Annotated in this window: 58 protein-coding genes (1 of these 58 only partly in view); 38 read left to right on the top strand and 20 right to left on the bottom strand. The window is 60.1% G+C overall.

The window, feature by feature from the left end:
• Nucleotides 1-262: 262 nt before the first annotated feature.
• From FHX14_RS22205 to FHX14_RS22190, 4 genes are all read left to right on the top strand, one after another.
• Nucleotides 263-706, top strand: coding sequence for a pseudoazurin (locus tag FHX14_RS22205; protein WP_003590880.1), 444 nt, complete (start codon nt 263-265; stop codon nt 704-706).
• A 62-nt stretch (nt 707-768) separates the two neighbouring features.
• A complete protein-coding gene (locus FHX14_RS22200; protein WP_003590878.1) occupies nt 769-1296 on the top strand; it encodes a DUF1775 domain-containing protein in 528 nt (175 codons plus the stop codon).
• Between the two features lie 14 nt (nt 1297-1310).
• On the top strand, nt 1311-2963 hold the full coding sequence (locus FHX14_RS22195) for a copper resistance protein CopC (protein WP_184378703.1): 1653 nt from the start codon (nt 1311-1313) through the stop codon (nt 2961-2963).
• A 126-nt stretch (nt 2964-3089) separates the two neighbouring features.
• Entirely contained in the window at nt 3090-3791 is a 702-nt protein-coding gene (locus FHX14_RS22190) for a YoaK family protein (RefSeq protein ID WP_003590875.1), read from the top strand.
• A gap of 173 nt (nt 3792-3964) precedes the next feature.
• On the opposite strand, the gene FHX14_RS22185 is transcribed toward FHX14_RS22190, so the two are convergent.
• The 5 genes from FHX14_RS22185 to FHX14_RS22165 form a co-directional block, all read right to left on the bottom strand.
• On the bottom strand, nt 3965-4255 hold the full coding sequence (locus FHX14_RS22185) for a hypothetical protein (protein WP_003590873.1): 291 nt from the start codon (nt 4253-4255) through the stop codon (nt 3965-3967).
• Between the two features lie 459 nt (nt 4256-4714).
• Nucleotides 4715-4960, bottom strand: coding sequence for a hypothetical protein (locus tag FHX14_RS22180; protein WP_184378701.1), 246 nt, complete (start codon nt 4958-4960; stop codon nt 4715-4717).
• Nucleotides 4961-5129: 169 nt separating this feature from the next.
• The gene (locus FHX14_RS22175) at nt 5130-5585 is read right to left on the bottom strand and encodes a pyridoxamine 5'-phosphate oxidase family protein (RefSeq protein WP_003590866.1); all 456 of its coding nucleotides are present in this window, start codon (nt 5583-5585) and stop codon (nt 5130-5132) included.
• A 175-nt stretch (nt 5586-5760) separates the two neighbouring features.
• A complete protein-coding gene (locus FHX14_RS22170; protein ID WP_003590864.1) occupies nt 5761-6249 on the bottom strand; it encodes a hypothetical protein in 489 nt (162 codons plus the stop codon).
• Between the two features lie 3 nt (nt 6250-6252).
• A complete protein-coding gene (locus FHX14_RS22165; protein ID WP_003590863.1) occupies nt 6253-6408 on the bottom strand; it encodes a hypothetical protein in 156 nt (51 codons plus the stop codon).
• A 324-nt stretch (nt 6409-6732) separates the two neighbouring features.
• Between FHX14_RS22165 and FHX14_RS22160 the strand changes: the two genes are divergently transcribed.
• From FHX14_RS22160 to FHX14_RS22140, 6 genes are all read left to right on the top strand, one after another.
• Nucleotides 6733-7284, top strand: coding sequence for a cytochrome c oxidase subunit 3 (locus FHX14_RS22160; RefSeq protein ID WP_003590862.1), 552 nt, complete (start codon nt 6733-6735; stop codon nt 7282-7284).
• A gap of 95 nt (nt 7285-7379) precedes the next feature.
• Nucleotides 7380-7709, top strand: coding sequence for a hypothetical protein (locus FHX14_RS32810; RefSeq protein ID WP_210301103.1), 330 nt, complete (start codon nt 7380-7382; stop codon nt 7707-7709).
• A gap of 81 nt (nt 7710-7790) precedes the next feature.
• The gene (locus FHX14_RS22155) at nt 7791-8243 is read left to right on the top strand and encodes a cytochrome c (RefSeq protein WP_184378699.1); all 453 of its coding nucleotides are present in this window, start codon (nt 7791-7793) and stop codon (nt 8241-8243) included.
• A 19-nt stretch (nt 8244-8262) separates the two neighbouring features.
• A complete protein-coding gene (locus tag FHX14_RS22150; protein WP_003590859.1) occupies nt 8263-9603 on the top strand; it encodes a cbb3-type cytochrome c oxidase subunit I in 1341 nt (446 codons plus the stop codon).
• 30 nt (nt 9604-9633) lie between these two features.
• Nucleotides 9634-10446: a CbbQ/NirQ/NorQ/GpvN family protein gene (locus FHX14_RS22145; protein ID WP_003590857.1), complete on the top strand. Its 813-nt coding sequence runs from the start codon at nt 9634-9636 to the stop codon at nt 10444-10446.
• An 8-nt stretch (nt 10447-10454) separates the two neighbouring features.
• Nucleotides 10455-12344, top strand: a complete 1890-nt coding sequence (locus tag FHX14_RS22140; protein ID WP_184378697.1) for a VWA domain-containing protein — start codon at nt 10455-10457, stop codon at nt 12342-12344.
• A gap of 185 nt (nt 12345-12529) precedes the next feature.
• On the opposite strand, the gene hemN is transcribed toward FHX14_RS22140, so the two are convergent.
• Entirely contained in the window at nt 12530-13882 is a 1353-nt protein-coding gene (gene hemN, locus FHX14_RS22135; protein WP_184378696.1) for an oxygen-independent coproporphyrinogen III oxidase, read from the bottom strand.
• A gap of 273 nt (nt 13883-14155) precedes the next feature.
• On the opposite strand from hemN, the gene FHX14_RS22130 reads away from it, so the two are divergent.
• Genes FHX14_RS22130 through FHX14_RS22110 form a run of 5 tightly spaced genes read left to right on the top strand, consistent with a single transcriptional unit; the run spans nt 14156 to nt 16941 of the window.
• Complete coding sequence (locus tag FHX14_RS22130) at nt 14156-14440, top strand: DUF2249 domain-containing protein (protein WP_003590850.1); 285 nt, start codon at nt 14156-14158, stop codon at nt 14438-14440.
• A gap of 14 nt (nt 14441-14454) precedes the next feature.
• Nucleotides 14455-15825, top strand: coding sequence for a hypothetical protein (locus FHX14_RS22125; protein ID WP_184378694.1), 1371 nt, complete (start codon nt 14455-14457; stop codon nt 15823-15825).
• Nucleotides 15809-16336: a DUF2249 domain-containing protein gene (locus tag FHX14_RS22120; protein ID WP_003590847.1), complete on the top strand. Its 528-nt coding sequence runs from the start codon at nt 15809-15811 to the stop codon at nt 16334-16336. Before FHX14_RS22125 ends, FHX14_RS22120 begins: the two co-directional genes overlap by 17 nt.
• Nucleotides 16323-16631 carry a metal-sulfur cluster assembly factor gene (locus FHX14_RS22115; protein ID WP_184378692.1) on the top strand — a complete coding sequence of 103 codons (309 nt, stop codon included), beginning with the start codon at nt 16323-16325 and terminating at the stop codon, nt 16629-16631. The genes FHX14_RS22120 and FHX14_RS22115 overlap by 14 nt, the downstream gene beginning before the upstream one ends.
• 22 nt (nt 16632-16653) lie before the next feature.
• Nucleotides 16654-16941: a DUF6522 family protein gene (locus tag FHX14_RS22110; RefSeq protein WP_003590840.1), complete on the top strand. Its 288-nt coding sequence runs from the start codon at nt 16654-16656 to the stop codon at nt 16939-16941.
• Between the two features lie 464 nt (nt 16942-17405).
• Here the strand turns inward: FHX14_RS22110 and FHX14_RS22105 are convergent, their stop codons facing one another.
• On the bottom strand, nt 17406-18620 hold the full coding sequence (locus FHX14_RS22105) for an NnrS family protein (RefSeq protein ID WP_184378690.1): 1215 nt from the start codon (nt 18618-18620) through the stop codon (nt 17406-17408).
• Between the two features lie 202 nt (nt 18621-18822).
• Between FHX14_RS22105 and nirK the strand changes: the two genes are divergently transcribed.
• The 3 genes from nirK (at nt 18823) to FHX14_RS22090 (ending at nt 21698) form a co-directional block, all read left to right on the top strand.
• A complete protein-coding gene (gene nirK, locus FHX14_RS22100) occupies nt 18823-19977 on the top strand; it encodes a copper-containing nitrite reductase (RefSeq protein WP_184378688.1) in 1155 nt (384 codons plus the stop codon).
• A 79-nt stretch (nt 19978-20056) separates the two neighbouring features.
• On the top strand, nt 20057-21013 hold the full coding sequence (locus FHX14_RS22095; protein WP_184378686.1) for an SUMF1/EgtB/PvdO family nonheme iron enzyme: 957 nt from the start codon (nt 20057-20059) through the stop codon (nt 21011-21013).
• Nucleotides 21003-21698, top strand: a complete 696-nt coding sequence (locus FHX14_RS22090; protein WP_003590830.1) for a Crp/Fnr family transcriptional regulator — start codon at nt 21003-21005, stop codon at nt 21696-21698. Before FHX14_RS22095 ends, FHX14_RS22090 begins: the two co-directional genes overlap by 11 nt.
• A 52-nt stretch (nt 21699-21750) precedes the next feature.
• Here FHX14_RS22090 and FHX14_RS22085 read toward each other — a convergent pair whose 3' ends face one another.
• On the bottom strand, nt 21751-22038 hold the full coding sequence (locus FHX14_RS22085; protein WP_184378684.1) for a hypothetical protein: 288 nt from the start codon (nt 22036-22038) through the stop codon (nt 21751-21753).
• Between the two features lie 130 nt (nt 22039-22168).
• Here FHX14_RS22085 and FHX14_RS22080 point away from each other — a divergent pair, with 130 nt between their 5' ends.
• On the top strand, nt 22169-22525 hold the full coding sequence (locus tag FHX14_RS22080; protein WP_184378682.1) for a DUF454 family protein: 357 nt from the start codon (nt 22169-22171) through the stop codon (nt 22523-22525).
• Nucleotides 22526-22599: 74 nt separating this feature from the next.
• On the opposite strand, the gene FHX14_RS22075 is transcribed toward FHX14_RS22080, so the two are convergent.
• Nucleotides 22600-23475 (bottom strand): ferritin family protein, encoded by an 876-nt coding sequence (locus FHX14_RS22075; protein WP_184378681.1) that lies wholly within the window; start codon nt 23473-23475, stop codon nt 22600-22602.
• 164 nt (nt 23476-23639) lie between these two features.
• Here FHX14_RS22075 and FHX14_RS22070 point away from each other — a divergent pair, with 164 nt between their 5' ends.
• From FHX14_RS22070 to FHX14_RS22035, 8 genes are all read left to right on the top strand, one after another.
• Nucleotides 23640-25877 carry a NosR/NirI family protein gene (locus FHX14_RS22070; protein WP_184378727.1) on the top strand — a complete coding sequence of 746 codons (2238 nt, stop codon included), beginning with the start codon at nt 23640-23642 and terminating at the stop codon, nt 25875-25877.
• A 47-nt stretch (nt 25878-25924) separates the two neighbouring features.
• Complete coding sequence (nosZ, locus tag FHX14_RS22065) at nt 25925-27844, top strand: TAT-dependent nitrous-oxide reductase (RefSeq protein ID WP_184378679.1); 1920 nt, start codon at nt 25925-25927, stop codon at nt 27842-27844.
• Between the two features lie 17 nt (nt 27845-27861).
• A complete protein-coding gene (locus tag FHX14_RS22060; RefSeq protein WP_246713427.1) occupies nt 27862-29220 on the top strand; it encodes a nitrous oxide reductase family maturation protein NosD in 1359 nt (452 codons plus the stop codon).
• The gene (locus FHX14_RS22055) at nt 29217-30137 is read left to right on the top strand and encodes an ABC transporter ATP-binding protein (protein ID WP_184378675.1); all 921 of its coding nucleotides are present in this window, start codon (nt 29217-29219) and stop codon (nt 30135-30137) included. Before FHX14_RS22060 ends, FHX14_RS22055 begins: the two co-directional genes overlap by 4 nt.
• A complete protein-coding gene (locus tag FHX14_RS22050) occupies nt 30134-30961 on the top strand; it encodes an ABC transporter permease subunit (protein WP_184378673.1) in 828 nt (275 codons plus the stop codon). The genes FHX14_RS22055 and FHX14_RS22050 overlap by 4 nt, the downstream gene beginning before the upstream one ends.
• On the top strand, nt 30958-31518 hold the full coding sequence (locus FHX14_RS22045; protein ID WP_184378671.1) for a nitrous oxide reductase accessory protein NosL: 561 nt from the start codon (nt 30958-30960) through the stop codon (nt 31516-31518). Before FHX14_RS22050 ends, FHX14_RS22045 begins: the two co-directional genes overlap by 4 nt.
• A complete protein-coding gene (locus tag FHX14_RS22040) occupies nt 31511-32500 on the top strand; it encodes an FAD:protein FMN transferase (protein WP_184378669.1) in 990 nt (329 codons plus the stop codon). Before FHX14_RS22045 ends, FHX14_RS22040 begins: the two co-directional genes overlap by 8 nt.
• Nucleotides 32501-32752: 252 nt before the next feature.
• A complete protein-coding gene (locus tag FHX14_RS22035; RefSeq protein ID WP_184378667.1) occupies nt 32753-34525 on the top strand; it encodes an EAL domain-containing protein in 1773 nt (590 codons plus the stop codon).
• A 156-nt stretch (nt 34526-34681) separates the two neighbouring features.
• On the opposite strand, the gene FHX14_RS22030 is transcribed toward FHX14_RS22035, so the two are convergent.
• From FHX14_RS22030 to FHX14_RS22015, 4 genes are read right to left on the bottom strand one after another with little or no spacing between them, the layout of a single operon-like run.
• The gene (locus FHX14_RS22030) at nt 34682-36067 is read right to left on the bottom strand and encodes a 4Fe-4S binding protein (RefSeq protein WP_184378665.1); all 1386 of its coding nucleotides are present in this window, start codon (nt 36065-36067) and stop codon (nt 34682-34684) included.
• On the bottom strand, nt 36064-36918 hold the full coding sequence (locus tag FHX14_RS22025; protein ID WP_184378663.1) for an FTR1 family protein: 855 nt from the start codon (nt 36916-36918) through the stop codon (nt 36064-36066). The genes FHX14_RS22030 and FHX14_RS22025 overlap by 4 nt, the downstream gene beginning before the upstream one ends.
• The gene (locus tag FHX14_RS22020) at nt 36915-37256 is read right to left on the bottom strand and encodes a cupredoxin domain-containing protein (protein WP_184378661.1); all 342 of its coding nucleotides are present in this window, start codon (nt 37254-37256) and stop codon (nt 36915-36917) included. Before FHX14_RS22020 ends, FHX14_RS22025 begins: the two co-directional genes overlap by 4 nt.
• The gene (locus tag FHX14_RS22015) at nt 37256-37798 is read right to left on the bottom strand and encodes an iron transporter (protein ID WP_184378659.1); all 543 of its coding nucleotides are present in this window, start codon (nt 37796-37798) and stop codon (nt 37256-37258) included. Before FHX14_RS22015 ends, FHX14_RS22020 begins: the two co-directional genes overlap by 1 nt.
• Before the next feature lie 317 nt (nt 37799-38115).
• Between FHX14_RS22015 and FHX14_RS22010 the strand changes: the two genes are divergently transcribed.
• Complete coding sequence (locus FHX14_RS22010) at nt 38116-38796, top strand: NnrU family protein (RefSeq protein ID WP_184378657.1); 681 nt, start codon at nt 38116-38118, stop codon at nt 38794-38796.
• Here the strand turns inward: FHX14_RS22010 and FHX14_RS22005 are convergent.
• Nucleotides 38751-39389 (bottom strand): UbiX family flavin prenyltransferase, encoded by a 639-nt coding sequence (locus FHX14_RS22005; protein ID WP_184378655.1) that lies wholly within the window; start codon nt 39387-39389, stop codon nt 38751-38753. The two genes, FHX14_RS22010 and FHX14_RS22005, sit on opposite strands and share 46 nt — an antisense overlap.
• On the bottom strand, nt 39373-40881 hold the full coding sequence (locus tag FHX14_RS22000) for a UbiD family decarboxylase (protein WP_184378653.1): 1509 nt from the start codon (nt 40879-40881) through the stop codon (nt 39373-39375). Before FHX14_RS22000 ends, FHX14_RS22005 begins: the two co-directional genes overlap by 17 nt.
• 102 nt (nt 40882-40983) lie before the next feature.
• Here FHX14_RS22000 and FHX14_RS21995 point away from each other — a divergent pair, with 102 nt between their 5' ends.
• The 6 genes from FHX14_RS21995 (at nt 40984) to FHX14_RS21970 (ending at nt 44603) form a co-directional block, all read left to right on the top strand.
• Nucleotides 40984-41490: an SCP2 sterol-binding domain-containing protein gene (locus FHX14_RS21995; protein ID WP_003590806.1), complete on the top strand. Its 507-nt coding sequence runs from the start codon at nt 40984-40986 to the stop codon at nt 41488-41490.
• A complete protein-coding gene (locus tag FHX14_RS21990) occupies nt 41481-42458 on the top strand; it encodes a peptidase U32 family protein (protein WP_184378651.1) in 978 nt (325 codons plus the stop codon). Before FHX14_RS21995 ends, FHX14_RS21990 begins: the two co-directional genes overlap by 10 nt.
• A gap of 3 nt (nt 42459-42461) precedes the next feature.
• Nucleotides 42462-43391, top strand: coding sequence for a U32 family peptidase (locus FHX14_RS21985; protein ID WP_184378649.1), 930 nt, complete (start codon nt 42462-42464; stop codon nt 43389-43391).
• Nucleotides 43392-43516: 125 nt separating this feature from the next.
• Nucleotides 43517-43810, top strand: a complete 294-nt coding sequence (locus FHX14_RS21980) for a hypothetical protein (RefSeq protein ID WP_246713426.1) — start codon at nt 43517-43519, stop codon at nt 43808-43810.
• The gene (locus tag FHX14_RS21975; RefSeq protein WP_184378645.1) at nt 43807-43998 is read left to right on the top strand and encodes a hypothetical protein; all 192 of its coding nucleotides are present in this window, start codon (nt 43807-43809) and stop codon (nt 43996-43998) included. Before FHX14_RS21980 ends, FHX14_RS21975 begins: the two co-directional genes overlap by 4 nt.
• A 431-nt stretch (nt 43999-44429) precedes the next feature.
• Nucleotides 44430-44603, top strand: coding sequence for a twin-arginine translocase TatA/TatE family subunit (locus FHX14_RS21970; RefSeq protein ID WP_003590794.1), 174 nt, complete (start codon nt 44430-44432; stop codon nt 44601-44603).
• Between the two features lie 101 nt (nt 44604-44704).
• Here FHX14_RS21970 and FHX14_RS21965 read toward each other — a convergent pair whose 3' ends face one another.
• Nucleotides 44705-44920, bottom strand: a complete 216-nt coding sequence (locus FHX14_RS21965; protein WP_184378643.1) for a hypothetical protein — start codon at nt 44918-44920, stop codon at nt 44705-44707.
• Between the two features lie 358 nt (nt 44921-45278).
• Between FHX14_RS21965 and FHX14_RS21960 the strand changes: the two genes are divergently transcribed.
• Nucleotides 45279-47111 carry a DUF4034 domain-containing protein gene (locus FHX14_RS21960; RefSeq protein WP_184378641.1) on the top strand — a complete coding sequence of 611 codons (1833 nt, stop codon included), beginning with the start codon at nt 45279-45281 and terminating at the stop codon, nt 47109-47111.
• A gap of 218 nt (nt 47112-47329) precedes the next feature.
• On the top strand, nt 47330-48742 hold the full coding sequence (locus tag FHX14_RS21955; protein WP_184378639.1) for a DUF882 domain-containing protein: 1413 nt from the start codon (nt 47330-47332) through the stop codon (nt 48740-48742).
• Nucleotides 48743-48847: 105 nt separating this feature from the next.
• Here FHX14_RS21955 and FHX14_RS21950 read toward each other — a convergent pair whose 3' ends face one another.
• Nucleotides 48848-49375, bottom strand: a complete 528-nt coding sequence (locus tag FHX14_RS21950; protein WP_184378637.1) for a DUF2314 domain-containing protein — start codon at nt 49373-49375, stop codon at nt 48848-48850.
• Nucleotides 49376-49540: 165 nt separating this feature from the next.
• On the opposite strand from FHX14_RS21950, the gene FHX14_RS21945 reads away from it, so the two are divergent.
• Nucleotides 49541-51406 (top strand): adenylate/guanylate cyclase domain-containing protein, encoded by a 1866-nt coding sequence (locus tag FHX14_RS21945; protein ID WP_003590785.1) that lies wholly within the window; start codon nt 49541-49543, stop codon nt 51404-51406.
• Nucleotides 51407-51626: 220 nt separating this feature from the next.
• A complete protein-coding gene (locus tag FHX14_RS21940) occupies nt 51627-51950 on the top strand; it encodes a hypothetical protein (RefSeq protein WP_184378635.1) in 324 nt (107 codons plus the stop codon).
• A 41-nt stretch (nt 51951-51991) separates the two neighbouring features.
• On the opposite strand, the gene FHX14_RS21935 is transcribed toward FHX14_RS21940, so the two are convergent.
• The 3 genes in view from FHX14_RS21935 to napA are tightly spaced (at most 8 nt apart) and all read right to left on the bottom strand, a layout consistent with a single transcriptional unit that may run on beyond the window.
• Nucleotides 51992-52687, bottom strand: a complete 696-nt coding sequence (locus FHX14_RS21935) for a NapC/NirT family cytochrome c (protein WP_041671752.1) — start codon at nt 52685-52687, stop codon at nt 51992-51994.
• An 8-nt stretch (nt 52688-52695) separates the two neighbouring features.
• Complete coding sequence (locus tag FHX14_RS21930) at nt 52696-53199, bottom strand: nitrate reductase cytochrome c-type subunit (protein WP_184378633.1); 504 nt, start codon at nt 53197-53199, stop codon at nt 52696-52698.
• Nucleotides 53166-55293 carry the 3' portion of a periplasmic nitrate reductase subunit alpha gene (napA, locus tag FHX14_RS21925; protein WP_184378631.1) on the bottom strand. It continues 380 nt past the right edge of the window, so the window shows 2128 of its 2508 coding nt (coding positions 381-2508); its start codon lies off the right edge, out of view — the gene reads right to left on this strand; the stop codon is at nt 53166-53168. Before napA ends, FHX14_RS21930 begins: the two co-directional genes overlap by 34 nt.

Raw genomic sequence — 55293 nt, 5'->3', positions numbered from 1 at the left:
TGGTCGAAGTGCCTCCGATTGATCGTCAGACGCAATATTCCGCTGCTGCGCCAATGACGCCATGATCAAAAGGCCGAGCAAGCGTCGGCGGAGCACTGTTCTTTCAGGGAAATCCGATCGATGGCGTTGTCCGTTCGAAGTCGGGCTCAGTCTTGAGAAATTGATTTTATCCAAGTTTGACGAGCATCAAAGAGCGCTGCGCCGCCATGTCCTAGAAGTGTCCCCGAGGCCAAATCCGGCCCCGCAAACAGGAGACATGAAAATGCGTTTGAAATTCGGTCTGATCGCTGCGGCTGCAGTTCTCGTTACCTCGGCGGCGCCGCTGATGGCTGCCGATCACCAGGTTCAGTTGCTCAACAAGGGCGCCGACGGAGTAATGGTATTCGAGCCGGGCTTCGTCAAAGTCGCTCCAGGAGACACTGTCACTTTCGTCCCCACCGACAAGAGCCATAACGTCGAAACATATAAGGGTCTCATTCCCGAGGGCGCAACCGAGTTCAAGTCCAAGCCCAACGAGCAGTTCCAGGCCACGTTCGACGTGCCGGGTGCATATGTCGTCAAGTGCACGCCGCATGCCGGCATGGGCATGGTCGCGCTCATCCAGGTAGGTGACAAGCCGGCGAACCTCGACGCCATCAAGACTGCCAAGGTACCGAACCCGGTGCGTAAGCGCCTCGATGCCGATCTCGCGCAGGTCACCCAGTAACGCAGCTCGAAACAGCGGGTGGCGGCAGAACCGCCGTCGACCCGCCGACTGGACCTATGACAATGATCAAGCATCTCATGCTGGCTGCCATCGTTGCTGTCTGCGGCGCAAGCGTCGCCAACGCGCACATAACGCTGGAGCAATCCCAAGCAACCTCCGGAAAGGCCTACAAGGCCGTTCTCCGGGTAGGTCACGGTTGCGAGGGCAAGGCGACCATCAAGATCCGGGTAAAGGTACCCGAGGGACTGCTCTCCGCGAAGCCCATGCCGAAGTCCGGCTGGACCATCGAAAAAGTCAACGCCGCTTACAAGAAGAGCTACGACCTCTACGGAAAGCCGGTGAAGGAAGGCGTCAGCGAAATCGTCTGGAGCGGCGGGAGTCTCGCGGACGACGAATATGACGAGTTCGTTTTCCGGGCAACCGTGGCCAAGGAGCTGCCGCTCGGAACCCGCATCTTTGTGCCGGTTGTCCAGGAATGCACCGATGGCGCCGTGGAGCGCTGGATCGAAACTCCAGCGGCAGGGAAGAATTCCGACGACTACGAAACCCCCGCGCCATACTTTGACGTCGTCGAGCAGCCGCGCTCGTGATCGGATTGTCGCTCATGTGGTCAAGGATTCCGAATTGGGCGACGTTCAACCTTTCTTTCCGAGCAGCAGCCCTGCTGCTCGTCCTGGCGGCACTCGGCGGCCTCCTGCCGGCGAGCGCGCAAGCTCACGCCGTTTTGAGGAGTTCCTCCCCTGCCAACAACGAAATTCTGGATCGGTCGCCCAGCCGGGTCGATCTCCATTTCAACGAGGTGGTCAGACTCGTCAGCGCGAGTGCGACCGACGCTTCGGGCGACCGGATAGATCTGCAAGGAGATACCTCCGGCTCGGTTGTCCTATTGAATCTGCCGGGCTCGATCTCTCGCGGCACTACGATCGTAAGCTACCGGGTGGCCTCGGAGGACGGTCATCCGATCGGAGGATCCGTCGTCTTCCACGTCGGCACCCCGACGGCCACGTCCACCGAAGTTGCCCAGGGGTCCGTTTCGCCTCTGGCGATCGCGATCTGGGTCGTGCACGCTTCATCCATCATCTTTCTTGCGGTCGTCGTCGGGGGAGCATTGTTCGACCGATGGCTCGGCATTGGGAACCCCTCCCCGTCGCGACATGATCTCGCCGCCTTCCTCGGCGTCCTGCTGTTCTCCACAAACATCTACCTTCAGGGGCTCGACGAAATTGGCGGCGATCTGAGTCTAGCCGGCTTGCAGCCATTTCTCGCAGCGTCCCACAGCAGCCCGGCGATCGCCTCGTCTCTTGCCTTGCTGGCCGTCGTGCTCGTCTCGTTGCCGCTCACCGGCCGGAGATCTTCATTAGCGGCTGCGGCACTGGCAATGATTGCAGCGTCCTCCTCATTCATCTTCAGCGGCCATTGCAGCGTCGTCGAACCCCGGTGGCTTGCGCGAGCATGCGTGTTTCTTCACGGCGGAGTGATGATTTTCTGGATCGGCAGCCTGATCCCCCTGTGGCGGGCTAGCGCAACACAAGCGTGCGCCGGCCAGCTGCTTGGTTTCTCGCGAGCGATCCCCCTGCCTTTCGTCGGGATGCTGCTTGCAGGCGGTGGGCTCGCTTGGATCGAGCTGCCGGCCCTCGATACGGTTCTGCTTTCTATGTACGGACGCGTGCTGCTCCTGAAAATCCTTCTCGTCTCTTTGCTCTGCCTACTGGCGCTCTACAACCGTGTCCGGCTGACGCGGCCTGCGCTGGCTGGAAGCCAGAACGCAAGATGGCGTCTGCGGCGCAGCATCAAGGCCGAGATGCTCCTGGCCATTGCCATCGTCGCTGCTGCATCGCTGTGGCGGTTCGCGGGACCCGATCAACTTCAATTCGCCGCTGCAGCCCCGCTCTCCGTCCACATGCACTCCGATGCCGCCATGGCGCAGCTAGAGCTGCAGGCTCAACCCGACGGAACCTCCACGGTGCGAGTGAGCCTCCTTACCCCTGATCTCGATCCACTCGAACCAAGCATGGTCCTGCTTCGTGTGAAAAAGCCGGAGGCGGGCGTGGAGCCCATCAAGTACAGCCTCGTGAGGTCTCCGGACGACGTCTGGGAAGCGAGCGGTCTTCCAATAGGCGATCCCAAGGGCTGGGAGGCCGATGTCCAGATCCTGATCGATGATTTCACGACGGTTCATCTTGAGGGCGACCTCGCCCCATCGGATGATGCGGCGGAAGCCTCGGCCTCGCCGAGGAGCGCTGATGCCGATTATTGACATTCCTCGGACTCAGGGAGACCGCAGCGGGAGACACTTACCCGGCTCCGCCAGGTTCCGGATCGCCAAGTTAAATCCAACCAGGTCAGGGCATGGTCGCTGAGCCTTGTGTATCGGAAGAATAGAATGCTCATCAAGGAAGGCGAGAGCCGCACGCTCAGAAAGGACATCCTGCTCGCGTCATCGCTGGCTTTCGTTGCCGGGGGCGTCAATAGCGCCGGCTACCTCGGTTTTGGCTACTTCTCCGCCAACATGACGGGAAACGTCTCGCTGATCTCCGACCATGTTTCGGCGGGTGACCTCTACCTTGCAGCTGCGTTCTTGGGAATCGTTGCGATGTTTGTGGCTGGCGCGTTCACGGCGGCGTTGTTCATCCAGATCGGCAAACGCCGAAGGCTAACCGCGATTTATGCTTTGACCCTCTTAGCCGAAGCAGCTTTGTTGATGGGCGTCGGCCTCTACGCTCTCCGAGCAGGTCCAAGTGTAAGCGGCATCGGAACCGTCGGTGCGATAAGCTTTGCAATGGGAATCCAGAACGCGGCTTCCACGCGGATATCCGGAAGCAGGGTGCGAACAACCCACGTATCCGGAATCGCGACGGATATCGGTGTGGGGCTTGCCCAAGTGCTCGAGCCGTCTGATGCACATGCGGGCAGACACACTCGGGATCGCCTCCTCTTGCACAGTGCCACCGTGGGATCATTCCTCGTCGGTGGCACCATCGGCGTCCTATGCTATCACGTCGCCGGAGGTGCAGTTTTCTGCGCATTTTCTATCGTGCTGCTGCTCGTATGCGTGAGATATCTTGTTGGCGTCTCAGATCGTTGAGGACGAGCTGGCCGTCTACTCCACGGTCTGGCCGACCGCGTCGGTGCAGCCACAGCGCTCGGGAAAAGATCCGAACGGAAGCTCTCCAGGAAAAGTCTTTTGATGCAATGGCAACGGTTCTGCGCGTTCCAAAACGGCCTGAAGAGTCAGGATAGACCGGCTTTGTGGTGATCCTAATGACGCCTCGCCTCCTCGAGTGCGGCGTCGAAGAACTCCAGCGCGTATTCTGCCGCGGCGATTTCGTCCTCACGCGTCAGCTTCATCAACGCGAACCTCTGTCTTAGCGTGCGAAGGACCTTCCGGCGCAATTTGGCGGTCGCCAAATCATCCTTGGAGCCAAGCACCTCGCGAAGACATGCGATTGACACGATTTCCGTAACGGCGAGCTTGCCTTCGACTTCACCCTGGGAAGGAATTGCAAAGCGTTCGCCACCGCGTTTGAAGTCACGATCGATCAGCAACATGGTCCAAATCCTTCATTCGATCAACGAGCAGGCGTGTCATTGGAAGTCTGTTCCGGCACACAAGCCGCGCTTACGGATTGTCCGTCAGTTCGCCCGGTTGGCTGCTCTGCTCGACACGAGGAGCAGCTTACATGAGAAATGGATTTGAACATTGAGGAAGGTCAAAGACCGCCGACAATAAGCAGGTAACCTGATCCGCGTCGGGAGCAAGAAGGCAAACATGACCGATTGCGATCACATTCGATTTTTCTTTAATCTGCGTCACGGTGCCCGATACGAACGGGACGCCCGCGGCCTCTTGCTTCCGGATATCGACGCCGCGATTACGGCCGCTCTCTACCGGCGAAGCAGGCGAAAGCAAAGCCGCCGTTGCGAGATCACGGATACCTCGGGCAAAATCCTTGCCGTGGTTCCAGCAATCGGTGAGCCTGCCGAGACTTCGTTTCGGACAAAGATTCTCTAGCTGAGCGCTCTGACCGCCAACTTCTCCGAATGATCTTTGGCGAATCCTTGCATCGCCTCAGCCATGCGCGAGCCGAAACGCGACCCGATCACCGCAAGCGTCGCCGCCTCCTCAGCGACTTCACCAATCGTATTTTGAACGTAGTCCGACGTCACCTCGAGAGCATCGTTATGATCGACGCTTTTAGCCAGATCTCCAAGAAAGCTCATCCACGACTTGCCCCAGCAGGTCGCGAACATCATCGCTTCGGATTGACAACGCAGCGCTGCGGCAATCGACTCGAGTTGGAGTTGAGTGCATAGTTTTGCGAAGCTCTCATTTCCCGAGGGGGATCGAACGACGAACTTCCGAAATGCTCTAAGATCACGGGGAACCTCCTGGTTTGAGGGAATTTCGGCAGGCCTTGGAACGTTAATCTTTTATTGCGCTACGGCCCGACAGCGATCTCACTGAAATCCCGTAGAAGACGTGCGGCGGCTCCGAGAGCACTGGCAGTTCGGCGGGCTTTAGAGACCCTATTTCCCACCAGTCGGAATGCTGCCTCAGCAGCGACCAGGCATGAATTCTTTCATCATGCCTGAAACTATCGTCTGGAAACTCTTCGAACTGGCCGTCGATGACGACGCTTGTCCATCCACCCCCGCTCGTCAGACGCTCGACGTGCAGACAGACCTTGTCGTTCGCCCGCATCCAGTCAAGCTTCCTGCCTGGCATCGAAAAACTGTAGGCCACGTTTCCCGCAAAGGCGAAGTAGATTGCCGCAATATAAGGCTGGCCATCCCTGCAGCACGCCAGGTGTCCGAAGCGCGCGTGTTCAAGGATTTCGTAGCATTCCGCGTGGCTCAACTCCCGTAGCGCAAGTGCCATGAAAGGATCCTCCTCATTATGGTCACGGGAGGGATGCTAACGCTCCACAGGCGTCGCGTCTTTGATCGAGCGCAACGGACATGCGGAAATCGGCTCGACCATTCCGCATCGACGAAAGCGGGATTGGCATGAAAAGCCGCAATCGGGCTGCGACTGCCACCAAACGACAGGCATTCTAGGCTGCCTCGATGACGGCCACAGACACTGGCTGCGCGTCCTGTCTTTCCAATGCTTTCAGGATCTGGCGAACGATTTCCCGTTCCGCTTTAATATGCCGACGCATGGAGCAGAAGAACGAGCGTAAAAGATAACCAATCGCATCCCAGGAGAGATGGCATCGTCCCGCCTTCAGCGCGCAAATCGCGTCGACGACTTCCTGCGCGGCGTCGGCATCGAACAGTCTGCTCGTCCTGCGACGCTCGGCAGCCTCCGTCAGCTCATCATCGATCATGATCAAACCCAGGTGCGACGAAACGACACGCTCCTCCAGCAGATGCGTTGTGCTGAGAAGGGGAACGAGACCGTGGATGATGGTCTCGCATAGTCTGTCTTCGACATGGCAGGGCAGGAAGTCAGCGATGGCTTCGAGTAGATCGCACCAGCCCATGAGCTGCCCGTAGCAGGCTTCGAGGTCGGGAAAATTTTCCGTAAGAATGTTCGTCATGTCCTATCTCTGCAGAAAAAGGCTAGTGGCGATCGCAATGGCGGCCAGGACGGCGGTCACAACGCCCGTCCGCTGCAGGACGCCCATACGAAAGAGCGCTATCGCAAACGTCACGATGACAGGGGTCGCTATCGACAGTCCGATTTGAGCATCAGTCATCCGGTTCTCCTTTTCGGCGACAATAGGAGCTCCCCGGAAGACCTTCTTTGAGATCGATCAAAGATGGATTGAGTTAAGCCCGACCTCTCATCTGGGGCTGCGAGCCTGGTCATCATCGGAAAGGGCGACGACGGACCGCTCAGTAGCCGGATTTGAAGAGCTGGCGTCGTCGGGAAGACGCTCCCACGTCCACTCGACCTCCGTGACAATACGCAGCCTTATGACACGACGCCGACCTGCCGCATCGCTCTCCGCCGGGGTTGGATGAGGTCCTGTTTGCGTTCCCGCAAAGACCCGATGCCATCGCGGCCCTAAGCTCACATCATGACTTCGACCGACGTTAATCAGGAGGTGCACGGCCGAACCGCGTCGGACGGCGGCGACCTTCTTGTGTGGATACTTGCGTGGAGCGAACTAGCGGCATTCGGTGCGCTGCTGACGGCCTATGTCGTCGCCTCGTGGATACACCCCGATGAATTCGCCAAGGGAGCGGCGACGCTTCATCAGACGCTCGCCCTCGGCAACACCATTATCCTCCTGACCAGCGGGTGGTTTGCAGTAAAGGCCGCAAGCTGCTGGCATCAGCGGAGCCAGTGCCTGATGTTGCTCGGAGCGGCGGGTGGCGGCTTTTTATTTGTAGCGCTGAAGCTTTATGAATATCGGCTGGAAGGTGTCTCGCTGCTTGCCGCAGACACTTTCTCGCAACTATATCTTCTCATCACCGGCTTCCATATGGCGCATGTCCTGTTCGGGGCGTTGCTGCTCGTGCTCGTCGCCCGCTTCCCGTCACCTCAGAACGTACATTTGTTGACGACGCTCTGGCACGTGATCGATATCGTCTGGCTGGTGATGCTTCCTGTGGTCTATCTGCTATGAATATAGGGCGTGCCAGTACCCGTCCTTCGAGGGCGTTTGTCCAGCTTTTGGCGCTTACATCGTGTGTTTCAGCCGCCGGGCACGTTCAGGCGGCGATGCCCAAATTTGCGTTCGCGGTCATCGTCACAGTTATCGCAGTGTCGAAAGTGCGGCTCGTCGTGCTCGACTTCCTGGGAGAGCGACAACACCGCTCCCCAATTGGGCCGGCGCTTATCGCCTGGGCAAGCGCCGTGCTCGCCATCGCGCTGACCAAGGCTCTAATATCTGAACCTGACATCGCGTTCTCGCGGTTCACATCAAACATATTCGACTTGGCTAACGGCAGGCGCTTGGGCCTGCAGCCTGTGTGCGACGCCGAGGAACCGCTCGCATCGACGAACAAATCATCGTCATCCTTGCGAATCTGCAAAGAGCCCTGCCGCTAATTGGGCCATCCCATCACAACGAGCCCTTGGCTCGATTTCCGAGGTCACGGCGGTTCCGCCCATGACGTGAAAGGATGATCGATGGCTGAACGCCTGACAAAAACCGCGGCCCGAAACGTCTTCTACGGCGGTTCGGCCTTCTTCTTCGCAATATTCCTGGGCCTCACGGCCCACAGTCACTACTACATCCGCACGGTCTCCACCGACGAGACTACGCTCACGGAATCCGTGGCCCGCGGCAAGCACATCTGGGAAAAGAACTCCTGCATCAACTGCCACACATTGGATGGCGAAGGCGCCTATTTCGCCCCTGAGCTTTCAAACGTTTGGATCCGATGGGGCGGAGACAAGGATCCCTCGAGCGCCCGCGAGGCGCTTCACGCCTGGATGGCCGCGCAGCCGTCCGGCATCGAAGGCCGGAGGCAAATGCCTCAGTTCAATCTCACCGAACCAGAAGTCGACGACCTCGCGGACTTCCTCGAGTGGGTCAGCAAGATGAAGACGCAGAACTGGCCGCCGAACCAGGCGGGCTGAGAGGCGAGAGGATCAAGACATGAAATACAAGACACAAAGCGTCGCCATGCTCTACTTCTATGGAGCTCTCGGCCTCTTCATGGCGCAGCTCCTGTTCGGCGTGATCGCCGGCACGATCTACGTACTGCCCAACACCCTGTCCGTCGTGCTGCCGTTCAACATCGTTCGCATGATCCATACCAACGCCCTGATCGTCTGGCTGCTCATGGGCTTCATGGGCACGACCTACTTCCTCATTCCGGAGGAATGCGAAACGGAGCTATACAGTCCGAAACTCGCCATCGCGCAGTTCTGGATCTTCCTGGTCGCCGCGGCCGTCGCCGTGGTGGGCTACCTGTTCCACATCCACGAGGGCCGAGAGTTTCTCGAGCAGCCGTTCGCCATCAAGGTCGGCATCGTCATTGTCGCGCTGATGTTCCTGTTCAACATCACTATGACCGCTCTGAAGGGCCGCAAGACGACGATCACCAACATCCTGTTGTTCGGTCTGTGGGGCGTCGCCATCTTCTTCCTGTTTGCCTTCTACAATCCCGTGAACCTGGCTTTGGACAAGATGTACTGGTGGTACGTGGTGCATCTGTGGGTCGAGGGCGTCTGGGAACTGATCATGGCGTCGGTGCTGGCGTTCCTGATGATCAAGTTGAACGGCATCGACAGGGAAGTCATCGAGAAATGGCTTTACGTCATCATCGGTCTTGCGCTCTTCTCCGGCATCCTCGGCACTGGTCACCACTACTACTGGATCGGCGCGCCCGGCTACTGGCAGTGGATCGGCTCGCTGTTTTCCACGCTTGAAGTCGCTCCCTTCTTCACGATGGTCGCCTTCACATTCGTGATGACATGGCGGGCCGGACGCAAGCATGAGAACAAGGCCGCACTCCTTTGGTCGATCGGCTGCTCGGTCATGGCGTTCTTCGGCGCCGGCGTCTGGGGCTTTCTCCACACGCTCTCGTCGGTGAACTACTACACCCACGGCACCCAGGTCACCGCCGCGCACGGACATCTGGCTTTCTTCGGCGCATACGTCATGCTGAACCTTGCGGCGATGGCCTACGCTATCCCGCAGATCAGGGGCCGCGCGCCTTACAATCAGTGGCTCTCGATCACCAGCTTCTGGATCATGTGCAGCGCCATGTCGGTGATGACATTCGCCCTCACTTTCGCTGGCGTCGTGCAGGTGCACCTGCAGAGAGTGCTGGGGGAGGCCTATATGGACGTCCAGGACCAGCTCGCTCTCTTCTACTGGATCAGGCTCGGCTCGGGTGTCTTCGTCTTCATCAGCGCTCTCATGTTCATCTGGTCGGTCCTCGTACCCGGCCGGGAGCGAGTGCCGCACGCCACAGCTCAGCCCGCCGAATAGGCGGGCTTCCCTCCCTGGAGATCAAAAGACATGACAATTGCTCTGAATTTTCCTCTCGAGCCGACATCCGAAGTCCCGCATTACGCCGCCCACGGCAACGAATGCGCTTTATTCGAACGCGCTTGGGAACGTCAGCTTCCCGTATTGCTGAAAGGGCCGACTGGCTGCGGAAAGACCAGGTTTGTGCATCACATGGCAGCTCGTCTGGGCCTGCCGGTATCGACAGTATCCTGCCACGATGATCTGACCGCCGCCGATCTGACCGGCCGCTACCTGCTGAAGGGCGGGGAAACGGTCTGGGTCGATGGCCCGTTGACCAAGGCCGTGCGCATCGGCGGAATCTGCTATCTCGACGAGATCGTTGAAGCCCGCAAGGATGTCGCCGTCGTTCTTCATCCTCTTACCGACGACCGACGGATCCTTCCGCTTGAAAGGACTGGCGAGGTTCTCGAGGCCCAACCGGGCTTCATGGTGGTCGTATCCTACAATCCGGGGTACCAGAACCTGATGAAGGCGTTGAAGCCAAGCACCCGGCAGCGTTTCGTTTCGATTGAATTCGACTTCCTTCCCCGCGACCAGGAAATCACGACGATATCGCTGGAGAGCGGCCTTGCCGAAGGCAGGGTCGCGCCGCTCGTCGACCTCGCCCGCCGCTTGCGGGTTCTCAAGGGACAGGACCTCGAGGAAGGCGTCTCCACGCGTCTTCTCATCTACTGCGCGACCCTCATCGATGCCGGACTGCCGTCCGCAGACGCCGTACGCGCCGCAATCATCGAGCCCCTGACCGACGAACCGGATGTGAAGGCGGCTTTGGTCGAGATAGCAAGAGCGACATTCGGATAGGTGCAAGCATGCTTGAATTTCTGGAACTCGAAGAGACGGTCGGCCGCGCCTGGCATCGCCTCGTCGGAGACACCAGTTCGTGGCCGCGTCACCCGAACCATGCTGTCCGACTGACTGAGATCAAACCGCAGCTTGCGGTCTGCTTCAGGGCGTTCGGGGGCGAAGGCACGCTGCAGATCCAGAATTCTCGTCCGAAGACCTCCCTCCATCGACTGCGCTTAAGGCAGGTGGTGGGGCTGGGAGAAGAAAGATGCGATCATGCCTACTGGGATGTATCTGCGGTTCACCTTCCGGCAGTGGTCGACATGTTCGATCACACGGATCTCAACCGCGATCTCTATTTTTGGCTGGCGGCCTACATCGCGACGGCGCCGACATACGTAGACATGCCGCAGGACGCGGCACTCGCCGACATTGCCCGAATAGAACTGGGCCGAGCCACTGCGGCTTGCGTCATTGAAGCATTTCCAGGCATGAAAGAGCGATACGTCCGTCTGAGCCTGGCCATCCTGGCATGCAGGCGACGAGGGAAGCTTCCATTCGCCGAAAGCGAAATTGAGCGGTTCGTCCAGACAGCCCTCTCCTCACCCTTGGATCAGCCGTTCGCCGACAGCGTGCGGCCCGCGATCAAGGCCGCTCCCGCAGGCTACCTTCCGATGCTGCCGGTCCCGATCTGGCCAGACTTCAAACACTTGGACGATGCCGGTGCGTCGGACCGCGAAGACCTGCCGTCCGAAGCCGGCGATCCGCAGACTGCCAGCCGACCATCTCAGGAGGCCCGACGGACAAAGGACGCCGACGACCGCAAGCGAGACCCCTTCGTTCTCAACCGTTTCGAAAAGATCCTCGCCATGGCGGAGATGGTCAACGTCGACCGGCCAACGGACGATCGAGAGGACGAGGACGCGAGCGCTTCCGACGAACTTGATGAGATCACTCTGAGCGAGACCCGCGAACGGCCCAAGTCAAAGTTCCATTTTGATCTCGACCTTTCTCCGGAGGCAGTCGATCCGACGCGGATATCTGGCGAATTCACATACCCGGAATGGAATTATCGCAAGCGGGAATACCTGGAAGATCACTGCCGCGTCGTTGCCGGCCCGGCGGTCGAAGCCGATGACCAGATCATTACCAGCGATCAGGCCGTTATCCGGAAAGTCAGAAGACAGTTCGAGACCCTTCGGCCAAAACGCGAAATCAGGCGGGCTCAGTTGGACGGCGACGAACTGGACGTCGAGGCTGTCGTCCGATCCCGCGTCGATCTGCTGGCGACCGGCCAGCCAGATGACCGGATCTACGAGTCCGCGCGACCCGCTGCGCACGAGCTTGCGACCTCCATCCTGGTCGACGTCTCTCTATCCACCGATTCCTGGATCGACAATCGGCGGGTTCTCGACGTTGAGATGCAGGCCCTCGACATCTTTGCCCGCGGCCTTGACGCCTGCGGCGACAGCTTCGCGATCCACACGTTCACCTCAAGGCGACGCAACTGGGTTCGGGTCGAAACGATCAAAGGATTCAGCGAAAAATTCTCCGCCGCCACCGCACACCGCATCGCAAGCCTCAAGCCCGGCTACTACACGCGCATGGGCGCCGCCATCCGGCACGTTTCCACACAGCTCGACCGGCACGGAGCGCGGAAGAGACTGCTGCTCATCCTGACGGACGGAAAGCCCAACGACGTCGACAATTACGAGGGCCGGTTCGCGCTTGAAGATTGCCGGAAGGCAGTCATGGAAGCGCGCGGCCGAGGCCAGGCAGTATTCGCGGTGACGGTCGACCAGAACGCTGGCGACTATCTGCCGGCGATCTTTGGACGTGAAGGGTTCTCCCTGGTTTCGAACATCGCCAAGCTTCCGAGCGCGCTGCCCTCGATTTACCGCAACCTGACGGCCTAAGACCGGGACCGCCGCCGGCTATGCCAGGGCACGGATCGACATGCCCGGCTGCGCCGGGGCGCCCGGAGAGAGCGACGAGCCGATAGACCGTGCGGATTGCCATTGAAGGCTCGGCGCGGAAAGGCGCTGCGGGCACCGTCCGAGGGAGAATCAGGCACCTCGCCTGCGCTCCCACGACCGTCGCATCAGGCGGCCTTGCTGTGAGTACGCCCCAGAGAACCGAAATAGGCGTCAAACGCAGCCGCCACCGCCCGAACCATGAACCGAGAATTCTTGGATACGAGCACGCGGCTTCCGTCAACGGTCGCCACGCCATCGGAAACCAGAGCATCCAGTCGATCGTTCTGGTCGAGCAGAAGGCGCGGGTCGTACCCGGCCCTATCGCTCAATGCTCCGACATCCGCTTCGAAATCGCACATGAGGCGTTCAATGATAGCCGCCCGAAGCTTGTCTTCCGCGGTAAGGACGTAACCCTTGGCGGTGGGAAGGACTCCGGATGAGACCATCTCGGCGTAGCGGCCGATCGCGACATGGTTCTGGAAAAATCCGGCGGGCAGGCGTCCGATTGCGGAAGCGCCGAAACCGATAAGCGTATCGCAATCGTCGGTCGTGTAGCCCTGGAAGTTGCGGTGCAGCATACCTGAAGCGGAAGCGACGGCGAGTTGGTCGTCCGGCAATGCAAAGTGGTCGAGGCCGACGCGGACATATCCGGCGGAGACAAGTTCAGACGCGATCGCTTCTGCCTGCTCGTTGCGTTGCCGGGCGTCGGGAAGAGCGGATTCGTCGATCAGACGCTGATGCTTTTTGAAAGCCGGAACGTGCGCGTAGCCGAACACGGCGAACCGTTCGGGGCGAAGCTCCACCGCAAGCCTCACCGTATCCACGCACGACTGGACAGTCTGATGAGGCAGGCCGTAAATCAGGTCGAAGTTCGTGCTCGTCACGCCATGGGCGCGAAGTCCCACAATTGCCGCCTGTGTCTGGCCGAACGTCTGGATGCGGTTGATGGCTTTCTGAACAACCGGGTCAAAGCTCTGGACGCCAAGGCTTGCCCGGTTCACCCCATTTTCTCCGAGCGCCAGGATCATCTCGCTGGTCAGCGTTCGTGGATCGATCTCGACCGCGACGGTGCAGTCGTTTTCGAAGGCGAAACTATTCGTGAGCGCCATCATGAGCGCTTTGAACTCGTGCGGCTTCATGATCGTTGGAGTTCCTCCGCCGAAATGCACGTTCTTAACGGGCAGATTGTTTCCGGCAGCCGACGAAACCATTCCAATCTCTTTGGTCATCACCTCAAGGTAGTCGAGGATCGGGGCGTCCTGTTTGGTGATGGTCGTGTGGCAACCGCAGTACCAGCACATGGATCGGCAGAAGGGGACGTGCAGGTACAGCGAGGCCGGCCCCATGCCTCTCAAGCCGGCCAGGCCGTTCGAATATTCCGGCCATCCGACGGCATCAGAAAAGGCGGGCGCAGTTGGATAGCTGGTGTAGCGGGGTAGTCGGGCGTCGCCGTATTTGTCGACAAGGGCGTCGGACATTTTCGCATCCTCAAAAAAACGTTGTGATGCGCTATGCGCCTTGGCGGGCGCCAATTCGTTGTCATGGATCAATCACGCTGCGAACAATTGGCCGAAACGCCCAGCCGGGCGCACAGGTTACTCCACCCGCGATCTTCATGCGGCGCCAAAATCTGCGCCATATTTGTTCGCTGTCAAAGTTCGCCGGATCGCATCGGGGTATCGTCGCGCTCTGAGATCGGGTGTGCCGCCGTCCGGTCGATCATCGAGCCAGCGGCAGAAGGAACAAGTTCAATGACCGAAGCGATCGCCACGCAGGATGAAGTTCCGCACATTGACGTGCGAACTCTATCCCCCGCCCAGCGTCACCCTATGATTTTCGGGACGCTCCACTCGCTTACGCCTGGCAACAGCCTGCTGATAACCAGCGACCATGAGCCTCGTCCACTGCAATACCAGCTGGAGACCGGCCTTCCCGGCAAGTTCTCCTGGGAGTATCTCGAACAGGGCCCCGATGTCTGGCGGGTTGAAATCACCAGACTTGACGCCGGCTGCGACTGCTGCTGCGGCAGCCATTAGGCCGGAGAAGCGCGATGATGCCAATGGGCACGAGCCTGTCGCGTTGGACGATGTCGTACTTCGGTGCGGCGCTCTTCTTCCTTCTTCTCGCGGAATGTTTTCTTTCCGCCGGTGGCTGGTCGCCGTCAGTCGACGTTGCAGAACCTCGCGCGCTGATGATCGTGCACTCCATAACGATCGGTTGGCTCGGTATGCTTATGATTGGCGCGCTGCTCCAGTTCGCGCCGGTTCTGACCGGTCTGAGCCTGCCCACCTCGCACTTCGACATATTGGGGCTGATAGGTCTGGTCGTCGGACTAGGCTTGCTCCTTTTTGGCTTCCATCTGATCGACAAGGGATCCAACGCGGCCGGCCCAGTCATGGGTGCGGCCGCGCTGCTCCTGTTCGTGTCGATTTTGTCTGTCAGCATGGTGCTTGCTTCCTTGCTCTGGCGCGGAAGGGACGTTCATCCGGCGTCTGGGCTCGTGTTGATCGGCATTGGATGCCTCGCAATGACCGCAGCCTTCGGAGCACTTTTCGCCGTCACGATTTCTGGAAGCATCGCAATCCCGTCGGTCGTGCAGTTCGTGTCAAGCGCGGTGCCCTACCATGCCAGCCTGGGCCTGGCAGGCTGGACGACCTTCGCGGCCATTGGCGTGAGCTACAAGCTTTTACCGATGTTCCTGCTGTCGCATGACATGAAGAAGGCGCCGTTCCTGGCCCGCACCGGATCGATTGGCATTGCTCTCCTGGGGACAGCAGCATTCTCCCTCTTCTGGCCGGAAGCTGCTTACCTCTGCTTTTTGGCTGCCTCGCTGATGTTCGGGCTAACCATCTTCGCCTATCTCAACGAGCTGTATCTTGCGTACCGCTGGCGCCGTCGCAAGTCGCTGGAATTGAATACCTCCGGATCGCTTCCGGCGTTCGCGCTGCTCGCGGTTTCGGTGGCGCTTCTCTTGCCCGCGATCGCGCTAGGCGCCGGAGCGCACGCAATCGCCGCCCTTGTGTATCTTTTCGTTTTCGGCTGGTTGTCAGGCCTTGGCCTTGCACAGCTTCTGAAGATCGTTCCCTTCCTCACCTGGATCGAGGCATTCGGGCCGCTTCTGGGGCGAAGGCCCACACCTCGTCTCGCGGATCTGGTGAACAGCCGCCGCTCCGCCGTATGGCTTGGCACTTTCTACGTCGCCGTCGTCGCGGCGGCTTCGGCGATCGCTCTAGAGTCAGACCTGGCTTTTCGGGCGGCAGCGATTCTGCAGACAATGTCCACGGCGGCTCTCCTTTGGGAGCTCGCACTCGCCCGCTCTCTTGCGAACGTGGATGCCAATACAAAGAGGCACCCATTTGAACAGCCGGCGTTCTTCTTCGCCGCCAACAAGAAAGGTCATGCCAATGGTCCAGCTTCGTGAACTCGACGTAAGACAGATCCTGCGCAATGGCGGGATGCCCTTCCAACTCATTATGGACACCTTCTCAAGCCTTGAGCCGGGCGAAGGGGTGCGTTTGCATGCCATCTTCCAGCCCGTTCCCCTCATCCGCCAGCTCGAACAGCGCGGCTTCTCTCATGTTGCGCGACGTCTTGCCGACGACGATTGGGAGATTGACTTCGTTCCTGGCGACGCCCCCAAGCCAACCGACCCGGTCGCTCCGGCCGCCGACGCCATTTGGCCGGATCCGACCTGGAATCTCGACCTGACAGACCTCGCTCCACCCGAACCAATGGAGCGCATACTCTCCAGGCTGGAGACAATGGCGAGCGGCGAAGTCCTGTTTGCGCTTCTCAACCGCGAGCCCGTGTTCCTTTTCAGCGAATTGAAGGCTCGCGGTCACGAGTGGATCGGAGACTTCGACGGCGACGGCAAGGTTTACCGCATCATGATCAGGGCTACGCCAGGGGACGCCGCAGATGCCGGCAACTGATGTGACGAAGGAGCAAGTTTTCGCCGCTTTGCGGGAGATTGAGGATCCGGAAGTCGGGACGAACCTTGTCGACCTTGGGCTGATCTACCAGATCGACACGACTGCAGTCGGCGTCGTCAAGATCGAGATGACCACGACTACCCGCTTCTGTCCGGCGTCAGCCTTCATCATCGAGGCAGTCAGGACCCGCGTCGGAACGATCGCCGGCGTCGGCGAAGTAGTCATCGATCTAGTCTACGACCCACCATGGTCGCCCGAAATGGCGACGTTATTTTCCTTCGAGCACCAGACGTGAAAAGCAGGGTCGGACGCAAGCCATGAACATCGATCTCGAGGGCCTGGTGCTTGACGCAACCGACCTGGCCGGACGTTTCGGATTGTCGCCCGACGCGCTTCGTAGCCAAATGCAGCGAGGTCTGGTTCGCGGAGTGGTTGAGGCCGGCGTTGGCGAAGACGCCGGCAGGACTCGCTTGTCCGTGCGCTTCGGAAATCGGGTCTGGGTTGCGGTCGTTGGCACTGGCGGTAAGATTCTGAGCGAGGAAATGAAATTCGTCGCCTCCGCCGTGCCTCGGGTTTCAAGCGGCGCGTGCAAAACGGACGCATAATCACAGCTACCTAAGGATCAAGTCCAGCGCCTGCTGCCAGAGCCATAGTCCACACGTACGTCCGAATAACCGTGATTCCAGAAGTTCTCGATGAACTCGGACATCGACTGGCAGCGCTTGCAGGCGTCGTTCATTGAGAGCACCAGGCGAACTGAGTGGACGTTCTAACGGCCGGTCGCCGGCCTGCAACAAGGTTTCCCCGCCGTCGCGGGTGATGCTTCGCGCTCCTAATGCCGGCGCGGAGGGGAAAGTCGCTCGCTTTTGTTGGGGTCCAAAAGACGCCGGCGCAACCGATGATGGTCGCGCCAAGTGCTAGTCGCCTCTGCCGCCAATATACATTTCGGTAACATCCGCTCGCAAGATTATGCCTGGCGGGCAGCGCCAAGCAATGTTCAAGCGGCTCCGATGGACGGCATTGCCGACGTGGCGCGCCTTGCGACGGAGAGCGTGGAAGCGGAGCGTCGTCACCCTCCCTTGACGGTCAAGGGCTTCCTCCCCGTGCAGAGCATCGGAGCATGCTCCAACGCAAACACCCCGAATGCAACCGTCCACCCGACCGCAGCCGCGATCAGGATCTCGTTGCTGTAGTCCGGCAAGAGTTCGGATGTCGGCCGAACGAGAGCCACGGCGGCAAGCACGACGTAGGAGAGGTTGGTCATACGGCTGGACTTTAGCTTCCGGCCGGTGTGGCCGCGGCTGGCGCGGGTCATGACGGCCAGCATCATGAGAGACACGGCGCCGATCGCGAATGCATGGAGCACCGCCATCTGGGGCACGCCCATAGAACCCATCGCGACTGCGGCAAATCCAATTGGGACGAAGGCGAAGGCGGCGTGTAGAACGAAAAGATTTGGCTCCGGCCAGGTCGTCCAGCCACGCCAACGCAACAGCCGGATGCAGTTCATGAATGCTGCTGCGGCGGCGAGAACCCCCGTCCCCGAGGATTCAGGCCAGATCGCCCAGCACGCCAACGAAGCGGCCCCGACGACAATGGTGCAGGCATCGAAGCGATTATAAGGGACGGGAAAGTCGGTCCGGCCGGACTGGTTGATCCAGTTGCGTGTGAAGCTCGGAAGGATCCTTCCGCCTACGATCGTGATCAGAAGGACATAGCCGCCTAGGCCGAGCCGGATTGGCAGCTCTGGATTCAAGCCCTCGATTACCTGGATATGAAACAAAACGTTGGCGACTGACAGAACGCACAGGCCCGCGACAACCTTGAGGTCCTTCCATTTCCGACCAGCCACCACCTCGCGCGTACAAAGAACCAGCATCGTCGGCAGGAACATGCTGTCCACGATGACCGCCGGAACAATTCCTGTCGATGCGCTCATCAGCATGGCAATTCGACCGCAGCACCATATCGAAAAGAGGACGGCCAACGGACGGCCCGCGATCGGAAGCCTGCCAGTCCAGTTCGGAATTGCCGTCAGGAGAAACCCCGCCAGGATTGCCGACGCAAACCCGAAGAGCATCTCGTGTGCGTGCCAGTAGAGCGTCCCGTATTGCGTTGCAACGGGCACGCCAAACGTAAGATAGACGACCCAGAGGTCGATGCTCACGATGGCCCATAGTGCCGATGCGAGAAAAAACGGCCGGAAGCCGTACGAGAAGAGGACGAGGCCGTGGCGGGACATGCCGCGGGGAACTCGTCCCTCGGCGTCCATTGTCTTCTGCATGATCAGTGTCTCCATATTGATGGAGACAGCTATGCCCGGTCCCGGCAGATCAGTCGTTGAGATTACGCAAATAGGCCTTCAGAGACTTTGCGCTGCAGCAAAGAGGCAGTTTGCGCCAAATCAAAGAGGTTTGGAGGCTTTCTACTACTCTCTTTCTCGACCGGGCGGTCTTCGCTCGCTCTTCTACTTAGGAGATTGGGAAATGACGAATGCTCTCCAAATGACCCGACGCATGATGCTCGCTGGCGCTGCCGTAGCCGGAGCTTTGACGCCCGTTATCGTGGCTGGGGCGGCCCACGCCGACGAGCACGCCGGGGCTGCCGACACCCTCAAGGCGACCAAAAAGGCCCCAGTGGATATTTCGAAGCTCCAGCGTGAGAAGGTCGAGCTCGTGAAGCCGCCGTTCGTACACGCTCACACGGAGAAGGCGGAGGGCGACCCGAAGATCAAGGAATTCACCCTTACCATCCAGGAAAAGAAGATGATCCTGGACAAGGAAGGCACCGAGATCAACGCCATGACCTTCGACGGCTCGGTCCCAGGTCCCTTGATGGTGGTCCACCAGGACGACTACGTCGAGCTGACGCTCGTCAATCCTGACACCAATACCATGCAGCACAATATCGACTTCCATGCCGCCACAGGCGGACTGGGCGGCGGGGCGCTGACGGTCGTCAATCCCGGCGAAAGCACGGTGCTTCGCTTCAAGGCGACCAAGGCCGGCGTCTTCGTCTACCACTGTGCACCTCCCGGTATGGTTCCCTGGCATGTGACCTCGGGCATGAACGGCGCGATCATGGTCCTGCCTCGGGACGGGCTCACGGACGGACACGGAAAGCCGCTCGTCTATGACAAGGTCTATTATGTGGGCGAGCAGGACTTCTACATCCCCAGGGACGAAAACGGTAAGTTCAAGAAATACGACAGCCCCGGCGAAGCGTACGAGGACACGATTGCAGTCATGCGGACGCTCACCCCGACACACATCGTCTTCAACGGTGCGGTCGGCGCGTTGACGGGCGACAACGCCATGACGGCGAAGGTCGGCGAGACAGTCCTGATCGTCCATTCGCAAGCCAATCGCGATACACGTCCGCATCTGATCGGCGGCCATGGGGAATACGTCTGGGCCACGGGCAAGTTCGCCAACGTGCCGGACATCGACCAGGAAACCTGGTTCATACCCGGCGGCACCGCTGGAGCGGCCATCTACACCTTCGCCCAGCCGGGCATATACGCCTACGTGAACCACAACTTGATCGAGGCGTTCGAACTTGGTGCGGCGGCCCACTTCAAAGTCACCGGGGACTGGAACGACGACCTTATGACCTCGGTCAGCGCGCCGTCGGGCACCTGACGAACGCGGAAGGTGCGCAGACCAGCGATCTGGCTGCGCACGGTTTCTTGTAAAGAAAGGCGCTTTCAGCGTAAAGGCCATGACACGGCACGCAGGGACTGAAACGGTTTCGGTCATTTCGATTGCGATACCCCTCGCGCTGCTCGCGATGCTCTCGGGAGCGATCGCGATGGAGGCAGGATTCGTCCGACTCGATCTGCGCGTCTCACTTCCCTCGCCCCAAACCGTAAAGATATCGCCTAGGACATTCGCCTATCGCGAAGCGACAGAATATTTCAAACACGGTCTCGCGGTCGATGCGCCCAAGCGCGACGTCAAGATGGAAACACCACTGGAAATCATGAAGTTCCAGACCAGCCGGGCGGAGTATCGGCGCTGTGTCGACGAGGGCTTCTGCGCCTTACCTGAATACGAGGACCTCCCATCGCGGGACGACCTGCCGGTCACGGGCGTCAGCTACGACGACGCGGTCCGTTATGCGGCATGGCTGTCGACGCGCACCGGCGAAGACTGGCGGCTGCCGACGGACTTCGACCTGGCCTACGCCGCTGACGACCGCTTTCCGGACGATGCCCTTGGCGTCAACGCCGACGACAAGAACCCGGCGACACGGTGGCTGGCGGACTATGAGCGCGAAGCGCGCAGAGCCGCGTCTACCGACCCCAGGCCTCAGCCGAAGGGATCGTTTGGAATGAGTGAGACCGGGCTGATGGACTTCGCCGGCAACGTTTGGGAATGGACGTCGACCTGCAACAAGCGTATCGACCTCGACAAGGATGTGGTCGAGGAACAAGATCCGAAGGGTTGCGGGATCATGATCGCCTCCGGAAGACATCGGTCGCCGATGAGCACATTCGTACGCAATCCAAAGGGCGGCGGCTGTTCGGTTGGAAGCCCGCCCGACAATCTCGGGTTCCGCCTCGTCCATAGGCCAACCTTGTTCCAGAGCATCAAGGACTTTGGCCGGAGGGCAGCGTCGGATATCCTCGCCTCATTCACGAGCGCTCAAACCGTGCGGAGCAACGATGAAAGTTGACAAAGCAGTCCTTAGGTCGTTGCCGTTGTTCGAGCGGATGACGGATGCGGACCTCGATTCGATGCTCGAACACGCCCTGCCGCGCCGGGTCGCGCAGGGCGACGCGGTCTTCGAGCAAGGCGCCCACGCCAAGTCCTTCTTTCTACTTCTGCACGGTAGGCTGAAGGTCACGCAGGTCACGCACGACGGCCAGCAGATCATCGTCAGGATGGTTCATCCCGGCGATCTGTTTGGATTCGCGATGGCGCTACGAAGATCTGACTATCCAGGCACCGCGCGTGCAGCCGCGGAAAGCCTCGTTCTCGGCTGGCCGACCGATATGTGGTCGCGTTTCGTGGAGCAGAATCCAAGGCTTGCGGTGACGGCGATGCAGACAATCGGGCAACGGCTGGAAGAGGCTCATACGCGCATCAGGGAGATGTCCACGGAAGAAGTGGAGAAGCGGGTGGCCCACGCAGTTCTTCGGCTTTCCAAACAGGCAGGGCGGACGGTTGACGCGGGCATACGCATCGACTTTCCCATCTCGCGTCAGGACATCGCGGAGATGACGGGCACGACGCTACACACCGTTTCCAGAATCTTCAGCGCCTGGGAAGCGAAAGGCATCGTCGAGGGAGGGAGGCAGAAGCTCACCGTGACGGATACGCAACGTCTCCTAAAACTCGCTGACGGCGAGCAAAACTGACCGCTCAGCGACGGGCTCATGCTTGACCACGTCGTGCAGCAGGATTCGTGTCCTAATGCAGGATCTTATGCGAAACCTGCCAGTCGGCGACGTCGTCCGCCGATATCTTGACTGGAGAAAATGGAACGTCGTCATCGAGCAGGATCTTCGACGCAGCAATCTCGCAGATTGCGCCGACGCTCTCCTGAAGTCTGCTTTCGTCGGCCCGCGGAGGACTGTTGAACTGACGCAAAGCCTCCCTGTCGACGATGACGACCCGCTGAGCGCCTTCGTATTCCATGACGACGATGCCCGCGTCTCCTGACGACTTTAAGAATGCGGTAACAAATCTGGGAAGCATGATAGCGTCTCCTGGTCGCTGTCGTTATTGCTGAGAATAAGAGATCGGCGCAGATGTTCTTTGATGCACGTCAAGGAGATGATAGATCACCGTCGCTCACGATCTTGGTAACCCACTCTGGAGGCGGGACATGCGCAGCATCCTCATCGCAGTCGCCTGGGCCTCGGTGGTCATCGGGTGCGTCGGCATCGTCGTACCGCTTCTCCCGACGACGCCATTCTTGTTGGTTTCGGCGGCTATCTTCGCCCGTACCTCTCCTCGGTTCGAAACCTGGCTGCTGTCGCACCCGACATTCGGCGAGCCCATCGCGGCGTGGCGGCAAAGAGGCGCCATTCCCACGAAGGCCAAGGTGCTTGCGGTCACCTCGATGCTCTTAAGCTTTTCGATCTTATTGTGGCTGACCCAGCCGCGGCCGGCGCTCGCCGCCATCATTGCTTTGGCGATGATGGCCTGCGCCCTTTTCGTCGTCACACGTCCCTCGGATTGACCAGCCCGCAAGGTTCCGAGGGCCCGACCGACGCGGCCCGATCGGACGAGGTTCGCGATCCGGACCCCGAGAAATCACTTTCTGTCGCTCGCGAGCTCTGCCGCGGGCAGGGTTCGAAGTGCTCTCAGACAATGAATAACCTGCGCAGCAAAGGTTCGGGCGCGCTCGGCTTCCCGATCGTTTCGGGCGACGTCCCCGATCGCCAGGTAGCAGTCGACGAGCAACTCGCAGAGCGGGAGGGCACTCTCCAGCACGCTTCGCGAAGATTTCGACGTAAACGGAGCGCTTTCAAAGGGTGCATCGCCGAGTGATTTCCCACGGTCGTTCGATTGCTGCGCGAGAGATTGCAGTTCGGCGCTTCCTGTCGATCCAACTGCTTTAGCCGCCATCGATCGGAGGTGAAGCGCCAGCCTCGCATCCAGCGAGCCCAGGGTCTCCTGGCCGACGTTCAACATCGTGTCGCGCTCGCTGTGAAAAGCGCGCCTGCGCTCGCGCCTTAGTGTCGCCACGTGCCCAAGCTCCTCGCGCGCCATGCGTTCCGCAGCTTTCTTGATCTCGTCGGATTGGGCATGAGCCGAGACGTAGCTCCAGAAGACGAAGGCCCGCTCCTCGTTTCGTACGGCCATGGAGAAGGCCTTATAGGCGCTGAGCAGCTCCGGTGCCACGATCCCCGCGCCTTCGTCGTCGAAAAGCTCCTCCGGCGCTTGAGCGATCTCTCGGGCAACGGGAAGTGAAAGAGTGCTTCGCCATTCGACCACTTTGCTCAGATGGCTTTTCTCCTCGGCCACCAGGACCTCGAAGACGGCTGCGAGCTCGGGCCGGGTCATTGCCCGCATCCGCTTCGCCAAGGCGACGTAGCCATCGACTGCCTGCTGCTCCATATGCGCGGCAAGCGTTAGCAAATCCTCCAACGAACTGAGTTCCCATGGATCGCGGTTAGCCTCCGGCATTTGTCTCCCTCCTCTGATCGCGCCCGTTCGCGAAAATCGCTCGCGGGAATTGCGCATATCCTCCCAAATCTTTCATCACGGAAGGTTGATCTGGCTCAATGAGCCGCGAGATTTTTTCGTCTAGACCGCTACCAGCCTGGTTGAAATCACTGGAAACGCGCGGGATGATATCACTGAAGTTAAGGGCGGCCATATGGCGCACGACAGTCCTCTGGCTTGTGGCGATCGCCTTTGCGACGGTCTTGATTTCATCTGCATCATCCGCAGGTCAGCTTCCTGCGTACCTCGAGAAAATCCTCCCGAACGACCTGTTCCAAGGCGCCGACCGCTTCGGCGAACCTTCGGGAGAGCCGCCGATCGCCCCCGTCTATCGCGGATCGGACATGGTCGGCTACGCCTACCTGAACTCGGACTTCACCAATTCCACCGGATACTCCGGCAAGCCCATACACATCGCAGTCGGCATCGACATGTCGGGTGTGGTGCGCGGAATCAAGCTGGTCGACCATCATGAACCAATCGTTCTGATTGGCATCCCCCAGGCAAAGGTCGTCGCGGCGCTGAACTCCATCATCGGCAAGAACCTTGGTCGCGTCGCATCCGGGGACGAACGCCCTCCACAAGTTGAGATAGTCAGCGGCGCTACCGTGACGGTTCTGGTCATGGGCGACAGCGTCATCCGCTCCGCCGTCAAGCTCATCCGCAGCAACAGGTTGAGCCCGGAGGGCGCCGCGGGCTTCAAGAGTCTGCCCGCCGTGAAAGCTCTGGACCTTTCGAAGACGGATGTCAGCGATTGGCAGACGCTTCTCGGCGATGGTTCGGTCCGCAGCCTCCGGCTATCCGTCGGAGAGGTCTCGAAGGCTTTTCAGGACGCCGGCCATCCGGACGCCGCATCGCATCCGGAAACGACAAATCCCGACGACCGCTTCATCGACCTCTATGTCGCACCGGTAAGCGTTCCGTCCATCGGCAAGACGCTGCTTGGCGACGCCGCCTACCAGCGTTTGCAGACCCGTTTGCAGCCGGGGCAGTCCGCGATCCTCGTGGCGGGCGACGGAGCTTATTCGTTCAAGGGCTCTGGCTACGTCCGAGGTGGCATCTTCGACCGGATCGAACTGCTGCAGGACGGACAGGGCCTCAGGTTTCGCGACCGCTACCACACCCGGATTCCCTCACTGGCCGCTTCCGACGCCCCCGGCCTCAGGGAAATCGCGTTGTTCGTCGTTCCATCGGAATTCGCGTTCGACGTCACCGAGCCGTGGGAACTTCAACTTCTCGCGCAGCGCAGCAGCTCCGGAGCCCGCGACAAGGCGGTCATTCCCTTCAACGTCGGATACACGTTGCCCTCGCAATACTATCACGTGAGCACGGCCGCTTCTCCTTCGCCTGCGGTTGAAACGCAGAGCGAAGCGGCAAAGGTTCCGGACGAACAGCCGCTTTGGACGAGGATCTGGAACATCAACCGCGTCAACATCGGCATCACCGCCGGCGCGCTTCTGGTATTGACGGCAATCTTCTTTTTTCAGGACTGGCTCGTCAAACGGCCGGCGCTTTTCGCCTGGGTGCGCAACGGCTACCTCGTATTCACGCTCGTCTGGCTGGGATGGTATGCAAACGCCCAGCTATCCGTCGTCAATGTCCTCACATTTACCAACGCGCTGATCACGAACTTCAGTTGGGAATTCTTCCTCGCGGCGCCCCTGATCTTCATCCTATGGGCTGCGGTTGCGGCAGGCCTGCTATTCTGGGGCCGCGGTCCCTTCTGTGGGTGGCTGTGTCCGTTCGGCGCTCTGCAGGAGCTGCTGAGCAACATAGCCAAACGTCTCAAGGTTCCCCAGATCAAGCTGCCATGGGGGCTGCATGAACGGCTCTGGCCGATCAAGTACATCATCTTTCTCGGACTGTTCGGGCTGTCGTTCTATTCGATATCCTACGCCGAGATGGCGGCCGAGGTGGAGCCCTTCAAGACCGCGATCATCCTCAAATTCGTCCGGGATTGGCCGTTCGTCGTCTTCGCCGTGGCCTTGCTTGTCGCGAGCCTCTTCATCGAACGCTTCTACTGCCGCTACCTTTGCCCACTGGGAGCCGCGCTTGCCATCCCCGGCCGGATACGGATGTTCGAATGGCTGAAACGCTACCCCGAATGCGGCTCGCCCTGCCAACGCTGCGCCAAGGAATGCCCGGTCCAGTCGATCCATCCCGAAGGCCAGATCAACGTCAACGAATGCATCTACTGCATGCATTGCCAAGAACTCTACCACGACGACCACCGCTGTCCGCACATGATCCAGGTCCGGCTGAAGCGAGAGAAGTTCATGGCGCTTTCAACGCCGGAATCGCGCGGCGAGAAGCCACCGAAAACGGTCGTCACTCACAACGGAAAACCGATCGAACGAGCGTAATCCGGCGCGCGACATTCCGGTCGCGGCCACAACAAAGGAAGAAGAGCATGTCTACGGAAGACAACCAGCGGCGGTTCAACAGACGCCAGCTACTCGGAACAACGGCGATGGCTGCGGCCGCCGGCGCGGCCGCAGCGGGGGGAGCCCTGAATTTTTCGGGCGGATTCGCCACTCCAGCAGCCGCCGCGGAAACCGGCCGCCAGACCTGGGAGGTCAAGCCCGGAGAACTCGACGAGTACTACACGTTCTTCTCGAGCGGCCAGAGCGGCGAGGTCCGCATCGTCGGCGTTCCTTCGATGCGTGAAATCATGCGTATCCCGGTTTTCAACCGCTGCAGCGCGACAGGGTGGGGCCAGACGAACGAAAGCCGCAAAGTTCTCACCGAAGGTCTGCTTCCCCGGACAGTCGAATTCCTTAAGGATCGGGGCGGCGTCTATCACAACGGCGACCTCCATCATCCGCATCCCTCCCAGACGGACGGCACCTACGACGGCCGCTACCTCTACGCCAACGACAAAGCCAACACCCGCGTCTGCCGCATCCGTCTCGACGTCATGAAGTGCGACAAGATCATCGAGCTTCCCAACCAGCACACGGTCCACGGTCTGCGGGTTCAGAAATATCCCAAGACCGGCTATGTGTTCTGCAACGGCGAAGACGGGGTGCCGATCCCCAATGATGGAAAGGTCCTCGACGATCCAAAGAACTACCAGGCCGTGTTTACGGCGGTCGATGGGGAGACGATGAAGGTCGCCTGGCAGGTCATCGTCGACGGCAATCTCGACAACGTCGACGCCGACTATCAGGGCAAGTATTGCTATTCGACCTGCTACAATTCCGAAAACGGCGTCAATCTCGAACAGATGATGTCGAAGGACCAGGACTGGGTTGTCGTCTTCAACATCAAGCGCATCGAAGAGGCGGTAAAGAACGGCGATTTCAAGGAGATCAGCGGCGTCCCCGTCATCGACGGGCGGCATGGCTCCCGGTACACCCGTTACATTCCGGTGTCGAACGGCCCCCACGGGATGAACACCGCGCCGGACGGGATTCACGCCGTCGCCGCCGGCAAACTTTCTCCAACCGTAACCGTTTTCGACGTCCGCAAATTCGACGACCTCTTCGACGACAAGATCAAGCCTCGCGACACGGTGGTTGCAGAGCCGGAACTCGGTCTCGGCCCGCTGCACACCGCGTATGACGGCCGCGGCAACGCCTACACCACCCTCTTCATCGACAGCCAGATCTGCAAGTGGAACATCGAGGACGCCAAGCGCGCCTTCGCCGGCGAGAAGGTCAATCCAATCCGTCAGAAGCTGGACGTCCACTATCAGCCGGGACACAACCATTCTTCGATGGGCCAGACCAAGGAAGCCGATGGCAAGTGGCTGATCTCGCTCAACAAGTTCTCGAAGGACCGATACCTGAACGTCGGACCGCTCAAGCCGGAGAGCGACCAGCTTATCGACATCTCGGGCGACGAGATGGTTCTGGTGCATGACAACCCGACCTTCGCGGAGCCCCATGACGCGACAATCGTCCATGCATCTAAGATCAATCCAGTCAGCCTTTGGAGCCGCGACGACCCGTTCTTCGCCGATGCAGTCGCGAAGGCGAAAACGGACAACATCGACCTCATGACGGACTCGCAAGTCATCCGAGACGGCTACAAGGTACGCGTCTACATGACGTCCTCGGCGCCGGCATTCGGCCTGGAGTCATTCACCGTCAAGGAAGGCGACGAGGTCACCGTTTTTGTCACCAACATCGACGAAGTCGAGGACCTGACCCACGGCTTCGCCATCGTCAATTACGGCATCAACATGGAGATCGGACCGCAGGCGACTTCCTCCGTCACCTTCACCGCAAGCAAGCCGGGGGTCTACTGGTACTACTGCTCGTGGTTTTGCCATGCCATGCACATGGAAATGAAGGGTCGCATGTTCGTCGAGCCTAAGTCGAGCTGATGCGCCAAGCTTCTGTCATGGCGGTGGCGGTCCTCTGGACCGCCACCTATTCAACCGCCGGCGCAGCGGATCGCATCGTTACGCCCTCGGACAACGAGGACTTGGCGGCGATCGTGGAACAAGCGGCGGCGGGAGACAGGATCATTCTGCGTCCCGGCAACTACAAAGGGGCCTTCACGATCAGAAAGCCAATGGTCGTGCAGGGCGATCCCGGCGCGGCCATCCTCGGCAACGGCCGAGGCACCGTCGTAACCATCGATGCGCCGGACGTGACGTTGCGTGGTCTAGAAATCCGTGGATCAGGTTCAAATCTGGAGACGATGGACTCCGGCGTGTTCGCGACCGCGGCGGCGAAGGACGCCGTGATCGAAGACAGCCTCGTGACGGAAAACCTTTACGGCATCTACATCCATGGAGCACAGGATTCGATAACCCGCGCAAACAGGATCATCGGCCGCAAGGAAGGCCGGCTGAGCGAAGCGGGAAACGGTGTGACGGTCTGGAACGCGCCGGGTGCCAAGGTCCTGTCCAACGACATCAGCTACGGTCGCGACGGAATCGCCACCAATGCCAGCAAACGAAACGTCTTCAGCGAGAACCGTTTCCACAACCTTCGCTTTGCCATTCACTACATGTACACCAACGACAGCGAGATCCGGGGGAATGTGTCGATCGGCAACGTGGTCGGCTACGCGATCATGTTCTCCAGCCGGCTGAAGATCATCGACAACGTCTCCGACGGAGATCGGGATCACGGCGTGCTGCTGAACTCCGCCAACAGCTCGCTCGTCACCGGCAACATCGTCCGGGGGCGTCTGCAGCCCGAAAGCCGGTGGACCACCGCCGGCTCGCGCGAGTCGACCCAAGAACTGCCCTCGGACGACGAGCCGCCACGATCCGACGGAGACGTGTCCGGTCTGCGCGCGGGCCCCGAAAAATGCGTCTTCGTCTACAACGCAAACAAGAACCGTCTCGTCGGCAACGAGTTCAATGGCTGCGGAATCGGCATCCATTTCACGGCGGGATCGGAAGGAAATATCATGAGCGGCAACTCTTTCATCAACAACCGTAACCAGGTCAAATATGTGGGGACACGTTATCTGGACTGGTCCCAGGACGGCCACGGCAACTACTGGAGCGACAACCCGGCATTCGATCTCGATGGCGACGGCGTCGGTGACAACGCTTACCGTCCCAACGATCTGATCGACAAGGTCTTATGGACCTCCCCGCAGGCGAAGGTCCTGACCACAAGCCCGGCAGTTCAGTTCATACGGTGGGCACAGGCGCAGTTCCCCGCCCTGCTCCCTGGCGGCGTCGTCGACAGCCATCCGCTGATGGAGCCTCCGGCGGTACATGCGGAAGTACGGCAATGACACATCCGACCGTTCTCCTATCCGGCGTGGCCAAGCGCTACGGCGCGGTGCAAGCAGTCAAGGACGTCTCCTTCGTTCTGAACGAGGGTGAGACGGTCGCGTTGGTGGGCCATAACGGTGCAGGCAAGACGACGCTGATAAAGCTGATGCTGGGCCTCATTCGCCCTTCGGCCGGGAAAATCGCGGTGATGGGGGAAGATCCCGCGATCGGCGACTTCTCAGTGCGTCAGAGACTTGGCTATCTGCCTGAAAGCGTTGCCTTCCACATGGCCCTGACAGGCCGGGAGACCCTTGCCTTCTATGCCCGGCTGAAACGCGTCGCGGCCTCGAGCTCCCTGGACCTCCTTGAACGTGTCGGCCTGAGCGCCGCCGCGGCTGACCGGCCGGTGCGTACCTACTCCAAGGGGATGCGCCAGAGACTGGGCCTGGCGCAGGCGTTGCTAGGCGAACCGCGCATTCTGCTGCTCGACGAGCCGACGAGCGGACTCGATCCCGCGCTGCGGCGGAGATTCTATGACCTGTTGAGCGAACTCCGCTCGAAAGGAACCACTATCCTCCTGTCGTCGCACGCCCTGACCGAACTCGAAGGCCGGGCCGATAGGGTCCTGATCGTAAACGACGGCGTCACGATCGCCGATGGTACGCTTGACGATCTCCGGGCACTTGCGCGGCTTCCCACCCGTATCAGCATTAAAGTTCACAATGGCGCCGGTTTCGGAAGTTCGGAGAACGCAAAGGTCGCGTGGAAGTTAACGGGCAACGCAACTTTCGAAGCTGACGTGGCGATGGAAGACAAGATAGCCCTCCTTAAAGAGGTGACCGCCAATCCCGGCGACATAGCAATGCTCCACATTAACGAACCCACTCTGGACGACCTTTACGCACATTTTCTGAACGGCAGGAGGGCGCGAGCATGAAGAATGTTCTGATCGTCGCCTCCAAGGAGATCCGCGAGGGCCTGCGCAATAGATGGGTCCTCGCGACGACGCTTCTGCTGGGCGCGCTGGCGTTGACCCTGTCGTTCCTTGGTAGCGCACCCACGGGAAACGTCGGAGTGAACAGGCTTGACGTGGTCATCGTGAGCCTCTCCAGTCTCACAATCTTCCTGGTGCCGCTGATCGCGCTCCTCCTCTCGCACGACGCAATCGTGGGAGAGATGGAGCGTGGCACGATGCTTCTGCTTCTCAGCTACCCGATCGGGCGGAACCAGGTGCTCCTGGGCAAGTTTCTGGGCCACATCGCCATACTCTCTTTCGCGACGCTCTTCGGCTACGGCGCGGCAGCCGTCGCCTTGGCCGCCACCGGAACGGAAATCGACGCTGCGAGCTGGGCGGCTTTTGCCGCGATGCTGGCGTCGTCGGTGCTCCTCGGCGCGGTCTTCGTGGCTATCGGCTACTTCGTCAGCGGCCTTGTAGGCGAACGCAGCACCGCGGGCGGCATCGCCATCGGCGTCTGGCTCTTCTTCGTGCTGATCTATGACATGGCCTTGCTCGGCGCATTGGTGGCTGCGGGCGGACACGCGCTGCCCAGCGGCCTGTTGGACACCCTTCTGCTGTTGAACCCGACCGATGCATATCGCATGTTCAATCTTGGTTCGGGCGAGGCACGCGCCTTCTCCGGCATGGCGGGTGTCGCGGGCCATGCCGGGCTTAGTCCTATAATGCTGATGTGCGCGCTCGCAGCCTGGACAATCGCCCCGCTCGCACTCGCGGCCCTAACATTTTCCAGGAGAGAGCTATGAGGAACCTGATTTTCGCGTTGGCTTTCCTGTCGCCCCTATTGCTGGCCGGATGCGAGGAAAAGCCGCAATCAGCGCCACCTGCTCCTTTCGCGCTGACAACCGACGCCATTGGCAGGTACTGCGGAATGAACGTGCTCGAACATGCAGGACCCAAGGGGCAAGTCATCCTCGACGCTCAGGTCCGAGAACCGATCTGGTTCTCCTCGGCACGCGACGCGCTGGCCTTCACGATGTTGCCAGAAGAGCCCAAGGACTATGTGGCGATCTACGTCTCAGACATGAGCAAGGCCCCTAGCTGGGACAAGCCCGGAGCGGACAACTGGATCGACGCGAGAAAAGCGTTCTACGTCATCGGCAGTTCGCTACGCGGCGGCATGGGAGCCGAAGAGACGGTACCCTTCTCGACCAAGGAGGCGGCCACCCAGTTTGCAGAAAGCAAGGGTGGCCGCGTAGTAACGTTTGGGAATGTCCCGCACGACTACGTCCTGGGCTCGGGCGCGGAATCGGACACTCCCCCAGCCGCGGAGGAGAAGGTGGAGACACATGATCATGGCTAGAACGGTCAGTCGTCGTCGAGCTATTGCAATCTTCGCGGCCGCCGCGGGTCTGCCGCTGCTGCGAGCTGCCCGCGCCGCAATCCCTGCCACGGTATGGACGGGACAGGCTCTGGGCGCGCCAGCGACGCTGATATTGAATCACGAAGACCCGGTCGAGGCCGCGCGTCTAATCGAGCTGGTTGTTGCCGAAGTCTCACGGCTGGAAAAGGTGTTCAGCCTCACCAGTGTCGATTCAGCCCTTGCAGAATTGAACCGGACGGGAGCGCTGGCAGCCCCTTCACCGGACTTGGTGTCCTTGCTTGAGTCAAGTCGGAGCTTCTGGGGCCTGACGGGCGGCGCATTCGACCCGAGCGTTCAGCCACTCTGGGCGCTTTTCTACAAGCATTTCTCGGCCCCGGATGCGGATCCATCGGGACCGGCGAAAGCCGCGGTCGACCTGACGCTCAAGCGGATAGGGTTCGACGGAGTGGTGTGCAGCCGGGACCGCGTCGTCATGCGCCCGCGCATGGCGCTGACTTTGAATGGCGTCGCGCAGGGGTACATCACGGACCGTATCGTCGATCTCCTGCGAAACGCGGGCGTGACGAGCAGCTTGGTCGACATGGGAGAGGATCGGGCGATCGGCTCTAAACCAGACGGCACACCCTGGCGGATCGGATTGGCGGAGAGTGAGGACGACGATCGTCCCGAGCAGATATTGGACGTGATCGACAGGGCCGTCGCCACTTCCAGCGCCGCAGGTTTTCATTTCGACGCCGCGGGGCGCTTCGGCCATATCCTTGATCCGCGTAGTGGCCGCACACCGGCCATTTATCGTCGGGTCTCGGTCGTAGCCAACGACGCGACGACGGCAGACGCCCTTTCGACTGCCTTCAGCTTGATGGACGAGGCCAGCATCCGACTGATCGTCCGGGCCCATGATCTGCTCGTGGATATTGTCCGCGCAGACGGCAGTTATGCCCGCTTCGAAAGCGAAGGGTGATCGCGTCCCTTTCGACAACGACCGCGAGCCCGCGAATGCGCAGGCGGAAACGCGATCGCCATCTTTGCTGCAGGCGCGTGCATCTGACCGTCGCGCCAGGCTCCGCCAATCCATCACATTCATGCAAAATCTCCCGCACGCCGGCGGTCCGTGCCGGCCTCGCCCGAAAGGAACCGCCGTATCCTTTGCACAACTTTAAGGTTCGCTAATGTTTCCCCGGTATGCTCTGCGGCAGTACATGGCGGTGCACCGATGACATTAGACAATCTGGAGCGCGAGGGGAGTGCCGGCGCTGTTTGCCCTTGCAACATCGAGGTCGGCCCGCCGGCTTCGACTGGCGAACGGCACGCTGCCGGCGTAGACGCGATTGTCGCGGCGAATTTTGCGGACGCAACGAAACTGGCACTGATTTCTGTCGACCCGCGCGGACAGATCCGCTTTGTGAACCGGGCAGCGGCCGTACTCTTCGGATACGTTCGAGAGGAGATGATCGGTCGTCCAGTCGAAATTATCATTCCAGAACGGCTGCGGAGTTCCCATGCGCGGGGTTTCGCCCGCGCGATGGCAGGTGATGAACTCAACCTCGGCGGCAAAGCTGTTGAAGTCTACGCCATCCGCAAGGACGGCGCAGAATTTCCGATCGAGCTGACGTTGTGCGCTTGGCACGACGGCCGCAAGATGGGCGCCGGAGCGGTGATAAAAGACATCACCGAGCGGCGGGAGAGAGACAGTCGCCTCCTCAGACTAGCAAGCCAGGATCTCCTGACCGGGCTTCACAACCGAAGCCGGTTTGTGGAGATCCTGAAAATTGAAATGGCTGCCGGCCGTCCCGCAACCGTCTTTATTGTCGACATCGACGGCTTTCAGGACGTCAACGACACGCACGGTCACGTCGTGGGTGATTCCATCTTGCAGTCCGTGGCGGTGAGACTTCCCCATCGTCTGCCGGCTGGCGCCGAGGTCGCGCGTTTCGGCGGCGACGAGTTCGCGGTGCTGCTGCCTAATCTCGGCGACCGGGCGGCCGCGACGGCCGTAGCCGAGGGGATCCGTGAAGCCTTTGCCATGCCGTTCGAAGTCGGCGGACAGATTCTGGACTTGAGTGCCAGCATCGGGGTCGCAGTGTCGCCTCTCGACGGCGACGACGCCGACGAGCTGGTCGCAAGCGCCGACCTGGCGCTCGTGCAGGCAAAATCAGGCGGCGGCAGGGCGTTGCGCATGTATGACCGCGCGATGAGGAACGAGGCGAACGCGCGCCGCGCCCTTAGGGACGAATTGCTCAGGGCCCTCCGCTCTCGTGAGCTCGTGCTGTATTATCAGCCACAGGTCCACATCGCGTCGGGGATAATTTTTGGCGTGGAGGCGCTGATCCGCTGGCAGCATCCTCAAAGAGGGTTGTTGCTGCCGGGGGCATTCCTGCCCGCGCTCGAGCAGAGTTCGCTGGCGCTCGAAATCGGTTGGTGGACCTTGGACGAGGCATGCAGAGTAGCCGCGCTCATGAATGCAGCAAGCCCCCACGCGATAAAGATGGGAGTCAATCTCTTTCCCGCCCAGCTACATGCGCCGCATCTATCTGCAAAAGTCTCCGAAGCTCTCCAGAAGCACGGTCTGGCAGCCGGGCTGCTTGAGCTCGAAGTAACCGAGACAATCGCCCTTCACGACGATGACAGATCTCTCGAAGCCATGGAAATGTTGCGTAAAATCGGCGTCGGTATTGCGTTCGACGACTTTGGGACGGGGTATGCGTCGCTCAGCTCACTACAGCGCTATCCACTGACCACGCTGAAGATCGACCGCGGGTTCATCTCGGACCTTGCTACAAAGCCGCGCGATGCGGCCATCACTCGCGCACTGATCGCGATGAGCCGTGAAATGGGTCTCGAAACGATCGCGGAGGGCATTGAAACATTGGAGCAGGAGGCCTTCCTTCATTCGCTCGGTTGCCCTGCTGCACAGGGCTACAAGTACGGAAAGCCGATGTCGTTCGAAACCCTGGAAAGAGTCCTGCCTCAGCTTTGCGGAGGGTGACTTTCAGTCTCGGTCATAGGTGGCTTCCGAGCTGCAGCCAGCCTTCCACCCGGACTAGCCTGCAGTTGCCCGCCTAGACACCACCAAAACACTGGCGGTGCCCCTGCCCTGATGGATGCCCTCGATCGTTGCCGAAGGCTGAAGTCCTCGCGACCGTTATTTTAAGAGCACGGCCACCCACCCCACCAAAAACGCGACTGTCGGCAAGGCAAAAAACGCCGACGCGGCCAGCTGCCGCCACAGCAATTGCTGGTACAGACCACCGACCCTGAAGGAGAGTGCGACAGACCAGGCGCCGGCGGCCGACACCGTTGCCGCCCGCAGCAGATCGACATAGGGGATCATGATGCCGTCTGATCGAAGCTGGCCAATGGTCAGGGAAAGAAGGCCACAGAACAGCGACGCTGCAGCGATCGGTATTAGCGCCTGCGCCAGATGATGCAGGACGTAGAAGCGCCTTCGTAGGATGACGCTGCTGAACGCAAGCGGCACAAGAAACATGCACGAGGCGAGCACCGTCGACGCCGCGATGACGAGGATCAACGCCGCGGCGTCCACTATTGTCATGACGTCGCTGGCCGCAGGATAGTTCGTCAGGATCCACCAGGGGAGCCGAAGCGATAGGGGTGACATCCAGTGCTGGTTCACGCAGGCCTCGACCAGCCATTGTCTCGTCACCTGGAACACTCCGCTGTTTGACCAATTCAGCGCGGCTGGTACCAGCCCCAGCAAGACTGGGACAATGAGAACCGTATCCCACCATGTCGCCGTCCTTCCCGACCCGTGCACGATGTCGCTCGCCGGCTTCCGCCAGGCCAGTCGGATGGCGCCTCTATGGCTGCTGCAGCGACCGCACATGTGACACGCGGAGGCGCCCTGCATCGTCTTGATCGGAACCAGCGGCGCACAGTTGACGCCAGCCTTATGCCGGACCGGGTGATCCGAATTCCGTCTCCAAGCCTCGGGTTCTACCCGGAAGTGCAAGGGCGCAAGCTTTCCGACAAGCCCAAAGACCCCGCTGACCGGGCATAGGAACCGACACCACACCCTCTTGGTTTTACCGTAGCAGGCACCGATCGCCATTGCCGCGAAAGTCGATCCGCCAAGCAGCAGCGCCGCGGGCTTTGGATACTGGTAGATGCTGGTTAGCTGGCCGTAGACGGTCGTCGAGACGAAGGAAACGGCCGGCCAACCAGACCATTTCATCCAGCTTGGGATCGCCCTACCGGCGCCCCGCTCGCTGGCAAATTCCGATAGCGCGCCTTCCGGACACAGCAGTCCGCACCAAAAGCGCCCGACCAGCGCGGTGCCGAGCACGACGAAGGGCCACCAGATGCCCCAGAAGACGAATTGCGCGAAACGTGTCAGGTTGCTCCAGATAAAATCCGCGTTCGTGGGAAGCGGTAGAAGAAGCGGAACTGTCAAAAGGAACACGTAGGCGACGATCATGATCCACTGCAGCCGCCTGATGAGCGCCTGCCGCTGCACCAGCATGTCCCCGAGGCCGGCGACGAACCGCGCTCCGACCCGAGGGGAGCTCATGCCGGAACCTCATCGTCAAGCGGCGGAGCATAGGCCACCGACGCGACGAGCCAATAGAAGGCAATCCCCAGGATAGGCAGCAACTCCGGTCGCGAACGGTAGCCGGTGAGGCCCGCGATAAAGGCTCCGAAGCCGCTGCCGTCGTCCAGGAGCGAGCTCGAATCCCAGAGCGGCACTGTCATGGGAGAAACAAACCCGAGCGAAATCGCTCGGTCGATGACGACCATCGTCAGTCCGCTTCCCAGGACGAGCAGGAGTCCTTGGCTAAACCGTGCCAAAACCTTCTTCGAGGCCTTTGTGGCCCCCACCTTGAAAGCCCAGAAGCACGTTGCGGCAAGTGCGAATCCCGAAAGCCCCGAAGCCAGTACCAAGCCAGTCTCCGAGTCCGTGGACGAGGACATGACACCTGCGAGAAAGACGACGGTCTCGGCGCCCTCCCGAGCAACGGCCAGCCCGGCCAACATCGAGAGTCCCAGCCAATTGCCTGCTCTCACATGTGCTATGGCACGAGTTTGCAGTTCGTTGGAAGAGCCCCGTTCCTGCCGTCGCATCCAAAAGACCATTCGCAACATCAGGAATGCGGCGACCGATGCCATGACCATCTGAAGGATTTCTTCGGCATCACCCTCCAGGACGTCTGCGGCCGTATTCATGATGCAGGCCAGGATCGCCGCAAAGACGAGCCCGCCTACGACACCACTGGCAATACATATGGCGGCTCGACCGCGCGCAGCCGGGACGTCCCTCATGGACCACGTCAGAAGTATTCCAACGATCAGCAGCGCTTCGAATGATTCCCTCCAGACCACCGCTGCGACTTCGACGAATTGAAGATACAGATTCGAGCTCATTTTGCGACCAACCTCGCCGGTGGCATGTCAAGATGGAAGTCATCGAAAAAGGCGTAGTCGCCCGGATCTAGCGAACGAAACACCAGGAAGCTGGATGCGCCGGGCGCGAGAACCTTCTCCTTGCGCAACGGGATGCTCTCGAACTCGATCGGCGTCGACCCGTCGTTCTGAAGCTGGAGCTTGAAGCGAGTGTTCGCCGGCACTTCGATCACCGTCGGCGATATCAGGCCGTTACTGAAATGTACCCGGAACACAGGATCTGCTCCTCCAGCCACGACCGGTGTCGCCCCAAACAGGGCCGCAAGAAGAAGCGGGAAGTGTAGAGACGACGCGGGCATTAGTAGCCGCCTTTTTTGCCAACGCCGGCGAACACGAAATCATAGTTCAGCGTGAATTCGGCGGGCCAGGGTGCGACGCCTGTCTCCTTGTCGATGTGCCGTCCGAAGCCCATGTATCCGTGGCCGCCCGGATGGACGGTCAGCTCCAGGGTATAACGGCCGGGTCCGGATAACTTCACGTTGTCGCCGTAATGAGGCCCGTCGCTCGCAACCATAGGCTCAAGGGAGCCGCTCTCTTCTTTCCCGCTGTCCACATTCCTTATTCGGTACTCGACGTGCAGGTTCGGGACCCAGTCGCCTTCGGCGAAGCCGTTCTTGTTTTCGGTCGTGGCATGAATGTCCGCCTCCAGATGAATGTCGGATTCTGATGTTGGGCGCGTCATGCCAGGCGGGTCCATCTCGATGGGCTGCAGGTATACCGCCGCGACCTCCATTCCAGCCTCGATCTGCGGCGCGCCGACCGGGTATTCGGCGGCATGGGAGATGCACGGAACGGCTGCGAGCACGAGGAAAGCCGAGCGAAAATTTGAGGTGCGAGACATTCGAAATCCTTAAAGATGACAACGCTCGTCACCTTTATCAGGGCAGAGCCTTCCATCTTTGCGCTGGCGCAAAGAGAGCGAGCGGGGATGGGATCTCGCTCCGACACGCCATCGGCCAGCGAGGCGGCTGGACCTGTGGTGGACACCACCTCTCGGAGTAGATCTCCGACAAGGAGTGAAGAAGCCAGGAGGTCACGGCGAACGTCCTCATCGTCGAGAGGCGCTGGGGAGCATTTGACGAGAAGGTGGAGTTGATGTCCATCAAAGACGCGAGCGGGCAGAACATATTAGAGACGTGCGAATCCCAGGAGGTTCGCGTGACCGAGTTCTTTTCCGCCTTCGCGCTTTTTCTCGCGCTGCATTCGATCCCAGCGGTTCCAGCTATACGTTCGACCATCATCAGCCGAATGGGACGCACCGGTTACTTTTTCGGTTATTCCGTGGCATCGACGCTGGCGCTTGTGTGGCTTTTCGCGGCGGCATTATCGATGGACTACATTCCCCTGTGGGAATTTCATCCGTGGCACGCCGTGGTAACCTTCGCGCTCGCGCCGCTCGGGGGCTTCCTTGTCATTGCCGGCCTGCTAAGCGCCAATCCGCTCTCGGTTTCGATCCGCACGTCAGGAGATTGCGGCGCCATTGTCAGGATAACGAGACATCCCGTGCTCTGGGGCTTTTCGATCTGGGCGCTGGGCCACATCGTCGCAAATGGCGATCTGCGTTCACTCCTGCTGTTCGGCGGCTTTGCTCTCTTCGCCCTGGGAGCTATCCCAATGGTCGAGAAACGGGCGAAGAGGCGCCTAGGCGCGCGCTGGCAGCTCCTGTCGATGGGCACGTCGATATTACCGCTGAGGGCGAGCCTGAACAGCAAGCTACCGGCGCTCGATCTGCCGGTCGTCGTTGCCGCTGCGGCGACGATCGCTCTGACGGCCTGGCTGTTATTTGGCGGAGGTCATGCTCTGCTTTTCGGCGTCGATCCCGTAGCTGCCCTCGGGTGATCGAAGGCGGCCTCACCGGACCACGCCCGCGACTGATGGGGAACGGGAATTGCGAGTAGATCGACGGCGCGACGGGCGAGATGCTCGACCACCTCCCCAACGGACTTGGGCTTGTTGTAGAACGCCGGGACGGGCGGCATGACGATTGCGCCCATTTCGGTGACGGCAACCATGTTCCGCAAATGGCCAAGATGCAGCGGCGTCTCCCGCGTCATCAGGACGAGCCTGCGGCGCTCCTTGAGCTGGACGTCGGCTGCGCGCGCCACCAGCCCCTCGGAAAGACCCGTGGAGATCGCCGCAAGCGTCTTCATCGAGCATGGCGCGATTATCATTCCTGAAACCGGGAACGAGCCGCTGGCGATCGCGGATCCGATATCCCTGTGGTCGTAGGTCCTGTGCGCCTTCAACATCATGCGGCCATAAGCGTCGACACCCGCTTCGTGAGACAGCGTTCGCTTCCCACTCTCGGTGATAACGAGATGCACGCGAACCCCGAGATCGTTGAGCGTCTGCAGCACGGCCACCCCTAGAGCCGCGCCGGAAGCTCCCGTGACGCCAAGAACCACGTCTATCTGCTCACAAGCCTGCGTCATGGCGAATCCTTTCCCACATCTCGGCCGCCCGGCCGGCAAGTTCCGCCGGCATTTCCAGCACGCGCCCCCATTCCCGATCGGTCTCGGCGCCGAGCTTGTTGGTCGCGTCGATACCCATCTTCGTCCCGATTCCTGCCTTCGGGGACGCAAAATCCAAATAGTCGATCGGAGTGTTCTCCATGACGACCAAGTCTCGCGAGGCGTCGAAACGGGTCGCGACCGCCCACATGACCTCTTCCCAGTTCCGAACCGAAATGTCCGGATCGACGACGATCACGAGCTTCGTGTAGTTGAACTGTGGAAGAATTGACCAAAGCCCCATCATGATCCGGCGGGCCTGTCCCGGATACCGCTTGTCGATTGAAACGACCGCCGCACGGTAGGAGCACGCCTCCGGTGGCAGCCATAGATCGCATATTTCGGCGAACTGGCGCTTGACGATCGGAACGAACAGCTCGGTCATCGCCTCCCCCAGCCGCGAAGGCTCATCCGGGGGACGGCCGGTATAGGTCGAAAGATAGATCGGCGACTGCCTGCTGGTAATGGCCGAGAGCCTCACCACCGGAAAGGCTTCGACCGAGTTATAGTAGCCGGTGTGATCGCCGTATGGTCCCTCCGGCGCGGTTTCATCGGTGGAAACGGTTCCCTCCAGTATGATCTCCGCGTTCGCGGGAACGTCGAGGGGAACGGTCAAGGCGCCCGAGATCTCGGTGCGCGAGCCGCGCAGGAGGCCGGCGAAATTCAGCTCGCTCATCCCTTCCGGGAGCGGGATGACGCCAGCCAGCAACGTGAAGGGATCCGCGCCTATCGCGATTGCGATCGGCATGTCCATTCCCTTCCGCTGCCACTGTCGAAAGTGCTTCGCCCCGCCCCGATGTGCGAGCCATCTGACGATCAGCGAGGTACGATCCCGCACCTGCATCCGGTAGATGCCAACATTGACGTCGTCGGGGTCGTCGGGGCTGCGCGTGATGACCAGCGGCCAGGTTATCAGCGGAGCAGGTTCGCCTGGCCAGCACCATTGAACAGGCAGCATTCCAAGGTCGACTTCCTCGCCTCTTCTAACTATCTCCTGGGACGGAGCTCGTCGGCGATACCTCGGCCGCATGCTGCTTGCGGCCTTGAGCAGCGACAGCTTGCTCCACGCCTCCTGCAGCGACGACGGAGGGGTTGGATTCTTCATTTCGACCAACGCGTCCGCAAGCCGCGCGAGGCCCCCCGCTCCAACGCCGAACCCCAGCTCAATTCGCTCCCGGCTGCCGAACAGGTTGACCACAACGGGTATCGGCGAAACCCTGCCCTGCGCGTCGACGGGCGCCTTGAAGAGCAGCGCCGGACCGTTCTCGCCGAGCACTTCCTTGTGGATTGCCGTCATCTCGTGAACCAGAGATACGGGCTCGTGAATGGCCAAGAGCAGCCTGCGCTGTTCAAGCTCCTGCAAAAACGACTGTAGGTCCGCGTGCCGCCTGATCTTTGAAATGTCTTTTTCCATCCTCGATGCAATCAGGCAGGAAATCCTTGTTGTCTTTGTCCGGGATCAAACAGCGTGATCTGAAGAACGCTTAGGATGCCTCGATCATTCGAAGAGGCTTCAATGCTTGCCCCACATCGCCTGACGGCCGCCGCCCGCCTGGTACCACTGCCGATAGCTGCGCGTGTAGCAGCTCTGCTTTTCGGACAGGTCCTGAAGGTCCACCCGACGATTTTCAATCGACTTGGCGAATACGAGGGCGCGCGTTTCGGCTTCGTGCCTTCCGACCTTCCTTTCGGCTTTGCTATCCGACCTGTCGAGCGGACCATCAGAACATTCCGGACGGGGGCGATGCCAGCGGTGGACGCCACGATATCCGGGCCCCTGTTGCTGATGCTCGCGCTCGCGGAGGGACGTGTCGACGGCGACGCGATCTTCTTCGCACGCAAGCTCACCGTGACGGGAGACATGGAGGCGGTTCTGGCGCTTCGAAACGCGCTCGACGACAGCGGGATCGACATGGTCGAGACGATCGGCGCCCTCGCCGGCCCCATGCGCCACTCCTTGACGGGAATCCTCTCGTCCATGAGGCGCGACGTCCTGAAATTACATGGTGTCGCATGGAACTGATCTGCCCGGCGGGCACCCCCGCGTCCTTCCGTGAGGCCGTCGACGCCGGGGCCGACGCCGTGTACTGCGGATTCCGCGACGAAACGAACGCACGAAACTTCCCAGGGCTCAACTTCGACATCGCCGAACTCCGCAGGTCCATCGCTTACGCACGAGCACGCAATGTGAAGACGTTCGTGGCGCTCAACACGTTCATGACTGCCGGCAAGGAAGCGCTCTGGTATCAAAGAGCCGACGAGGCCGCAGACGCCGGAGCAGACGCCTTGATCGTGGCCGACTTCGGTCTGATGGCCCACGTGGCGGAACGGCACCGGAAGCTGCGGCTTCACATATCGGTCCAGGCGTCCGCCTCGAATCCGGACGCAATTTCCTACCTGGTGGAGAACTTCGGCGCCGCACGAGTGGTGTTGCCAAGGACGCTGACCATCTCCGACATCGCCCGCATATCGAAGCGGGTAGATTGCGAGCTCGAGGTGTTCGTGTTCGGCGGTCTTTGCGTCATGGCCGAGGGCCGCTGCTCGCTTTCCTCCTACGCCACTGGAAAATCGCCCAACATGAACGGCGTCTGCTCGCCTGCGAGCCATGTCAGGTATCGGCAATTCGGCGGCGATATGCTGTCGGATCTCGGCGCCTTCACCATCAACCGCTTTTCGGCAACCGAACCCGCGGGATATCCGACGCTGTGCAAAGGGCGTTTCGACATTGCCGAAAGCAAGACATACGCCTTCGAAGATCCGGTCTCGCTCGACGCCATGGATCAGCTAGACGAACTGCGTGCCGCCGGAGTCAAAGCCCTCAAGGTCGAAGGGCGCCAGCGTGGGCGGGCCTACATCGCCGAAGTCGTCTCGACGTTACGAGCCACCATCGCCGCCGCCCCGGCGGAGCGTTCTGTCCTGATGAAGCGTCTGAAGGCTCTCAGCGAGGGGCAGCAAACGACGCGGGGCGCCTACGAAAAACGCTGGAGATGACAGATGACGTCCGCTCTTAAACTCACATTGGGACCGGTGCTCTATCTCTGGCAGACCGAACGCTGGCGCGATTTCTATTTCCGCATCGCCGACGAAGCGCCGGTGGACACGGTCGTCCTGGGAGAGACCGTCTGCTCGAAGCGGCTGCATTTCATGGAATCCGAAACAGCGGCAGTTGTCGAACGGCTGGAGTCAGCAGGAAAGGAAGTGCGGATTTCGACGCTCGCGCTCGTGACACTGGACCGCGAAGCCAAATATCAACGCTCGCTCGCCGACGACGCCGGCCATATGGTCGAAGCGAACGACCTGTCTGTGCTTCACGCTCTGAGGAACCGCCGTCATACGATCGGCCCGTTCGTCAACGTGTACAACGGCGCCTCCGCCAAGGTGCTCGCCCGAAACGGCGCCACGGCGATCTGCCTGCCGCCGGAGCTTCCCGCCGCCTCGATAGATGAAATAGCAAAATCGTGTCCCGACGTGGCGCTCGAACTCTTTGCCTTCGGCCGGGTGCCACTCGCGATCTCGGCCCGCTGCGCCCACGCGCGTTCCAAGGGACGCACGAAGGACAACTGCCAATTCGTCTGCGAGGACGATCCGGACGGTCTGACGGTCAAGACCCTTTCCGGGCAGCCGTTCCTTGCACTGAACGGCGTGCAGACCGTTTCGCACTCATGTCAGGCCTTGTTCGAGGAGCCCGCCGAGATGCTCTCACTGGGAATCTCATCGCTAAGGCTCTCGCCCCAGGCCTGCGACATGGTCGCCGTATCGTCGCTATTCCGGCAGGTTGCCGACGGAGCGATCGCACCGATGGACGCTTCGACAAAACTGCACCTGGTTTACCCCGATGCGCCGCTGTCAAACGGATTTCATCATGGTCGAGCCGGGGCGGAATGGATCGCCAGAAAAAGGAACACGGAAGGATCAGTCCTTTGACAACGACGAATGCCCCGTCATCTCTAGCACCCGACAGGCGAACGCTCTCCGCTCTCCGCCAAATAAAAGCCTTCGCCAAGAATCCCGATCTCGACTGTGGCTGCTCTTCGGTCATCGGAGAGGTATTGGTGAATCTCGTCCCGCGGCAACGCGCGGCCGTCGTTCAAGAGCTGTTCTCTTCGGCCATCCGCCAGAGAACCAAGGTTGTCACGCTCCTTGAGCTGCTGAAGGAACTCGACCAGCTGGGTCCTGCGACCGACATCGGCGAAATCGAGGAGGCAGCTCTGATCTTCGACGACATGGCACAGCAGGCCCGCCTGGGATCGCAGCTCCTCAGAGCTTTTGCGCTGAACCGGAACAATGCTCGCCTGGACTCTGCGGCGGTCTTACCGACAGGCGCCGTGGAGACTGTAGCATGATGAGCGACAGGTACCGGCAGCGACATGCCGACGTGCTCGAACTCTTGAGTTCGGGCGCGTTTCTGGGCGGTGAGCCACAGGCCGCGCTGGAAGCATTCCTGATCCATACGTCGCCATCGACACGTTCGCACGATGGACCGCGGACATTCGGCAAGCCCTCTCGACGGGAGTACACGACCAATGAATGACGATATCCAGTTTACGAACGCCGCCTTCGGATTCGATCCCATCACGAGGACCGGCTCCTTCGTTCTCGTCCGGAGCGGCGAGACTCCGTGCATGGTATCCGTGACCAGGAGAGGAATACTCAATGCGGCGTCGCCGCCGCGCGCCACCAATGCGCGGTTCATGGAGTGTATCGAAAACTTCAGAGAGATTGCGATCGCGAAACAGCAGAGTGGCGAAAGGCTGCTGACCGTGACAGCCGAAGACGTCAGGCGCTGGAGGACCCGACGGAACGCAATGCCCTGCCTACAAACGGAAGACGACGTTTCAGCTCTGATCAGCTCCGCAGCGCCAGTCATCTCACTTGGAGACTATCGTCGCGGAAATTGCGCCTGATCAAACATCCGCCGCTACGCAGAGGCTAATCTCAGCGGCGTTCAACGGAGTGAAGACCATGGGAAGCTTTAGCGCGTGGCACTGGATAGTCGTTTTGATCATCGTCCTGATCCTGTTCGGTCGCGGCAAAATACCTGAACTGATGGGCGACGTCGCGCACGGCATCAAAGCATTCAAGAAGGGCATGGAGGACGATCGGGCCGATGAAGGCAACAATGGCGACCCGGCGTGAGAGCGGCTCGGAGCCAAGCCAGCCGCCGCAGGAACTAACAGTTCGTGTGCCGCGCTTGTCGAACACGCGATCGATTGTCACCGCTGCGGTGCGCGAGTGTGTCAGTCATCGTCGAGCATAAGCGCAGTGGCCATATAGCCAAGGCCCATGGTGCTGGCGAACAAATATACGAACAAACCCTGCGCGAGGTAATAGTCTGTCGAACTGGCCGCAGACATTCTTAAAAAGCCGTTGTTCCAAATCACAAGGCCGGCAATGCACCCCAAGCCGGCCCCGGCGACAAAACGTGTGAGCATGAACGAGATCAAACCGGGCATCGAAGCACCCCCGTCAGCGTTCACATTTAACGGACGAGCACTGCTCGAGTTCCCGGCTCAACAATGATTTTCCATAGAACATGGACGATCGGCATTCGCCACCCGTTACAAATGACAGGTGTGACCGCTGAGATTGTTCACAGTCCCCTGCGGGTCGTGGATCGCCTCACTTGGGAATCTAACGGCGCTTTGCATCTTCCAATGTCGGCAAAAGCATCCGGTTCTCGTGGATAGCGACCGCCATGCATTTCGGCTCAAAAGCCCCTAAAATTGCATCAATATCCGCAAAATCTCTTTAGAATTGTATTTGTAAGCTGCGCGGGATCTTCGCAACAAACTATGCCAAGGACCGACCACCGTGACCCGTCGTTCAATCATATTGTCCGCGATGCTCGCCCTCTTGATCGGTGTCGCCGTTGTGATCAAATTTCAGCCAAAATCCATGGCTGGAGTGGAGAGCGCCTTTGGTTCCTGGGATCTGCGCCGGAGCGTTTCGCTCGCCTTCGATCCTCAAAACAGGACAAGCGGCGCCCACCCCTATGAAAGCGCAAAAATCGTTCGAGCCGCAATTCTAAGTTCGGATTTTGAAACGGCCCGAAGAGCGACGCAAAGCGTTCTCAAGTTGGGTCATTCGCCGAGCCCGAACATAGATCCTGTCGCCAAATTCCTCGATGCCCTCATTGATCCGACCGATCCGAACTTCGGAAAGCAGCTGAACGCGTGGGTGGAGAAGAGCCCTGATAGCATGCCTGCTCATTTGGTTCGCGCGAAGTTCTACCACGACTTGGGCTGGCTGCGGCGTGGCGATGGATATGTTAATACTGTTAGCGAAGATGGGATGCAGGCCTTCGTGGATGCGATGGGAAATGGCGAGGCGGACGTCAATCGGGCACTTCAGCTTGATAGTGCCGAACCCTTTCTTCAGTCACTCCGTTTGGAAATCCTCCGTGGCTACGGCTATTCGGACAAGATGGGCCTGGCTTTCCAAGAGAGTGTTTCCAAGTTTCCAGCGTTCTTTCCTCCCTATGATCTCCTGCTCTCGACCCTGCAGCCGAAATGGGGAGGGAACATCGACACCATGTTCGGCTTCGTCGATCATTTTCGGTCAACGGATCCCGACGGCATTGCAACCAAGCTCTTGGATATCGACGTTTACCGCTACCTCTTGAGCACGGCATCAACGCAATGCTCGGTTAACAGTGACAACAGCGACTATCAGCAGCTTTCTCAATGTGTTCGTGAGTTCATGAAGGCCAATGCAACTGTCGAGCGCGAGAGCAGGCTCGTCGAAGCGTTGGCTGCCCTCGGAAAGAAAAACGACTATATCGCCACGAAGGCTGTCGAGAAGCTCATTTCCTCTATGATCGACACGGCAGGGTCCGAAACCTATGTCGGACCGACACTCCTGGCTGCAGCCAATGCATATGATAGCGATACCCGTCTTAACGAAGACAGCAAATCCCGGAATCACTACATGATCGATAGCCTAGTTGCGAAAACCTGGCTTCGGCAGGGCAATCTCGATAATGCGCTCACGAAGTACCAGGAGGCTCTACGCGACCTCCCACTCAGCAAGTTCCCCTCGAGTTCGGAGCAAGACGCAGCAACCGCTGAGATCAAGGAGCAACTTGCGAAGGTCTACGCGAAGCGAAGTCGCTACGCCGACTCTGCCGAGGTGGCGCGAGAAGCGGTTGCCCTAGGTGGTGGTGTCGAGGCTCAGCTCTGGGTGTGCTACGACAGTTACTGGCTGAAAAATTATGATGCTGCAGTCGCTGAATGCGCGGACATCGTCGATGATCAAGAAAGCGGACTAAACGCCCGATATTGGCGCGGATCCGCTTATCGCGAACTACACGATGACGCCAACGCGATCAGGGAGCTAAGCGTCGTCGCGGAATCGAAGAGTAACTGGCGGGTATCGGCCGCGATTGACTTGTCGATGATTTACTTTGGTCAAAACGACAACACTGCAGCTCTCAACGTCCTGAATAAATACGACTACCTGTATGATCTCAGGTCGGCGAACAAAGATGACGTCGCCGTGGCGTTCAACAATAGGTGCTATGCGTATATGGAGCTGGGGGATTATAAAAAGGCTTTGGACGACTGCACCAGCTCCCTCGCCAACGGGAGCATCCCCGACGCTTACAAGAAACAGCAGGAGCTGTTGAAGCGGGTTGCGTCCCGCTGACGCAGCAGTCGACGTGCAGAGGCCTGAGCGCCCAATGGCCATTGGCCAAAGCTTCTTGGCAATGGGCCTGTTATCGTCTGAGTTTCCAGCTTAAGTTTACCCGATTTTCCGGCGCGCAGGTGTGAGCGCCCGGACGGCTGCATCCTCAACTCACCGAGCCTCCGCACCCCCTCGTTAGCAATTTATTGACCATAAGCTGGCTTTAGTGAGCCTGATGGATGCGGCGTTTCCGCCCGTCGTCGAGTGTTCGGTGTAAGACGGGATTGTTGGTGTTGAGCTATTCACTGCAAGGTTTGTCAGGCGGAATTGCCACGCTCCTGTCGCGTGCGGAACGCTTCGCAGCGCGGACCATTCTGCCGGCTCTGTTTGCACTTCCGGCGCTTGTCGGTTCCGCATCATTTGCCTCGGCTGAGGATCGCGCTCTGAAGCTCTTCTTTACCCATACGGGCGAGAAGGCGACGATCACCTATAAGCGCGACGGAAAGTTCGACCCCAAGGGCCTTGCCCAGATCAATCGGTTTCTGCGCGACTGGCGAAGGAACGAGCCGACCCGGATGGATCCCCGGCTGCTCGACCTGGTCTGGGAGGTGTACAAGCGCAGCGGCGGCAAGGATTATATCCACATCGTCTCCGCCTATCGATCTCCCACCACCAACAACATGCTCCGCAACCGGTCGCGCAGCACGGGTGTCGCCAAGAAGAGCCAGCACATGCTGGGTAAGGCGATGGACTTTTACGTTCCCGGCGTGAAGCTTGCGACGCTGCGGGCGCTTGCCATGCAGATGCAGGTTGGCGGTGTCGGATATTATCCGACCTCGGGATCGCCCTTCGTGCATCTCGACGTCGGCAATGTCCGGGCCTGGCCCCGCATGTCCCGGCAGGAACTCGCCCGAATTTTCCCGAATGGGCAGACGATGCATCTGCCGGCCGATGGCCGGCCGCTGCCGGGATACAATCAGGCGATTGCGAACTACAAGAAGCGCGTCAGCCCCACCGCGATCCAGATTGCCAGCACCGCTGGAGAAGACGAAGAGGTGGTTGAGTCGACCAGGCCGAGCGGCGGCGCCAGAGACGGCAACCTGGTGACGGCGCTTCTGCCGACGCCGAAAAGCCGGGCAGTGAATGCGCTCGCGCTGCAGACCGGCGTGGCCGAGCGGGATGACAAAGGCTCGGCTCCGGATCTTTCATCTTTGCAGATTCCGACACCGGCGATGCGCCCGCCTGCCCTTGCGCAGGACGCTGATGTGGACGACGAACTGGAGACGGCGTCGATCGGCCCGATTGCCGTACTTCCGGGGAGACAGACGTCGGCTCTGCCTGATCACGCCCGCTTCCATCCCCGCATTGTTGCAGCGGAGGCCTCCAGGCCGGGCGCCAGCATGATCGCCGCCCTGCCCATGACCGCTTCATGGGAAGATCCAGATTTCCTCGGATCGACCTCCGACGCGGCGTTGATGAAATGGGCGCTGCATTCTCCCGGCGAGGCGATGGGATTGAGCGCGCCTCGTATTTCCTCCCGCACGGTTCATCGTGAGGCTGAGGTCGCGACGTCAGATGATGAGGTCATCCCGGTCGCGGCCAGAGGCCCGTTCGATGCCAGCCGGTTTGCGGTTTCGCCCCCGGAGGGCTGACCTCCCACGTCAGTGTGTGCGCTGCGCCTGAGACAAAAGTAGGCGCCGCGCCCCATCGATATCATCGAGATCATGGTGATGGGGAGCTTGGGAGCGACCTTGCGGTCAGTCGCAGACGATGCCGTAGATTTCGCGATATTGATCCAACTGTTCTTTCGGGCCGGCCAGCAGCAGCGGGCAAGCGGTGTAGTTGCCCTTCACTTTCCCATTCTCGGTATACATCCAGTCGAAGATATCCGACTTCTCGAATTCGACGCGATCATCGGGCTTGATGTTGCGGATGTATTCCGGCGTATCGCTCAGAAGAGCGGTGAAATGGTCGCCCGATGCCTTGATCTGATAGACCCACATGAATTCCACATTCGGCGCCATCTGGTCAGTGGTCAGAACCACGCCCTTCGCCTTGTCCGTGAAACCGAGCTTGATGCTGTAATTTTCGGTTCCGGCCGGTGGGTTGCCCAGTTTCTCGAGGAAGCCGTCCAACTCGCTATTGGACTTCTCATGGGCTTTGGCCATGGCCGGATCGCCGGGCGCGATTAACTGAACGTTGTCGGTGGCCAGAGCGAGCTCGGTGGGAATGATCAGAACGGATAGGCCAAGCATTAAGAGGACTGAAATGACGTTGCGCAACATTCGATGGGTCCAAGATTGTTGTTACTATGTGACGCAACATAGCTATCTGGGGTTGATCTTCAATATCGGCTTGATGCACCTGCGCCGCCGCAAGCAGCCCGAGTGAAACGTGCTGCAAAATCATGTACCATACCCGATGCGGAATTCATGTTGGGGGGCCAGGGCATGAAGCGTAAATTATCTGCCATCCTCGCCGCTGACGTCGTCGGTTACTCCGCACTGATGGAAAAGGACGAGGCCGGAACATTCGGCCGTCTTCAAGCGCGACGCACTGAACTCTTTGAGCCCGAAATTGCAGCGCATCATGGGCGGATTTTCAAGCTGATGGGCGACGGCCTGCTCGCTGAGTTTGAAAGTGTCGTAGATGCTGTCGAGTGTGCCGTTTCCCTTCAGCGTGGGATGGCGGATCGCAATGCCTCCGTTTCGGAGCAGGAGAGGCTCAACATCCGCATCGGCATAAACCTGGGCGAAGTGATCATTGAAGGCGACGACCGTTATGGCGAAGGCGTGAATGTCGCCGCCAGGCTGGAGCAGCTGGCACCGGGGGGTGGAATTTGCGTTTCAGGCAAGGTCGCCAGGGAAGTGGGCAAAAAGCTTGCATTTGGCTTTGAGCCCGGCGGGCTTCAGAAGGTCAAGAACATCGAAGAACCTGTAGACGTCTATTATGTTTCCATCGACGGCTCGCCGCTCCCGCGGTATGCGCGTCGGCGAGGCATCGTCCGTCACTGGTGGCCCGTCGTACTGTCCGCGGGTCTCGTGGCGGCAGTGATCGCCGCAGGTGTTACGCAAAACTATCCGCTGACAGCCACCTCTCCCGCGACATCCGGTGCAATGCCTGCGGTCGCCGTGCTGCCGTTCAAGGACCTGAGTGCCGGAAAGAACCTTGGATACCTGGGAGAAGGCATCGCAAGTGACGTGATCGCCATCCTTTCCCGTTTTTCCGATATTGCGGTCGTCTCGCGAACTTCGTCCTTCGCTTACGAGGACAAGGAGGGCGATGTCCGCAAAATCGGCAACGAACTCAGCGTCGGCTATGTCGTCGAAGGGAGCGTGCGCAAGGAAGGTGACAGGGTCCGCATCGTTGCAGAACTGATCGATGCCGGGACGGGCGAGCACGTCTGGGCAGACCGTTTCGACAAATCGGGGACGGATCCGTGGGCGCTTCAAGACGAGCTGACGGGCAAGATCGTCGGTGCGATGACAGGCGAATGGGGAGCCATCCGCAGGGCTGATTACAGTCACGCCTGGGGCAAGGACAGCACAAACCTCGCGGAATATGATTACTACCTGCGCGCCGAAAGCCAATTGAACCTCTTCACCAAGGACGGTGTCGAGCAAGCCGGTGAGATCTCGCAACAGGGGCTGCAGGTGTTCCCCGACTCCCCCTTGCTAACAGTGGAGTTGGGATGGTCCCATTGGTTGAAAGTTGGCCTGCTCTACAGCTCCGACCCGCAAGCTGACCTTCAGGAAGCCGGCCGACTGGCCGACAAGGTCCTCTCGAACAAGAACCTCAGCCCGCAGGTGGGGCGATTGGCACACTGGCTGCGTGCCTGGCTTTTGACGCTCAAGCCCGATCATGACGCAGCTGTCGCGGAGATGAACAAGGCCATCGCCGCCGCGCCATACAATGCCTTCACGCTCACCGATGCGGGTAGCATCTTCCTACAGGCAGGCGAGCCCGAGAAAGCACTGGAAATGACCGATATCGCAGCAGCCCGCGATCCCGGCTTGGCCTGGTTCTTCAACTACGTCAAAGGTTTCATTTTTATCGTGATGGGTAGAAACGAAGATGCCGTCGAGGTGCTCAAAACAACAGAATTTGCTGACGCGCCACTCCAGCTCGCCATTGCCTATGAGCGCCTTGGCCGACAAACAGAGGCGCAAGCAGCCGTCGAGCGGATGCTGAAGTCAGCCCCGGATGCTACAATCGAGTCGTGGCTGCAGGCCTGGCATTTCCGGGATCCATCGGTACTCAGCCAAGCCGCCGTGGATTTGAAACGCGCTGGACTTCCTGACGGCCGCACTCCCTGAGCATTGAGCCCATGCTCGCTCGACCAACCCGCTGAACAAGTGCTCGCATGGCTGCCACTTTGCACCTGAGATGATTGAAATCAGGCCCGGCCGCCGCGTTAGCACGGTGTTAGCGCGCACCATCTACTGTGGTGACAACAAAGGAACCCGGTTATCCATTGCAACCGAGGCAGATGGAATAGCGACGAGACCTGAGATGCCGACGGCTGACGGAGGATACATGAAACTGGTTCTAGGCAGCTCGATAGTGTCGTGTGCCATCCTGCTATCCAGCGTGTCGGGGCTCGCCGCCTCCGGCGGGTGGCAGACAGATGGCCAAGGCACGAGATACTGGCACGTCACGCCACGGCCCGGACAATGCAACATAAGCCAGGCGAAAAACCTGGCGCTGCGGGCCGGCATCTATCGCAGCGAGGTTATCCAGCAGGATGACAATGTCATCGTGCTCAGAGGTCTGGATCAATCGGGCGACCGGCGGGTGATCGGCTTCGGCAACATCAGGGGATGCCCTGAGTTGGATGGCTATGAGGACGGGCACTTCTGAGGGCATGGGGCAGCGCGCCAGCGCCGCCTACAGAAGCTTCTTCAGAACTGTTGCGTATGGATTTCGGCCATAGCGCGACTGAGGTCGTCGATCGGGTTGCCGATCGACGTCTGCGTGCCTTCAAGCTCCTTCGGCATCTTCCAGCCGGGATCAATTCCCTGCATGTTGGGCAGCTCGTGCGCGATGCCCTTATGGCAGTCGATGCAGGTCGCCTTGCCCGGAAGCAGATATTGCGTGTGGATCGCCGCGGCTCTCGGCGTTTGTTTCTGCAGGTCCATGGCGACGGCCGAATGGCAATTGCGGCATTCGAGGCTGTCATTGGCCTTCATCCGGGCCCACTCGTTCTGCGCCAGGCCGAGACGGTGCTCCAGAAACTCCGGCCGGGTGTCGATGGTGCCGAAGATCTTGCCCCACACTTCCTTCGAAGCCTGCATCTTGCGGGCAATCTTGTCCGTCCAGTCATGGGGAACATGGCAATTCGGACAAGTGGCCCGCACGCCCGAGCGGTTGGAGAAATGGATCGTCCGGGTCAGCTCCTCATAGGGATTGTCGTGCATCTCGTGGCACGACACGCAGAAATTCTCCGTGTTGGTCAGCTCCAGGGCGGTGTTGAACGCACCCCAGAACATGACACCGCCAATAAAGCCGCCGAGCGTGAGCACGCCCAATCCGATCGTCGCGGCCGGCGTCGTCAGGACCGACCATGCCCAGAGAATGAGGTGTTTCACCCAAGCGATCATCGTCATCACTCGCTTCCCGCAGGCTTGAAACCAAGTTCGCTCATATCCTTGAACATGCTTGGCACCAGCGGTTTGATGTCAGCCTGGGGAACGTGGCAGGCCGTGCAGAAATAGCGCCGGGGCGAGACATCGGCGATCATCTGGCCGTCCCGCGTCATGTAGTGGGTGACGCTGATCATCGGGGCGCCGGAGTCCTGAGCGAACTCCCGCTTGTGACAGGAGAGGCACCGGTTCGCGTTGACTGAAAGCTCATAACCCTCGATCGAATGCGGGATAATAGGCGGCTGGTCGGGATAGGCGCGCATCTGCCGGCGGTCATCGACCACCCATCGCGGCAGGACGGCGGCGGGCTCGGACTGCATGGCCTCAGGCGGCCCCTGAAGTTGGGGGACATTCTGGGTGACGACCTCAGCGATCGATGCCGTCGTGACGAACACCAGCAAACCCGCTGCAATGGCTGTCCATTCGGGTCGTCTCAACCGACGACGGGGAGAATCTTGACCGCGCATTTCTTGAAATCCGTCTGTTTCGAGATGGGATCGGTGGCGTCGAGCGTGACCTTGTTGATCAATTGGCTGGCGTCGAACCACGGGACGAAGATGACGCCGGATGGCATCCGGTTCCTGCCGCGGGTGTCGATCCGGGTGCGAATTTCGCCACGCCGCGAGACGATGCGGACTTCGGCCCCCTGGTTGATGCCGCGTTTTCGCGCGTCGTCGGCATTCATGAAACAGCGCGCCCCGGGGAACGCCTTGTAGAGCTCGGGAACCCGCATTGTCATCGAACCGGAATGCCAATGTTCAAGCACCCGTCCCGTCACCAGCCAGACATCGAACTCGTCGTCGGGCGATTCTGCCGGAGGCTCGTAGGGTGCTGCCAGGATGACGGCCTTGCCATCAGGCTGGCCGTAGAAATTCAAGCCCTCGCCGGATTTCACATAAGGATCATATCCTTCGCGGTATCGCCATTTGGTTTCCTGCCCGTCGACGACGGGCCAGCGCAGGCCTCGAACCTCGTGGTAGTCGTCGTAGGGCGCCAGATCGTGGCCATGTCCGCGTCCGAATGCGGCATACTCTTCGAAAAGCCCCTTCTGGACATAGAAGCCGAAGGCCTTTGCCTCGTTATTGTCGTAGTCGGCACTGATGTCTTCGAGAGGGTACCGGTCAACCTCGCCGTTGCGAAACAGCACGTCGAAAAGCGTCTTGCCGCGATAGGTTGGATTGGCGTCCAGCAGCTCCGCCGGCCAGACCTCGTCGGTGGTGAAGCGCTTCGAGAACTCCATCATCTGCCAGAGGTCGGAGCGCGCCTCGCCCGAAGCCTGCACAAGCTGGTGCCACACATGCGTCCGGCGTTCGGCGTTGCCGTAGGCGCCTTCCTTTTCCACCCACATGGCGGCGGGCAAAATCAGGTCGGCACTCATCGCGGTGATCGTCGGATAGGCGTCGGAGACGACGATGAAGTTTTCAGGATTGCGATAGCCGTTATAGGTCTCGTTGCTGGTATTCGGTGCCGCCTGGACGTTGTTGTTGACCTGCACCCAGTAGAAATTCAGCTTGCCATCCTTCAGCATCCGGTCCTGCTGCACCGCATGGTAGCCGGGTTTTTCCGGGATCAGGCCGTGAGGGACGTGCCAGATTTCCTCGGCATGTTTGCGATGCTCGGGGTTGGTCACCACCATGTCGGCAGGCAGGCGATGGGCGAAAGTTCCGACCTCGCGCGCCGTACCGCAAGCGGAAGGCTGACCGGTCAGGGAAAATGGACTGTTGCCCGGCTCGGAAATCTTGCCCGTCAGAAGATGGAGGTTGTAGACCATCTGATTGGCCCAGACGCCCCTGACGTGCTGGTTGAAGCCCATGGTCCAGAGCGACATGACCTTCCGGGCGGGATCGGCATAAAGCTCGGCCAGTTGCTCGAGAAACTCCGGATCGACGCCGGTCATCGCTGCCGTCTTCTTCAGCGTGTAATCCGAGACGAAGTCCTTGAAGGTCTCGAAATCCATCGGCTCGGTCTTGCCCGGATCGGCCGAATTTGCGGCCTTGACCTCGATCGGATCATCAGGGCGCAGGCCGTAGCCGATATCGGTCGCGGCGCGGGCAAATTTGGCATGTTTCTCGACGAATGCCTCGTTGACCCGCCCGGTTTGAATGATGTGGTTGGCGATATAGTTCAGGATCACCAGATCGGTGCCGGGCTTGAAGACGATGGGTATGTCGGCCAGATCCATGCTGCGATGGGTGAAGGTGGACAACACCGCGACCCGGACATGCGGTTGGCCGAGGCGACGATCGGCGACCCGCGTCCACAAGATCGGATGCATCTCCGCCATGTTGGAGCCCCAAAGCACGAAGGCGTCGGCATTCTCGAAATCGTCGTAGCATCCCATCGGCTCGTCCATGCCGAAGGTTCGCATGAAGGCGACGGCGGCAGACGCCATGCAGTGGCGGGCGTTTGGATCGAGGTTGTTCGACCGGAAGCCGGCGCGCATCAGTTTCGTGGCGGCATAGCCCTCGAAGATCGTCCACTGGCCGGAGCCGAACATGCCGATGGCGGTCGGCCCCTTCTCCTTCAGAACGCGTTTGCACTGCGCCGCCATCACGTCGAAG

The organism is Rhizobium sp. BK619, assembly GCF_014195245.1.
Classification (GTDB): domain Bacteria; phylum Pseudomonadota; class Alphaproteobacteria; order Rhizobiales; family Rhizobiaceae; genus Rhizobium; species Rhizobium acidisoli.
The sequence above is the reverse complement of the archived record's forward strand: the minus strand, read 5'-3'. Positions and strand labels throughout refer to the sequence as shown.

Excerpts from the sequence above, each read along its gene's own strand:
- FHX14_RS22205 (WP_003590880.1), top strand. The coding sequence starts at position 263 with ATGCGTTTGAAATTCGGTCTGATCGCTGCGGCTGCAGTTCTCGTTACC.
- FHX14_RS22200 (WP_003590878.1), top strand. The coding sequence starts at position 769 with ATGATCAAGCATCTCATGCTGGCTGCCATCGTTGCTGTCTGCGGCGCA.
- FHX14_RS22195 (WP_184378703.1), top strand. The coding sequence starts at position 1,311 with ATGTGGTCAAGGATTCCGAATTGGGCGACGTTCAACCTTTCTTTCCGA.
- FHX14_RS22190 (WP_003590875.1), top strand. The coding sequence starts at position 3,090 with ATGCTCATCAAGGAAGGCGAGAGCCGCACGCTCAGAAAGGACATCCTG.
- FHX14_RS22185 (WP_003590873.1), bottom strand. The coding sequence starts at position 4,255 with ATGTTGCTGATCGATCGTGACTTCAAACGCGGTGGCGAACGCTTTGCA.
- FHX14_RS22180 (WP_184378701.1), bottom strand. The coding sequence starts at position 4,960 with ATGATGTTCGCGACCTGCTGGGGCAAGTCGTGGATGAGCTTTCTTGGA.
- FHX14_RS22175 (WP_003590866.1), bottom strand. The coding sequence starts at position 5,585 with ATGGCACTTGCGCTACGGGAGTTGAGCCACGCGGAATGCTACGAAATC.
- FHX14_RS22170 (WP_003590864.1), bottom strand. The coding sequence starts at position 6,249 with ATGACGAACATTCTTACGGAAAATTTTCCCGACCTCGAAGCCTGCTAC.
- FHX14_RS22165 (WP_003590863.1), bottom strand. The coding sequence starts at position 6,408 with ATGACTGATGCTCAAATCGGACTGTCGATAGCGACCCCTGTCATCGTG.
- FHX14_RS22160 (WP_003590862.1), top strand. The coding sequence starts at position 6,733 with ATGACTTCGACCGACGTTAATCAGGAGGTGCACGGCCGAACCGCGTCG.
- FHX14_RS32810 (WP_210301103.1), top strand. The coding sequence starts at position 7,380 with ATGCCCAAATTTGCGTTCGCGGTCATCGTCACAGTTATCGCAGTGTCG.
- FHX14_RS22155 (WP_184378699.1), top strand. The coding sequence starts at position 7,791 with ATGGCTGAACGCCTGACAAAAACCGCGGCCCGAAACGTCTTCTACGGC.
- FHX14_RS22150 (WP_003590859.1), top strand. The coding sequence starts at position 8,263 with ATGAAATACAAGACACAAAGCGTCGCCATGCTCTACTTCTATGGAGCT.
- FHX14_RS22145 (WP_003590857.1), top strand. The coding sequence starts at position 9,634 with ATGACAATTGCTCTGAATTTTCCTCTCGAGCCGACATCCGAAGTCCCG.
- FHX14_RS22140 (WP_184378697.1), top strand. The coding sequence starts at position 10,455 with ATGCTTGAATTTCTGGAACTCGAAGAGACGGTCGGCCGCGCCTGGCAT.
- hemN (WP_184378696.1), bottom strand. The coding sequence starts at position 13,882 with ATGTCCGACGCCCTTGTCGACAAATACGGCGACGCCCGACTACCCCGC.
- FHX14_RS22130 (WP_003590850.1), top strand. The coding sequence starts at position 14,156 with ATGACCGAAGCGATCGCCACGCAGGATGAAGTTCCGCACATTGACGTG.
- FHX14_RS22125 (WP_184378694.1), top strand. The coding sequence starts at position 14,455 with ATGATGCCAATGGGCACGAGCCTGTCGCGTTGGACGATGTCGTACTTC.
- FHX14_RS22120 (WP_003590847.1), top strand. The coding sequence starts at position 15,809 with ATGGTCCAGCTTCGTGAACTCGACGTAAGACAGATCCTGCGCAATGGC.
- FHX14_RS22115 (WP_184378692.1), top strand. The coding sequence starts at position 16,323 with ATGCCGGCAACTGATGTGACGAAGGAGCAAGTTTTCGCCGCTTTGCGG.
- FHX14_RS22110 (WP_003590840.1), top strand. The coding sequence starts at position 16,654 with ATGAACATCGATCTCGAGGGCCTGGTGCTTGACGCAACCGACCTGGCC.
- FHX14_RS22105 (WP_184378690.1), bottom strand. The coding sequence starts at position 18,620 with ATGCAGAAGACAATGGACGCCGAGGGACGAGTTCCCCGCGGCATGTCC.
- nirK (WP_184378688.1), top strand. The coding sequence starts at position 18,823 with ATGACGAATGCTCTCCAAATGACCCGACGCATGATGCTCGCTGGCGCT.
- FHX14_RS22095 (WP_184378686.1), top strand. The coding sequence starts at position 20,057 with ATGACACGGCACGCAGGGACTGAAACGGTTTCGGTCATTTCGATTGCG.
- FHX14_RS22090 (WP_003590830.1), top strand. The coding sequence starts at position 21,003 with ATGAAAGTTGACAAAGCAGTCCTTAGGTCGTTGCCGTTGTTCGAGCGG.
- FHX14_RS22085 (WP_184378684.1), bottom strand. The coding sequence starts at position 22,038 with ATGCTTCCCAGATTTGTTACCGCATTCTTAAAGTCGTCAGGAGACGCG.
- FHX14_RS22080 (WP_184378682.1), top strand. The coding sequence starts at position 22,169 with ATGCGCAGCATCCTCATCGCAGTCGCCTGGGCCTCGGTGGTCATCGGG.
- FHX14_RS22075 (WP_184378681.1), bottom strand. The coding sequence starts at position 23,475 with ATGCCGGAGGCTAACCGCGATCCATGGGAACTCAGTTCGTTGGAGGAT.
- FHX14_RS22070 (WP_184378727.1), top strand. The coding sequence starts at position 23,640 with ATGATATCACTGAAGTTAAGGGCGGCCATATGGCGCACGACAGTCCTC.
- nosZ (WP_184378679.1), top strand. The coding sequence starts at position 25,925 with ATGTCTACGGAAGACAACCAGCGGCGGTTCAACAGACGCCAGCTACTC.
- FHX14_RS22060 (WP_246713427.1), top strand. The coding sequence starts at position 27,862 with ATGGCGGTGGCGGTCCTCTGGACCGCCACCTATTCAACCGCCGGCGCA.
- FHX14_RS22055 (WP_184378675.1), top strand. The coding sequence starts at position 29,217 with ATGACACATCCGACCGTTCTCCTATCCGGCGTGGCCAAGCGCTACGGC.
- FHX14_RS22050 (WP_184378673.1), top strand. The coding sequence starts at position 30,134 with ATGAAGAATGTTCTGATCGTCGCCTCCAAGGAGATCCGCGAGGGCCTG.
- FHX14_RS22045 (WP_184378671.1), top strand. The coding sequence starts at position 30,958 with ATGAGGAACCTGATTTTCGCGTTGGCTTTCCTGTCGCCCCTATTGCTG.
- FHX14_RS22040 (WP_184378669.1), top strand. The coding sequence starts at position 31,511 with ATGGCTAGAACGGTCAGTCGTCGTCGAGCTATTGCAATCTTCGCGGCC.
- FHX14_RS22035 (WP_184378667.1), top strand. The coding sequence starts at position 32,753 with ATGACATTAGACAATCTGGAGCGCGAGGGGAGTGCCGGCGCTGTTTGC.
- FHX14_RS22030 (WP_184378665.1), bottom strand. The coding sequence starts at position 36,067 with ATGAGCTCCCCTCGGGTCGGAGCGCGGTTCGTCGCCGGCCTCGGGGAC.
- FHX14_RS22025 (WP_184378663.1), bottom strand. The coding sequence starts at position 36,918 with ATGAGCTCGAATCTGTATCTTCAATTCGTCGAAGTCGCAGCGGTGGTC.
- FHX14_RS22020 (WP_184378661.1), bottom strand. The coding sequence starts at position 37,256 with ATGCCCGCGTCGTCTCTACACTTCCCGCTTCTTCTTGCGGCCCTGTTT.
- FHX14_RS22015 (WP_184378659.1), bottom strand. The coding sequence starts at position 37,798 with ATGTCTCGCACCTCAAATTTTCGCTCGGCTTTCCTCGTGCTCGCAGCC.
- FHX14_RS22005 (WP_184378655.1), bottom strand. The coding sequence starts at position 39,389 with ATGACGCAGGCTTGTGAGCAGATAGACGTGGTTCTTGGCGTCACGGGA.
- FHX14_RS22000 (WP_184378653.1), bottom strand. The coding sequence starts at position 40,881 with ATGGAAAAAGACATTTCAAAGATCAGGCGGCACGCGGACCTACAGTCG.
- FHX14_RS21995 (WP_003590806.1), top strand. The coding sequence starts at position 40,984 with ATGCTTGCCCCACATCGCCTGACGGCCGCCGCCCGCCTGGTACCACTG.
- FHX14_RS21990 (WP_184378651.1), top strand. The coding sequence starts at position 41,481 with ATGGAACTGATCTGCCCGGCGGGCACCCCCGCGTCCTTCCGTGAGGCC.
- FHX14_RS21985 (WP_184378649.1), top strand. The coding sequence starts at position 42,462 with ATGACGTCCGCTCTTAAACTCACATTGGGACCGGTGCTCTATCTCTGG.
- FHX14_RS21975 (WP_184378645.1), top strand. The coding sequence starts at position 43,807 with ATGATGAGCGACAGGTACCGGCAGCGACATGCCGACGTGCTCGAACTC.
- FHX14_RS21970 (WP_003590794.1), top strand. The coding sequence starts at position 44,430 with ATGGGAAGCTTTAGCGCGTGGCACTGGATAGTCGTTTTGATCATCGTC.
- FHX14_RS21965 (WP_184378643.1), bottom strand. The coding sequence starts at position 44,920 with ATGCCCGGTTTGATCTCGTTCATGCTCACACGTTTTGTCGCCGGGGCC.
- FHX14_RS21955 (WP_184378639.1), top strand. The coding sequence starts at position 47,330 with ATGCGGCGTTTCCGCCCGTCGTCGAGTGTTCGGTGTAAGACGGGATTG.
- FHX14_RS21950 (WP_184378637.1), bottom strand. The coding sequence starts at position 49,375 with ATGTTGCGCAACGTCATTTCAGTCCTCTTAATGCTTGGCCTATCCGTT.
- FHX14_RS21945 (WP_003590785.1), top strand. The coding sequence starts at position 49,541 with ATGAAGCGTAAATTATCTGCCATCCTCGCCGCTGACGTCGTCGGTTAC.
- FHX14_RS21940 (WP_184378635.1), top strand. The coding sequence starts at position 51,627 with ATGAAACTGGTTCTAGGCAGCTCGATAGTGTCGTGTGCCATCCTGCTA.
- FHX14_RS21930 (WP_184378633.1), bottom strand. The coding sequence starts at position 53,199 with ATGCGCGGTCAAGATTCTCCCCGTCGTCGGTTGAGACGACCCGAATGG.